Genomic DNA, 57,671 nt, shown 5'->3' with positions numbered 1-57,671 from the left:
GTAAAACTTGGAATGAAACAGCGTGCTTTGGAAGGGTCCTGGAACGGCGGGGTCGTCTTTGGTTACGATTCTGTTAAAAAGGAACTTGTTATCAATGAAAAAGAAGCAAAAGTTGTACAACTTATCTATGAGCTATACCTTTCAGGAAAAGGATTAAAAGCAATTGCAAACCACTTAAACAAGCATGGCTATCGGACAAAAAGAAACAGATACTTTTCTATCAATGGGGTCGCTCAAATATTAGATAATCCCGTTTATGTTGGAAAAGTCAGTTGGCTTAAAGTTGAAAACTGGGATACGAAGCGACGAAAAGGTAAAAATCCCAATCCTATTCTTGCAGATGGTAAACACCAAGCCATTATTGCTGATGATGTTTGGCATCTTGTACAGGCAAGACGTAAAAGCAAATCATTCAAACAACGCCAATCAAATGAGCCGTTTTTATTAAGTTCCTTACTTCGTTGTCCTGACTGTGGACAGGGTATGGTTCCTGCCATCACCACTTATACAAGAAAAGATGGTTCAAAACGAAAACATCGTTACTATGTCTGTTCTGACTTTCATAATAAAGGTTCGTCCGCATGTAGATCTAATGGAATCAAAGCATATGATGCGGAAAATCAAGTGATTGGGCGAATTGAAAACTTCCTTGCCAACAAGGAATACTTCGTCTCAATAATTCAATCTTTAAATAAGCAATCTGTTCACTCCATTTCCGCTCTTAAAAGGGACTTAGAAGAAATAGAAAAGAAGCTAATAGACATACAACAGCTTCAAGAAAAGTATTTAGAAGCATTTGAACAAAACCTTTTCCCTGTCGCAATTTTGCAGGAACGACTACAACAAGTTGCTAAAGAAAGAACACAACTGGAACAAAAGAAAAATGAACTCAGCATACAACTAAGTTCATCAGATACAAAAGTCATTCCGCATGAATTGGTTCGATTTCTATTAGAAAAGTTTGTAGAAGTCTACCAAAGCTCCACAAGAGAAGGAAAAAAGCAGTTGCTCCAGCTACTCGTAGGAAAAATATCAATACGGCAACTGGAGAATCGTTCAAGAACTATTCATCAGGTTGAACTGGATTTCGATTTTACAGATGTTAATATATCAAAGACTTTTACACTTATTCATTTGCTATATCGTGAAACGGATAAAGAAGTTGCATTTTCCCAACCCTTACCCGCTTCCGACAACAAAATACCACCTTATCTTCAACTTTTTTTGCCTCTATTTATGGTACGGTTCGCCCTTCATAATCCTAAAACTCCGATAAATCTGCTCGACTAGCACGAGCTTCATGAGCTGGTGAGGAAGTGTCATCTTACCAAAAGATTGCTGCTCATCTGCACGCTTTAACACATCCTCATGCAGGCCGAGGGAGCCGCCAATGACGAAGGCGATTTTGCTTTTGCCGTAGGTCATAAGGGCTTCGAGGTCGGCTGCCATTTGTTCGGAGGTTTTCATTTTGCCGTTGATGGCTAGGGCGATGATGTAGGTGTCTGGACTAATTTTGGCTAGTATGCGCTCGCCTTCTTTTTTCTTGACGATCTCCATTTCGGCATCGCTTAGTTGTTCAGGGGCTTTTTCATCTGGCACCTCGATGATCTCTATTTTTGCATAGCTACCTAGACGTTTGACGTATTCATCAATACCCATTTTTAAATACTTTTCTTTTAGCTTGCCGACTGATACAATCGTTATATTCACACGTTATCCACCTTTACAATTCATTTACAAACAATTTATCCCCAAAAGTTATCAACATATCCACAGGCACATCCTATATATTGTGTAAAGTTATTTACTTGATACAATATATTCTGCCGGCTGTTCACAGTAGCTGCATTTTGTGGATAACTTTTTATCCTCATCGATTTTATCCATAATTGGGAATACTTTTTGCTCAGCCACAAACATGTCTAAAGCGTGATCTATATGGTTTTCACAGCTGTACTTTGTCATTTTTTCATACCTCCTTATTTTCCGAAATTTCCACAAACTTATTCACAATCCGGTCTATGTTATCCACAATCTATTGTAACAAAGGAATAGCTTGTATGGAAGAAGTGCCTTTTTCTCTACATTTTCTGTGTAAAGTTATTATTCACAATTTTCAAGTTATCCACATAACTATAAAAAGCGATGGGGATTTTTAAGTCCTCATCGCTTTTTGTTTACAGTGTGTTACCATTTGTTAAAGTTAATGTTAGTTCCTCTAATTTACCTTGACGGTATACTTTTAATGTAAGTTTATCGCCAATTTTTTTATCATTATATAAATGCTTACGTAAATCAATGGCTGTTTCAATTTTTTGACCATCCATTTCTACGATAACATCATATTGTTGAACACCCGCTTTTGATGCTGGTGAGTTATTAATGACATCTGTTACAACCACGCCTGTTGTTACCTCTCCAGGTAATTTTAATGTTTGTTGCTGATAGAATGCAGGGACATCTGTTAAATCTGCTAAAGATACACCCATTGTTGGACGTTCCATTTTGCCGTTTTTCTCTAATTCCTCGATAATTGGAATAGCTGAGTTAACAGGAATGGAGAATCCTAAGCCTTCAACAGAGGATTCAGCAATTTTCATGGAGTTAATGCCTACTAATTCTCCAGCTAAGTTAACAAGGGCTCCCCCACTATTACCCGGGTTAATCGCTGCATCTGTTTGTAAAACTTCTTGTTGCCAGTCTTCTGTACCATCACCATTTAAGTCAACAGGTACAGAGCGATCTTTACCAGACACAACACCTGTTGTAACAGAGCCATAAAAGTCTAAGCCAAGCGGATTTCCGATGGCAATAACCGTTTCACCTTGCTTTAACACATCAGAGTTACCAAAAGTTGCGACTGTTTTTACATTCTTTGAGTTAATTGAAATGACAGCAAGGTCTGTCCAAACATCAAGACCTACTAATTGGGCTTCCTCTTTTGTGCCATCTGGCATTGTCACCTCTAACTGTTTAGCTCCTTCAATTACATGGTTATTTGTGACGATAAAGGCTTTATTTCCTTCCACTTTATAAATAACACCTGAGCCGCTTCCTGCCTCCTGTGTTGTTGTTGATGGTGGACTCCAAAAGCCACCACTTGTTACTTCTTGAATATTTGTGATGCCGACAACTGCTGCTGAAGCTTTATCCACTGCTGCTGTCACATCCGTTTGTACCTCTGTTGCTACTTGATTAATCGTTGTATTATGATTTGCGGCTGAGTTACTTGATGTTGTGCCTGGCATTTGATTGACAAGGCCAGGTAATAGCAGCCATACAAGTAAAGCGCCTATAATAACACCAATTAGGCTACTGAAGAAATAGCCTCCCTTGCTTCCGCCACCTTTCTTTTTATGGCGCTTAGCCTGCAATTCTTGTTCCTCTCGCTCTAGTCGTTCTTGAAGAGGTGTTTTTGATATTTCATCGTTCTTTAGGAAATCATTATTTTTATCATCATCTTGAAAATAACTCATATTCCTCATCCTTTCATATACTGCTATTTGTTAATTGTTACCCTAATCTTACAATTCAAACATTAAAATTAGATGAAAAACAAATAAAATGGACATAAAAATAGCTGTCCAATGCATTTTGTTAAAAATACAATTGAACAGCCTTATTTTTTTAAATACTTACAATAACTTATCTTCATTCTATTACAATCAAAGCGCTTTTAGTTTCTTTTACATCGATAAGGTTTATGCTATAAGCTCTTGCTTTTCATAGGGAAATAGCCGTTATTATTTTACTTATCAAGCAATCCTTACACTGTTACTAATTTTGTTGGTTCGTCTGCGTCTGTATCAAAAAGATGGATATGCTCGCCTACAATAATGCCACAAGATTGCAAGGTTTGTGTAACGCTCATACGTGCAAGCTCCTTCATATTATTATCCTTACTTAAATGGGAAAGATAAATATTTGTAGGTTTATCAAATACAACCTCACTCATAGCAATGGCAGCATCCTCGTTGGATACATGCCCTACATCGCTTAAAATACGACGTTTAATGGACCATGGATAACGGCCCATTTGCAACATATTCACATCGTGATTGCTTTCAAAAACAAAAGAATCTGCCCCACGAATAATGCCCTTCATACGGTCGCTAACATAGCCTGTATCCGTAATAATCACAAGCTTTCGGTTATTTTCATGAAAAGTATAGAACATCGGGTCAGCTGCATCGTGTGATACGGCAAAGGATTCAACAGCTAATGAACCAAAATGCTTCACTGTATCCATTTCGAATTCAAAACGCTGCTCGACAGGAATATCGCCCACAAGTCCATCCATAGCCTGCCATGTTTTGGCGTTTGCATAAATGGGGACATTATATTTTCGTGCCACTATCCCAATACCTTTAATATGATCGCTATGCTCATGCGTGACGAAAATGCCACTAAGCTGCTTCATATTACGGTCGATTTTTGTAAAAAGCTGCTCCATCTTTTTTCCACTAAGACCGGCATCGATGATAAAGGCATATTCATCATTTTCTACATAAATTGAATTTCCTGTACTGCCACTTGCTAAAACACTAAATCGCATTATTCAACTCCCCAGTCTTCTTCTTCAATCTCTTGCTTGTCCTCTTGAATTTCGATAACTTTCCCCTCAACAGCATTCACAAAATACTCCTCTGTTGTGCCATCTGATAGCTTTACTCGTACTTCCCATGTTGGCACTAATACCTGCGTACGAGTTAATTTAACAAGCGTTGAATAGCCTAATTTCATTTGCGTAATGCGTGAATCTGGCTTTAATGGCCCTCTTGCATATAAGGTTTGAATAATTTGAAGTGGTGGAATCACACTTTCCTGTTGTTCCATTTCTTCAATATTATCAAGCATTGTTTGTTCATACATTGTTACTTCGTTATTAGCATTCCATTTTATTTTTAATGAACCGCTATAATAGAACATTCGATTGTTTGTCTTTTGGAAAAAAATTGCGACTCGTTCTTCGTGATCTACTTTCCATAAAGCATAAGATGCTCCTTCAATTATGTTTGCAAGGACGAAATCTGTAAAGCTTGCATCATCACTCACATTACGTAATTTAATAGGCCTCATAAAAATAACACGTGCCTTTGTATTATTATCATCCTTAAATTCAATTTGTTGGTTGTTATTACTAAATTCAGCTGGTGTGAATTTATGCACTTGACCCGTCATATACGAAGCTGATTCAATATTATTTGGTAATGTGCCATACGTAATATTATCTTCTTTTAATCGAGCTTCTATTGTCTTTTCACCAGGTACTTCAATATCCTTTGCTTCATTATAACGATTTAAATATAGCGAATAGAGGAAGATATTTAAAATTAAAAAAACAAAGATAAAAATAGATTTCGTTCTACTCCAATCCATTTTTGACACCTCCCAATATTTCAGGTGTCAGCTTTGTCCATGTACCTTTACGAATAACAAACCAACAAGGCTCAAATGTAAATATATTTAATTCTTGATTTTGTGTGATTAAATAATAGCCTAGCACAATTTCATCAATATCTGATAATACGAGATTGTTGGATTGTTGGATAAGCTCTACAATCTCTGCACCCGACGGTAATTCTATAATTTCCTTTTCAGATGGAATATCCATATCCAAAGAAAAGTATGGGCGTTTATAGTGGAAAATCCGGCTATCTCCCCAAATTGTTGTCATTCGGGTAATAACGTGCTTACTATAAACGGGTAACCCCTGCAAATACAATTGATAATCCATTTGATTTTTATTGGTTCCAGCTGAGACGTAACGGAAATCAGATGTATATCCCCCATGTTCATTAATAAATTCAAAGCTATCCTTTAATAATTTGGATGGCTCAACTCGTATACTACTTTCTGCTGCAGGGTAGACATAGTTTAATGACTTAAGATTTGTATCCAATGTCATTAACGACATCCCATCTGTATATTTCTCAGAGGTTGCGCTTTCAACATTGCGCTGTACAATGTTTGCATCTGGGAATAATATATTTTTAAATAGCTCTGGTGTGATATCTTCAATGTAATACGTATATTTTACAGATTCAATGTTACTATTAGCGAGATAAAGTGATGTGTAGCCACCTCGTTCTATTTCTTTAAACGTGTCATATTTTTTGGCAGGTTCAATTACCTCTTGCATAAATTGAGTCATATTTGAAACACTGACATGTGAGCGAAATAAAGATTGGTTATTACTACTAATATAATAAAGTGTTAGCTCTTTATTATCATAATTACTCCAATCAATAATCATACGATTAAAAGTAGTTTCTGGTAGTTCTTTGTCTGTAAACTGAAAAATGGTGTTGAAGGCTGAGAATGGCACTTCACCTGTAAAAAATACTGTCATACGCTTATCTGCACGAATAATTTCATTGATATAATTGGATGAAAGACTATTATTAATAGGCGCTAAATCGAGAATATGCCAGCCTTTAAATATTTGCATGATTTCTTTCATAGCTGTGTTAGATATTGTGCCTGTAAACTCTTCTTCGGAACGGAAAATTGCCTTGTATGGACGAATAACGTCTTCTATATCTTTTTGAGGCTTAATTAAAATTTCTTCTCCCTCAGTTTTTTCAATATATTTATAATCAGGTGTATAGGTCCAAATTAAAAAGGTTAACACAACGCTTAGCATAACAAGTAGGAATAATACAACAGATTTAACTGGCTCTACATATCTCATTCCCACTCACCTGCCTCATTAAATTCATCTGCATCATAAGGTAATGTAAAGAAAATGGTTGTACCTTGCCCTTCCTCACTTTCAGCCCAAATCTTACCACCATGGGCTTCAATCATTTCCCGCGCAATAGCTAGTCCTAAGCCAGTTCCACCCATAGAACGAGCACGTGCACGATCCACACGATAGAAGCGATCAAAAATTCGGCTTACATTTTCTTTAGGAATCCCCAAGCCATCATCTGAAATCATGACCTTTAGCATGTCCTCTTGTCCAGTAAAGCCAAAGCGAATATTCCCACCGTCAGGCGAATATTTAATAGCATTCGAAATGATATTATCAATAACTTGTGTCACCTTATCGGTATCAATTTCTACATAAAAGGAGCTTTCAGGGAATAATCGTTCAAATTGTACTTTGTCAGACTTAGACATTTCAAATCGGTCAATAATGCGGTTAAAGAACGAATTAAATAACACAATATCCTTATTCAGCTCATAATCTGAACTATCCATTCTCGATAACTGCAATAAATCATTTACTAGACGAATCATACGCTCTGTTTCGGTTTGGGTCACATTTAAAAATGTAGGTGCAATATTTTCATCTTTCCATGCCCCATCCGCGAGCGCTTCTAAATAACTGCGCATGGTCGTCAATGGTGTTCTTAACTCATGTGAAACATTCGATACAAATTCCCGACGATCCATTTCTATCTTTTCCTGCTCTGTAATATCATGTAGCACTGTAATCAGACCATTAATAAAGCCTGTTTCTTTTTGAATCACAGAGAAATTTGCACGTAAAATATAAGGTGCATCCACCGTACTAAAATTTAAATTAATAGCATCGTGCATATGAATTAAATCTTCAAAGCTATATTCCTGATCAATCCCTAACACAGAGGCAATTGGGCGTCCTAATGTAATATCTCTAGAAATATGCAATAACTCTAAGGCAGGGTCATTAATCAAGATAATACGCCCCTTGCGATCTGTTGCTATAACGCCATCTGTCATATTACTTAGAACCGAATCCAGCTTACGTCGTTCAGCTTCTGTGGTAGATTGAGCCTCTTGTAAACGATTCGTTAAATGATTAAAGGTAATAGCGAGCTGTCCGATTTCATCTGTACCATATACTCGTACTTTTCGAGAATAGTTCCCCTTTGCCATCGCCTGTGCTTGCTTTCGCATATCAGCTATTGGCTGTGTAATTGTGCGTGCAACTAAAATACCTAAAAAAACCGTAATCACTAAGGACATAGCTGTACCAGCCAGGAAGATACGGTTAATTTCATTCATTTGTTCAAAAACCGATTCAATATTGGCTTCAATATAGAGGACACCAATAATTTCATCATCAGGTCCTGCACCAGCACGAATCGGGTTCGCTAATACCCACACTCGATTTCTCGTTTTATTATCCAATTTAATAATATCAAAGAGGGTTTCTGCAGAAATTGCTCGACGTACAAGGTCTGTATTGGAGCGTTGCCCTATTAAATTTTGATTTTCAGTCTCAGATGTTGCAAGGATGCGTTGTCTATCATCAATAACACGAATTTCTAAAATATCACCATTCGAAACATCCTTTAATCCTGTAGAAAACTCCATAACAATTGACTTAAGGCTTTCCTCCAGCTTAGGCATGCTTTCATCGCGTTCCTTTAAAATTTCTTCACGAAGACTATATTGCATCAAGTCAACTCGCTGAAAAATAGAATCTTGGAAGTTGCTCTTCAAATTTTGTTCTAATTGGCGAGCAAAATAGATACCGATAATTTGCAAAGCAAGTAATATTAATAAAATATAAATCAGCACTAATTTGACATGAATGGATTTAAAGAAGCTTACTTTTTGCATTCCTTTTACTCCTGTTCAGGATTTCGTAAATAGTAACCTACACCACGTCGTGTCACAATCCAAGCTGGATGACTAGGATTGTCCTCAATTTTTTCTCGTAAACGGCGAATTGTCACATCAACAGTTCGAACATCTCCAAAATAATCATAACCCCATACTGTTTGTAGCAGATGCTCACGTGTCATAACTTGACCAATATATTTTCCTAAATAATGTAATAATTCAAACTCACGATGTGTCAGTTCAATGGCTTCATCACGCTTCATCACTAAATAAGCATCTGGCTGAATAACAAGCGATCCTACAACAATCTCATTCGACTCTTCCTCAGCCTCCTCTGCTACAGGAGCCACTACCTGTAAACGTCGCATATTTGCTTTTACCCGCGCAATCAGCTCACGCGTACTAAATGGCTTTGTGACATAGTCATCTGCGCCCATTTCTAAGCCTAATACTTTATCAATCTCAGAGCCTTTTGCTGTTAGCATAATAATAGGAAAGTCATATTTTTTGCGTACCTCTCTACAAACTTCCATTCCATCACGCTTCGGTAGCATAATATCTAAAAGCATTAAATCTGGCTGCTCCTCCTCAACCTTTTTTAGTGCCTCATCACCATCATAAGCACAAATTACCTTATAACCTTCTTTTATTAAATTAAATTGCAAAATATCTGCAATTGGTTTTTCATCATCAACAACTAATATTGTTTTGTTCATACATTTTCATCCTTTCACTTTTTCTCTATATTTAAACAATGTGTATTGGCAAATTCACTACCCTTAACTCTATCATGCTTTCAAGATCTATGCATTAATTGGAGTCCTATCTTTCTTATACTGTGACATTATAAGCTATATTTCAACAAATATTTCTCGGGAAATAATAGCAAAAGGGCTTGCCTCAAAAGTCATTTGAGACAAACCCTTTCTGTGCGAAAGCGGAGTGTAACGAAGCGTCAGCAACAAACCCTTTCTGTGCGAAAGCGAAGAGACAGGTACAAAAATATATGAAAATTCTTCTTTTTTCAGAGAAAACTACTATACTAAATTTTTTGTTTTTGACCTATTGGACTGCTCTCTATTCATTATACTTATCGACCTACATAGGATAAAGGATTTTCTAATGAGCCATTTTTTTCAATTTCAAAGTGTAAATGTGTGCCTGTTGAATAGCCAGTGGAGCCCATAATACCAATCACTGAACCTTTTTCTACAACTTGTCCTACTTCCACATTTATTGAAGATAGATGTCCATAAAGTGTTGTGTAGCCATTGTTATGATTAATAATAATGCGGTTACCATAAGTACCTGATAAACCAGCTGCAACTACTACACCATTATCGGCTGCTAAAATATTATAGTTGCTTGGACGAGCAATATCAATTCCACGATGGAATTCTCCCCAACGCTCACCCATACCACTTGAAACATAGCCCCCAACTGTCGGCCATACAAATTCACCTGTTCCACGTGAAGAAATTACTTTTGTCCCTACCACTTCAATTTGATCGACTGGCTGTTGAATAACTTTTTCTTCTAGTATCGTTTTCGAGGTTTGTGCACCGTTTTCAGATGTTAATGCATAAATAGTTTCTTTTTTGCCATTCGCACCTTCTTGCCTCACTACTTTTTCACCTTTATACATTGTTGGATCTTCCTCTACTACTGTTTTAAACGGAACAACATCTACAACTTTCTTTGCCTTTTTAATCTCAAGTGTTACAAATGGCTTGGCGACTGTTACATTTAGCCCTTGCCCAATTTGCAAAACTGTATCAACGGTTATATCAGGATTTAATGCTAGCAATTCGGCTGTTGTTAAATTATGTTTTTTAGCAACTGATCCTAAGACGTCACCTGCTTGAATTTGATAAGTCTCTTGCTCAAGATAACCCGTCATTAAATATTGAACTGCCTGCTCAGGTGTTACAATTTGAGATGGCGCAACTTTTTCTGATAATCCTGAAATTCCCTGCTTAAAGGAAATGTTTAACAGACTCGATTCATCTGGTTGTAATTCTGATAACTGATTAGTAGTTTGCTGGTTTTGCTGTAATGTATCTAACTCTCGTTGAGAAACGTATTGTAGCTTTAACATACGAACAACTTTTTCATATGCCTCTGTATCTTTTAAAGATATAACTGGTTTATGATCTACTAATAGTGTAAAAGCATCAGATTTGACCTCTAAAGATTGCTCAAGTTTCGATAATGTCTCTGCATCTTTTGTTTCATTTGCAAATACTTGCTCTGGGATTATTTTAATCGCTGAACTTGCATCAATAGATAATTCCTCAAATTTCTGGCTTACCTCTTGTTCTTTAGCTGCAATGATTTCTTGAACGGCTGTTTCATCAGATACAGCACCAATATATTCATTCCCTATGTAAATATGGTAAATTTTATTTAAATTTTCTTTATTAGGTTCTTTTGCAAACCCCATATTAAGCATTAAGCTTGTCATTAGAACGGTAATGATTGAAACTTTTTTAAAAGAAGAAACACTGTAGCTAAATCTATTATTTTCTTCTTTGTTATTCCAAAACGAATTCATCAATAAAGCCCCTTCCAACTTCACCTTAAGGTAGGATGATTTACCCATAAGGGATTTTTGCACCCTTATAATGTACCATAAAGAAAATACCGTTTAAATGATTTCACCCTTTTGTAATATAAATGTATTATTTCGTCGATAATTGTTACATAGCCGTTTAAATAATGTGCTTCTTCGTCAGCTAAGAGCACTATAAATGGTTAGATGATATTAGTGCTAAATAAAGTGTAGATAGGAAAAAATTGGGCTATTGGTATACTTTTCTATTATTTTTTTGTATGAATTTTGCCATAATACTTTCACTTTTCTAATATTTCGATAAAATAAAAAAGAAAGATACTATTGGATTGGAGCGATTAAATTGAGTGATTCCCAGACCTCTGAGAGTACAACAAAAATGTTGAAATCTCAGAAAAAAAACATGCAGAAGATTTTTGCTAGAATTATTATGGTATCATTAGGTGCTATCATTATGGCTTTAGGCCTAGAGCTATTTTTAGTACCTAATCAAATTATGGATGGTGGCATCGTAGGTGTTTCCATTATTACAGCGCATTTATTAAAATTACCCCTCGGTATTTTCATCTTCATTTTAAACTTACCTTTTATTTATTTAGGCTACAAACAAATTGGTAAAACCTTTGCACTATCCACAGGGTTGGGTATTACCGTACTCTCAGCGGCAACACTTGTCTTACATAATATACATCCATTTACGGAAGACACATTATTGGCTACAGTTTTTGGAGGAATGATTTTAGGAGTTGGGGTTGGTATTGTCATTCGTTATGGTGGTTCATTGGATGGAACTGAAATACTAGCCATTCTTTTTAATAGCAAGACGCCTTTTTCAGTTGGCGAAATTATTATGTTCTTCAACGTTATTATTTTCACAGTGGCAGGCTTTGTTTTTAATTGGGAGCAAGCCATGTACTCCATCATTGCGTACTATATTGCTTATAAAATGATTGATATCGTTATTCAAGGATTAGAAGAATCGAAATCCGTTTATATCATAAGTGATGACATTGATGAAATTGGTCAAACCATTATGGATCGACTTGGGCGTGGGGTTACTTTCCTTCATGGGGAGGGAGCTTATACGGGAAACGATAAGAAAGTCATCTTTACTGTGATTACTCGTTTAGAGGAGTCGAAGCTAAAATCAATTGTCGCTGAAATTGATGACAATGCCTTTTTAGCCATTGGTAATATTGCAGAGGTTAAGGGTGGCCGCTTTAAGAAAAAGGATATTCACTAAAAAATGGGTGTACCTTATACGGCACGCCCATTTTATTTGTAATTATACTTCCCAAATATCGATTAAAACGTTCGTTTGCTCACGAGCAGGTCCAACTGAGAAAGTAGCAATTTGAATCCCTGTTAATTCACTAATACGCTCTACATAGCGTCGTGCATTTTCAGGTAATTCCTCTAAAGTTCGGCAGCTTGTTACATCCTCTGACCAGCCTGGAAGCTCTTCATAAATCGGCTCACATTGTTCAATAATATGAAGATTTGCTGGATATTCTGTAATGGTTTCGCCTTTATAGTTATAGGCTGTACAGATTTTTACTGTTTCTAAACCAGCTAAAACGTCGATAGAGTTAAGAGCAAGATGAGTAATGCCACTTACACGACGTGAATGACGAACAACGACTGTGTCGAACCAGCCTACACGACGTGGACGACCTGTTGTTGTACCGTATTCGCGACCAACCTCACGAATTTGTTGACCTACTTCATCGAACAACTCCGTTGGGAATGGTCCATCTCCTACACGAGATGTATAGGCCTTAGATACACCAATAACACTTGTTACGCGTGATGGGCCAACACCTGCACCAATCGCTACTCCTCCAGCCACAGGATTTGAAGATGTTACATATGGATACGTACCTTGATCGACATCAAGTAAAATTCCTTGTGCACCTTCGAATAGCACTTTACCGCCCTCATCGAGGACATCGTTCAAAATTTTAGACGTGTCCGTAACATACTTAGCAATTTCTTGTCCGTAACTATAGTATTCCTCGAAAATTTCTTCGAATGTTACGCCTTCAACTTCATAGAATTTCTCAAATAACTTATTTTTAATGGCTAAATTATGACGTAGTTTTTCCTCAAAGATTTCCTTATCAAGTAAGTCAGCCATACGAATCCCAATACGTGCTACCTTATCTTGATAACAAGGTCCAATACCTTTACAAGTTGTGCCGATTTTATTATCGCCACGACTTTCTTCATCCGCTATATCTTGCTTAATGTGATAAGGCAAAATAACATGTGCACGATTAGAAATACGTAGATTATCTGTGTTAATGCCACGCTCTTGTAAGCCTTTCAGTTCCGTTACTAATGACTTTGGATTGACGACTAAGCCATTGCCAATTACTGACGTTTTATCTTTATAGAAAATACCTGATGGGATTAAATGTAGTTTATATGTTTCACCATCAATTTTAATGGTATGTCCTGCATTATCTCCACCTGCAAAACGAGCAATCGCATCGGCTTTATGTGACAGAAAATCTGTAATTTTACCTTTTCCTTCGTCTCCCCACTGCGTTCCTACAACTACAACTGATGTCATAATCAGCACCTCCGTTAGATACCTTTGTATCTCAATTTTCAAGCCTCAATCATTGTAACAATGATCGAAACACCACGTCAATAAAAAATAGCCAAAAACACGAACATAAAATCAATAATTTTGATCTAACGTTCGTGTTTGATAACTAAATAATATGAATATTATCGAATATTCAGATGAATGGCAGATAATAAACTAATCACGTGGCGGTGGTGGTGGCATTTGTGACCAATCCACATTGATAAATTTATTGAATTCCTTTTTAAAGGCAAGGGTAACAGTGCCTGTTGGACCATTACGTTGCTTTGCAATAATAATTTCAATCATATTTTTGTTCTCAGACTCTTTATCATAGTAGTCATCACGATATAAAAAGGCAACAATATCAGCATCTTGCTCAATACTTCCGGATTCACGTAAATCACTCATCATTGGTCGTTTATCTTGACGTTGCTCCACACCACGAGATAGCTGTGATAATGCAATGACGGGAACTTTTAATTCACGGGCTAACCCCTTTAATGAACGAGAAATCTCAGATACCTCTTGCTGACGGTTTTCTCCTGGCTTGCCACTACCCTGAATCAACTGTAAATAATCGATTAAGATCATTCCTAGTCCATTTTCCTGTGCTAAACGACGACATTTTGCACGAATTTCATTGATACGTACTCCTGGTGTATCATCAATAAAAATCCCTGAATTCGATAAACTCCCCATTGCCATCGTTAGTTTACCCCAATCTTCTGTAGTTAAAGCACCTGTACGTAAAACTTGTGCATCAATATTCCCCTCTGCACAAAGCATACGCATAACGAGCTGCTCAGCTCCCATCTCTAAGGAGAAGATCGCCACATTTTCTCGTGCCTGTACAGCAACACTTTGCGCCACATTCAAGGCAAAGGCTGTTTTCCCTACAGATGGTCGTGCTGCCACAATAATTAAGTCATTGCGTTGAAAGCCAGCAGTAATATTATCTAAATCACGGAAGCCTGTTGGTATACCTGTTACTTCTCCCTTTTGTGATTGAAGCTGCTCAATATTATCAAAGGTTTCTACAAGTACATCTTTCACATGCTTAAAGTCGCCCGCATTTTTGCGATTGGCAACCTCCATCATTTTCTTTTCTGCTTCGCCTAGTAATGCCTCTACCTCGTCTTCACGTGTGTAGCCATCCTCAACAATTTTAGTAGCTACACGAATTAATCGACGTAATAGTGCTTTCTCTTCAACAATTTTGGCATAATGGGCAACGTTTGCAGCTGTAGGGACAGCATTGGCGAGCTCTAATAAATAGGATAGCCCGCCAACGTCTTCAATCTCTTTTTTAGCTGATAATTCTTCCGTAACTGTTACAACATCTATTGCCTTTCCTTGGTCACTCAAGCGTAGCATCGTTTCGAAAATCATTTTATGTGCGTTAATATAAAAATCATCTGCTAGTAAAATTTCAGATGCTGTAATAAGTGCTTGAGGCTCAAGAAAAATAGCACCGATAACCGATTGCTCCGCCTCGCGGTTATGCGGTGGAACGCGGTCTATCATCGGTTCGCTCATGCATAGTCGCTCCTTATTCTTCTGTTACATGTACTTTTAATGTAGCTGTTACTTCTTGATGTAGTTTTACAGGAACATTTGTAAAGCCTAGTGCACGAATTCCTTCAGGTAAAGTCATTTTGCGTTTATCAATTTTAATGCCATGTACTTTTTGTAAAGCATCTGCAATTTGCTTTGTAGATACAGAACCAAATAAGCGTCCACCTTCACCTGATTTCGCTTTTAGCTCCACTGTTAAAGCCTCTACTTTGTCCTTTAAAGCTTGTGCATCTGCTAATTCAGCCGCAGCATTTTTTTCTGCCAATTTTTTTTGCCCTTCTAACTGGCTTAACGCTTGAGCATTTGCTTCAGCCGCATAGCCATTTTTAATTAAAAAGTTTTGTGCATAGCCATCAGCTACGTTTTTAATTTCACCTTTTTTTCCTTTTCCTTTAACATCCTTTAAAAACACAACTTTCATTCGTCAAAACTCCCTTCAAAGACCTCATTTATGGCTTCTTCTAAATATTCTTTCACCCTATTAATGGATTTTTCCTCTATTTGACACGCTGCATTTGTTAAATGTCCACCGCCGCCAAGCCTTTCCATAATCAGCTGTACATTCACCTCACCTAGCGAACGTGCACTTATACCGATTTTGCCATCTGCACGATGCGCAATAACAAAGGAAGCACCCACATCCTTCATTGTCAGTAAAATATCTGCTGTTTGTGCAATTAAAACAGAATCGTATATTTTCGATTCTTCACCTACCGCTACAGCTACCCCAGGTTTTATAAATTGAACAGTTTGCACAATTTTTGAGCGCTCAATATAGGTGTCTATATCTTCTTTTAAGAGACGCTGTACAAGCACGGTGTCTGCACCATTTGTGCGCAAATAGGAGGCTGCCTCAAATGTACGCGCCCCTGTACGAAGTGTAAAGCTTTTCGTATCAACAATAATACCTGCTAATAATGCCGTAGCCTCTAGCATATTAATTTTTGCACGCTTTGGCTGATATTCTAGTAACTCCGTCACCAACTCGGCTGTAGACGAGGCATATGGCTCCATATAAACTAGTGTTGGATTTTCAATAAAATCCTCACTACGGCGATGATGGTCAATCACAACAACCTTTTCAGCTATTTTCAATAAATGTGCATCAATCACTAAATTAGGTTTATGTGTATCAACAATAACGAGCAATGATTTTTCTGTCATTTTTCCTGCTGCTTCTTCAGGTGTTAGGAAATTTTCGTAGAAGTCTGATTTACGCTCAATCTCATTCATTAACCGTGTAACACTACCATTTAATTCATCAAAATTAATGATAACATAACCTTTTACATCATTCATTTGTGCCATCTTACGTACCCCTACAGATGCACCAATAGAGTCCATATCAGGATTTTTATGTCCCATTACAAACACTTGGTCACTATCCTGAATTAAGTCACGTAATGCATGTGAAATAACGCGTGCTCTTACACGTGTGCGTTTCTCAACTGGATTCGTTTTCCCACCATAGAATTTAAGCTTTCCAGTTGGCTGCTTGATCGCTACCTGATCGCCTCCACGCCCTAATACAAGGTCTAGGCTAGACTGTGCCAATTCACCAAGCTCTACCAGTGAAGATGACCCTGCACCAACACCAATACTAAGTGTTAAGGATAAATTCTTTTGTGCTGTTTTTTCACGAATCGTATCTAAAATAGCAAATTTTTTCTTTTCCAGCTCTGTTAAAATAGATTCATTTAATACAGCTAAAAAGCGATCAGATGATATTCGCTTCACAAATACACCATGCTCTGCCGCCCATTCATTGACAATGGAGGTGACCATTGTATTGGTTAAACTACGTAGTTGATCATCCATTGCCTGGGTAATTTCATCATAATTATCAACAAATAAAATCGCAATAACTGTACGATCCGCATAATATTGTTTTTCTATAGCAATTTGTTCTGTGATGTCAAAAAAGTATAGTAGTCTTTCTTCTCTTTTATAATACACTCGATATTTACGATCACGTAATGTAATCGTAGCTTCATTGGTTTCTTCAGTCTTCATTAATACATAAATATCATCCGATATATCAACAATGCCTTCTCCTACTAATGTTTCTTTATTTAAAACACCTTGCATATACGGATTTGACCATTCTATTTCATATTGCTCATTCACGAGCAATATTCCAATCGGCATTTCCAGCAATGCCTCTTCACCGACTTTTTTCATACGGAAGGAAATGGATTCTATATGCTTTTCAGTTTCTACAAAGACATTTTGCTCCACCTTCCATGTATAGACCATTAGAACCGCAAAGCCTATCCCATAACCGATACCTATCCCGAAATTCCATATACATAGAAGTGCGAACGTCACAATGCCAAAAATGGAAAGAATAAAAAGCGGATAGCGAATTGGTCGTTTTCTAAAAGTCCCCATTACAATCAGCCCCTTATTCTTTAGTCTTCCCCTTTACAAGTGAACGTACGTCAAAGCCTAAATCAATAATACCTAATAAGATAATAAAGGATGATAATGGAATAGCTAACACGGTAGCCACCCATTTAACCGCATTCGGCATACCTTTTTTAGCAATAAAGTAATGGATAAAAGATATCCCCTGTAGAATAAGTAACATCCATAAAACATAAGAGACATTTAAGACGATAATATCTAATGTAGAGCCAGCCTCTGGGTGTATAAATAAATTAATGCATAAAACAATCATATAATACCATAAAATAGAACGTGGTAATCGCATATGTTGAAATGGAGCAAATTTTGGAACATCTACACCAAGTCGTTTTAAAACCGGTAAATTTACCGTTATAATGATAAACGCTACAAAAAATGCTGAAATCGTGATTGTTGCAGGCATCGTTAACTCAATGGTGTTAAACATCGTCTCCAACTGTTCGGGCGTAATCGCTACCTGACCCGTCACACTTTTGGCAAATTCATTAGATTGCTCATAATTTTCACGAACCATCTCTAAGCTCATGCTAATAAAATTGATGCCTGCAAGCTGTACATAAGCCATATAAATAATTGCCATAGAAATTAGATTAGTGATGCCAGTTGATAAAAATAGATAAAGCTTACTTTTCTTCTGGTAAATAGCGCTCCCCATAACAACACCCACTAACCCTAACATAAAGGCAAATGGCAACATTGTAATGCCACTTGTAAGTGTTGTTAAAATACAGCCTACTACTGCTACAAGTATTGATGCAGAACGCTTGTAATTTGCGCTATACCAAGCAATTGGCAGTGGAGCGAATAGTAAAGCTACTATAAAGATGAATGGTACATATGCAGAAATGAGCATTAAAATTGTAAAAATTGCGACCATCATCGAGCCTTGTACAAGCGCTTTTGTTTGATTATTCGGCATTGAAAACCTTCCTTTTTTCAGTCAAACTTACTACCCTTTATTGTACCATTTTTTATAGCATTGAACAAAACACGCTTCGCTTATAAACAGCCTGTTGAACAATAATAAAATACCAGCATACTCCGATAAAAATATCGTCATATGCTGGTATTTGAGGTTGATGTAAGGTCATTATTACCTTAACGTCATCAATCTTATTTATCTTCTGCTACGAATGGAAGTTATGTTTAGTATAATGTGTATAATTTGTTGGTATACGATTTCGGAATTTAGTATATCATTCGTACTATATTTTGGAAGATATTATTCGTATGTAATTGAACGTATCTAATTAAATTTTTGGTCGATTTAAGGAAAATTAAAGGTAGCTTAGATCAAGATGGGAAGCTCTCCATAAAATGCAGGTTTACAACGCTAAAAATATACAGGATTTTATACAAAATAGATAATCAAAAACAAAGCTGGATCAACCGTTTAAGACGTTTGCATAAAAAAGCTGTATAAAGAGTGTTCCACCAAAAAAGCCACAAACACTGTCAAATCAGAGCTTGTGGCTTTTTAGTACATTTCTAAATTTTCATTTGGTAACGTTTTTTTATCGAGTTGAATAGAAAATATGCAGTTAGCGTTAGTATTTCTCAATTTTTATTGTTATATTTTCTTCGTTAATTTTTATGTTTTCTGTTTCAGAAACTTTCTTTATAGAATCTTCAACTATTTGTTGAATCATTGTATCGTCAACTTTTACATCCTTAGGGAAACTTACTGATACATCTATAATCTCTTTAATGGGGCTACCACCTACCATAATTACTATTGATTCACTATCAATTCCTGTTTGCTCTGCAATAGAATCTATTATTTCATTTTTTAACCCCTCTAACAATCCAGTATTTTCCTGTCCATCAACCGCTACTTCCTGCTCGCTATCAGTTAATACTAATTCTGATGTTTTTTCTTTTTCTTCATTACACCCACCTAACAAAATTGAACTAAATATAATTCCCGAAATTATAGCTTTTTTTAACACTTCTACTCCCTCATTTCAAATAAATTATAAATTGTGAAAAAATAACCCTTGTAAATTTAACGTAAATAAAAAATAAATGTTCCAAAATATCCCGATTAAGTGCTAACAAAAAATGCACCTGAAGCGTCGTTTGAAGACTTTTCTTTGCTTAACGTTATAAATCCGTATTTTCCTGGTGTTACCCCATATCCATCAAGCTAAGCACATCAATACCCCAAAAATGAAAAAAACGTTATTCTTTCTTTAACAGCAGTAGTTTACAAGAAAGGATGGCGTTTTTGATGAATCGAATCCTATCCAATGAACTGAATCTTTTTGCACAAGAGTTACGTGCGTGTTTATCTCCAACCGTGCTAAAAGACATTGCGAAACGCGTTGGCTTTGTAAAGCGCGCGAGTAAGTATCAAGCGAGTGAACTCATTGCCCTTTGTGTCTGGTTGAGTCAGGAAATTGGCAGTACATCCCTTACACAATTGTGTAGTCGGCTAGAAGCTTCAACTGGCGTATTGATGAGTGCAGAAGGTTTGAATCAACGCTTTAACCAGGCAGCTGTCGCTTATCTTAGAGAGGTCTTTCGCACGCTGCTTGCACAAAAGCTCTGTGCCAACCAATCACTCCCCGACACCTTGATGTCTCGGTTTAAGCGAATCCGTATTTTAGATGCGACCGTGTTTCAACTGCCAGATGCGTTCGCTCGTGAGTATCAAGGATCGGGTGGCAGTAGTAACACGGCGGGTGTAAAAATCCAATTGGAATACGACTTACTCAGTGGTCAATTTCTGAACGTACATGTTGGACCAGGAAAAAACAATGATAAAACGTACGGAACCATCTGTCTTCAAACGGTCGAGGCCGGCGATGTATGCCTGCGCGATCTTGGCTACTTCGATTTAGGCGACTTACAGGTCATTCATGAGAAAAAGGCGTACTATATCTCACGGCTGAAGCTCAATACACGGATTTATATCAAGAACCCTGCGCCAGAAACGTTCAAAAATGGGACGTTGAAAAAGCATACCGAATATATTCAACTCGATATGGCACAAATGATGGCTGAACTTACGCCTGGTGAAACAATTGAAATTCAGGAGGCTTACATTGGGCAAAATCAAAAGCTACCAGCACGTGTCATTATGCATCGTTTAACCGACGACCAAACGCAAACACGCTTGAAAAACCAAGCCATTCGTGAAAAGAAGAAGGGCATTGTCATGAAGGAGAAAAGTAAACGCTTAATGGGCATGAACGTCTACATCACGAACACATCACCTAAAGAAGTCCCAACGAAGGACGTGCATGCCCTGTATTCGCTTCGCTGGCAGATTGAAATTTTATTTAAAACGTGGAAGTCTTTTTTTGAAATTCATGCCTGTAAAACGATGAAAAGAGAACGCTTAGAATGCCATTTATACGGACAGCTCATTGCCATTCTCCTGTGTTCTTCGACGATGTTTCAAATGCGACAGCTCCTGCTCGAAAAGAAAAAGCAGGAGCTGAGTGAATACAAGGCGATTTATATGATTAAAGATTACTTTCCGTTATTCTTCCGAGCGATGGCAGCCGGTGCAGAAGAACTGGTAAAAATTTTGCATCGCTTGTATCAGCTACTCTCAAAGAACGGTCGGAAGTGTCATCGAGCTAAAAAGATGACGGTCTTTGATATTTTAGGTGTTGTGTATGAAACGACGGTGAAGCCTAGACAAGCTGCCTAGCGAAAAAAAACGCTTTTTTCGAGGCTTATTTGGCATGCTTGTTTTTCGTGCACTGGTTAGTTATCAGAAAGAAACGATTCGAATCTAGCTAGTTACGTTGTTAGATTGATGGGGATGTGGTGTTACCCCCACTTGTTCTCATTATATATAACGTGTATATTTGCACTCTTTATTCCAAATCACCTAAAATATGAATTTAGGTCAATTGATTATACATAAATTAGAAAATAGGGACCTAGCTGATATTCAAAAAAGAGAAATCAATGCCGTTTGATTTCTCTTTTTTTATCTGAATCAATGAAACCTCTTCGTTTTGCTCCATGCAGTGTTTGATACATATTCTCTCTACCAACAGGGTTGTCCGTATGAAGATATATTTTGCTTATAACCCTTTTTCACAAATATATTTAACTAAGTCATAACCTGTTGGCAATGGATTACTTTGTAGATCTTCGCCTAAATCATGGGCAAGAGAAAGTATATCTACTTCGTGAGTTTCAAGTAAGTGAATGGCTTCTTGAAACGTTCTTGCCATGACAAAACCAATCGGACAATCTCTTAAATCATCCACATATATATTAATCATCATATTAATTCCATTCTTCACAAGATGTTTCCACTACATTATTACGAATAGCCAAAATAAAAAAGTACAACACAGGTTAATTAAACCTCGTTGTACTTTTCATATTTTTATTTATCTTCTGCTACGAAGGGAAATGAAACAATCCGATTGAGAGTTCGGCTTAATATATAATTCCTGATAATGTAGAAGTATGGGTTAAAGAATGGAACCAAGTAATCCAAGAAGTTCGGGGTAAACATCAATTTCTACAAAAACAGTTAGAACTTGAAATACAGAATGATGAAGAGGGCCTTGAATATTTACATTCACGATATAAACACATTTCACCAAATATTGATAATTAATTCATGACAAATACAACCCTATAATAAACTAATACCAATTTTTAAAGGTTTTTTATCTGCTAAACAACAAGTGGTCAATGGAATAACAGCAAATTAGGCTAAGGCTATTGGGTTACAAATTAAAAATTCTTTTAAACGTTTCCATGATTCAAGTCAGTTCAACTTGCGTGGAGAGTATATGGAAACACATGGGTGCGGTTGATTTAAGTAAAATACTTAGTCTAATATAAAACTAAGTATTTTTTCATTCTAAACATTCATTTGTTACTTTCCATGCTGGTAACCTAACTTTGTTACGAATAGAATTATTTAAAAATTAATATTAAACTTGCTTCGATATTTTATTAAAAATACAGAACCTAAGTAAAGAATTATTACAGCAATTAATTGCCACCCTATGAAATCATTTACTTCGGTAAAGGCTTTTGGCCGATACCATTGAGACAAATAAAACGGACCTTGTCCCATACCTGTCGTAAACATTCCAAATGTCAAATAAAATAAAGGAAAAATTACCCCTAGACCTGAGTGTTTGAAAAATGAAATGGAAAAAGAAGCAATTGCAAAATAAAATAATATAGATGTAAAAGCACTTAAGAAAAATGCATTATTAATATACTTACTGACAAGAAGAGTAAAAGCTAAACCAACAAGAACACTTAATATTAAAGGCCGAATCATCCCAGTCTGCCAATGAGAAAGAGGTAATGTTATGAGAAGTTCTTTTTGTTCCAGTGAACCTATATGACTAAATAAAGCTACTATTGGTAATATTGATAGTGGAAATAACAATAAAACAATTGTTCCTTCTCCCATCTCGTTCATACCCAATTGAAACTCAAGAAGGATAAATAATAAGGTAAGTATAGGTATTAAAAAAAACGCCCAATATACTTTTATTATATAAATAAGATAAGTTAGTTCTTTTGTAACCAAACCATATAACCTTCTTCCAATGTAGGATGTACTTGAACTGCTAGCGGATGCGGTTGTTCATTATGAATAATTCGTAACGTTATTTGATTAGAACTAGGTTCATCCATAATATTACTAATAAAGAATTCCTTTTTCATAAGCATGGAGTTATAAGCAGTTGAATCAACTGTAACTGTCCAAACAAGTTGATTCGCAATACTGACAACATCTTGCACATGAGAATACTTCATAACCGTCCCCTTGTTCATAAGTAATACCTCGTCACAAGTCATCACAATATCTTCAGTAATGTGGGTTGAAAATAGAACAATTCGTTCTTGAGCAATTCGTTTTAATAAATTTCTAAATCGAATACGTTCTTCTGGATCTAAGCCAGCAGTTGGTTCATCCACAATTAACAATTGTGGATTATGCATAATAGCTTGAGCAATTCCAACTCGCTGCTTCATACCACCAGAAAGATTCTTTATTTTAATATTTGCTTTGTCTTCCAAGTTAACTTCGATTAATGTTTTTAAGGCAAGTTCTTTTATTTGCTCTAATGCCATCCCTCTTAATATCCCGATATATTGTAGATATTCAATAATCTTCAAATGCGGAAACAGTCCGATATGTTGTGGCATATAGCCAATATGTTTTCGAATTTCTTCTTTGTTTTTGTCCCAATTTAAATTACCTAATGAAATTGTTCCGGTTGTTGGTTCAAAATATGTGGATAAAATACGTAATAAGGTTGTCTTTCCAGCGCCATTAGGACCTAACAATCCAACCACACCCTTATTTAGGTTGAAAGAGGTTTTTTTTAAAATATCATGATCCTTAACTTTTTTTGAAATGTCATTAACGATTAGCATTATTAGCCTCCAAATCTTCCACCATTTGTTGTAATGATAAAACTCCCTTTGTTTGCTGATACCATTCTATAATTAAATGTTTTTTTTCTTCTTGTGATAGTTTTGGATAATAAGTTAATAGTGTATTAATTTGACCAGGGTCATATTTATTTTTTAAAAAATTGATCCAAGATTCATGCGTTATCACATCGAAAAATACAGCTTCGAATAAACTTGTTTCTCCTACATTCAAAAATAGCTGATTTAAAATGGCACTATTTTGTACAAGATTTTCATCTTCAAAAAAGTAACATTCATCTGGATTAGCACTAAAAGTAGTATAAGTTGTTAGAGTATAATAATTTTGGCATGTCATAGTAACTTCTGTTAATAATTTTTTATTAATCTTGTCGATTTCCGTTTGAACACGCTGTTTATTTAAAATAATTTCATCTGTATTTTTGAAATATGGATACGTACTTTTATCTTTTGTTATAAACTCTCCTTTTAATAACGTTGGACCGTACATGTAACCTTTCCAATTTCCGGTATTATCTAATGATAAATTACTAATAACTTTATCATTATTTTTGAATTTTATATTGTAGTGTTCTTTTCTACTTTCATTAAGAGGATTTGCTGCCTCTAGTGGATTCATTGGATACCAAGGAGTTGTACCAATTAACTCAAAAGTAGTAGGACCAACAGATAAGTATTCTTTTGTTTCTACTAAAAAAGTTAGTTCCCCGGTTGATTTAGGAAGTGATAATGTCACAATATTATTTTTGTGTTCAAAGTTAATTTCTTCGGTATTAAAAAGAACTTTTTGTATTTTAAAATCATCCCACAGCGCTAAATGAACTTCATTGAAATCAGAAAAAATTTCAAATTTCACCTCATAACTTAGTTCTTGTCTATTTTTATGATGGTCAATAACAAATGAATAATTATCCAGATTATAAGAATAGGCATTCTTATTTTTAAAATTAGTTATTTCAAAAACTTTTCCACTTAAATAAGAATGTTGTTGCTCATTAATAATTTGCGGAACAAAGGGTGAGATAAACGGAATTAAAACACTTGCTGTTAATAGTAGAAAAAGTCCACCTTTAACAACTTTTTTTACTCTAAATCTTAAAAGTATAAATGTTGTAATTAAAATTAATAACATGAAAATACGCTGTACATATATACCATTATTTATATGCATATTTTCTAACGGGAGAATAGAAGGTATAGAAGTAATGTTAGGATCTCCGTTTATTAACCACGCTCCAACAGATGTTGGAATAAAACCTAACATAGAATTATAAGGCATAATTAAAAACCAAATAAAAATCATAAAAATATAACTAAAAATATTTGGGATGAATGTAAATACGATATAACCAATAATTATTGAAAAATAAAATGGTAAAAACCACATAAAGAATGTATAGAGTAACGTGGTTTTAAATAAATAAAATGTTAACTGTTCAGATGAATTGTAATGAATATAGGCTAGTAAAGTAGTGTAAAAAATTGCGTAATATCCAAAAGTAATAAAACCCCATATAACTAGTTTATTTATACTCATCTGATTATAAAGAGGTAGTTGCTTGAATTGTTCTATGATGAAATTCTTTTTTTCTGTCCGGACTTCTTCAGCACCGTAGAATAAAAATAATAGATTAATTGTCATAACAAAATAAACCATTAATGGTAAAACCGAAAAACTCGTTAAATTATTTTTTGGTAAAACAATACTAACAATAATAGATGTAATAAATAATATAGACCATTTGGGTTGTCTAAAAAAATTATATAAGTCGTATTTTATACTATGTAACATTGGTTACCCTCCCAACTGACGACTAAGTAGAAAAAGTGTCCTAGCAAGATTATTAAACTTTTAACTAATAAGTTGGTTCGTGTAAGCTAGATAGTTATTCTTTTAAAGTCGCTCTGAGGTTAAGTGTCGTATCGCCTCTAGCAACTACATAATACCCATCGCTATTATTTAAATAATAATTAATATTAGCCGCTGGCTTATTTTGCGAATTAACATTAACCGAATACAATTCATTATCTGGCCACCATGATATGGATTGCATTAAAACACTTTCCCCAAAGCCTGTTCCACCCAATATATCTGCTCTAAGTTCTGCATATCCTCCCACAGCATAAAATATACTACCTTCTTTTCTTGATTCATTAATTACTTTGTTCGCAGTAGATGTTGCTGCGAATGCTTGTGCTGAAAATAAAATTGTGATTGATAAAATTAAAAGTGAGATTATGGATACTTTTTCTTTGCTAATTTTTGAAGTCAATTTAAAGCCAACCCCTTTTTTGTATTGTTTTGCCAAGACACAACTAAATCTTACTTTATATACCTAATTAAGTCAAATTTTATATATTATTATATATTTACATAAATATGGATCTATCAATAAATTATAGTTTATTTAGTATTTATTGAATAATTTCATGTTTTTATATAGAAGAAAAGCGAAAACTTACGTATATGAACAATCGTTAGTTGTCTTCTTTTAAAATGAGTTGCGAGACACATTCCATCTGCTATGATTGGGTGACAAAATAATATACTGAGATAACCTATTTATATTATTGGTTTATAATTATATTTAGGGTAACAAATACCTTGGATGCGATTTTTTCTAGAGTTTATGATAGAGTGCTAAAAAATAAAAATTTTGGATGATAAATTTATTTATATCAGTTACCTTTTTATTTGTTTTATTTTGTATACTCATTAGAGTCATGCGACGCAACTACTACTACACAACCTTTAAGGTTGAATCTAAATAGGACATTTTTGCCCTATTATCAGATTCCCTCAAAGGTTTTTTTGCGTTTCCAAATAAATAGTTAAATACTTTGAGGACAAGTGAAAATGTATGACAACATAACAATTGGAAGGTCGCTTTAATGCGAAGAAAGAGGGATTTATATTGATTTTTGTGAATCAAAGGACCTGAATTTTCAAAATTAATGAAATTAGTTTTGATGTTTACGTCTTCACAATAACCTAACTGGAGGATTTTAAACGAATTAATTGCTAAACAAGGGATGGTTCAATAAATTTGAAGCGTCCCTCTATTTTTGAATTGAATACTCTAAAATAGCACTATTGATCTGCTTTAATCTAAAGCTTAAAAATTAATTTTCTTCTTTTATATATAGTAATTCCACCATCCTCGGAAATTTTAATTGAGAGACCAAACGTTGAAGCTTCATAAGTTGCAATAGATCTTGCTCCACCTTCAATACTATATTCATTTTCTAATTCTTTTAATTCATTATTTTCACATGCTATTAATTGTTCTACAACATTAGTAGCTGATACGGCTTTCTCTTTCAATAGCTGTAAACATTGTTTCTACACATTTCCTACTAATTGGTTCGCTAGTATTACCTTTTGAATGAGACACAAAGATATAATCAACGGCAGCTTTTTGAGGGCGATGGTATAATATAATCATCCACTGCTTGTAACAAATCTCTTGATACGGGTACAGTTCTCTCACCTGTTTTAACAGTCTATCAAGTGATTCATTTGCCCTCTCAATTAAATAAATGTTGCCTGTTTTATCTATTGGATCTGGGTAATCAACATCATTAATTCTAAGATGCAATAGTTCTGATACCCTAAAACACCGTTTCATATAACAATCTAAACATCAACTTATTTCGAGCTTTTAACGATTCGTTTTTCTCTCAAATTATATCAAAGACACTGTAATACTTCTCTACAGTATTAGGATATAATCTCTTTCGATCACTTTTCCTCTTTAATTTTCTTTTAAAATAATTTTGGAGGTCTTTATCCCAATTATTAGTTACATGTCGTAAATATCTTCGGTTCTGTTGTGGTGCATATCCTCTTACTTTGACTAATGGAGATTCTTCAACAAATCCTCCCATTGCTTCAAAATGCCTGAAAAAGGAACTTAACGTCGCTAAATATCTATTAAGTATTGGAGGGGAACTCTACCAAATGCTTTTCTACTATCAATGTATTCGACAAAACTAGTTATGGATGTTGACTTTACATCATAAAATTTTAAATCTTCACGTTCTAACCATAAATAAAAGACTTTCAAATTATCTAAATAGCTTTTAATTGTGTTGGGTGAATAGCCTTTACTCTGTAAGGTATTCGTAAAATCTAAGACTTCTGAAATAATCCTCAGATTATAATCAACTAATACAAAAGATGAAAATGTTTTCTCAACTTTCATAATAACCCCCCATAAACTGAATAAAGATTAGGTATTTCACCAGCAACTATTTATTAAATTTTTTAGATATTTTTTACAATAATTATACCAAATATCTAATTAAACAACCTTCACCTTTGCAACAATTTCATTTATATAAATAAAAAAAGCACAACAAGAGTTGATTAAACCTTGTTGTGCCTTTATTTATATCTTATTTATCTTCCGCTACGAATGGAAGTAATCCCATAATACGAGATACTTTAATAGCTGAAGTTAATTTACGTTGGTACTTTGCACTTGTGCCAGTTACGCGACGTGGTAAAATTTTACCGCGTTCAGAGATGAATTTCTTTAAAAGATCTACATCTTTGTAATCGATATGCGTAATATTGTTTGAAGTGAAGTAGCAAACTTTACGGCGTTTGCGGCCTCCGCGACGTGGTGCCATAGTGTGTCTCCTCCTTATCTTTTTTTATCTTTTAGAAGCATTAGAATGGAAGATCATCCTCTGATACTTCTATTGGTCCTTTGCTATTCGCAAATGGATCCTCATCTACACGTGTATAATTCGGCTGATTCATAGGTGGTTGATTTTGCTGATAAGCATCGCCGCCATAGGAACCCTGCCCTGGCATAGCGCCACCAAACTGTTGTTGTGGTTGACCACCGCCATATGACGGTTGGTTATTACCGTAAGTTTGTCCACCACCATATTGAGGAGCAGGAGCACCGCCACCACTACGGGGTTCTAAAAACTGTACGCTATCCGCTACAACATCTGTTGTGTATACTCGTTTACCGTCTTGTCCTTCATAGCTGCCTGTTTGGATACGACCTTCTACCCCAATCAAACTTCCTTTTCGCATAAAGTTCGCTAGGTTTTCAGCCTGTTTTCGCCATGCAACACAGCTTATAAAGTCTGCCTCACGTTCACCCTGTTGGTTTGAGAATGTACGATTAACAGCAACTGTAAATCGTGTGGACGCAATGCCATTTGGTGTATAACGTAGCTCAGGATCTTTTGTTAGTCTTCCAACTAATACGACACGGTTTATCATCAGAATACAACCTCCTTTTCAGCATTTTGTTAAAAAATGATTAAGCTTCTTCACGAACAGCAATGTGACGAATGATATCTTCACTGATATTAGCAAGACGTGTATACTCGTTGATTGCTTCTGAAGTAGCGTTTACTTTTACGATTTGGTAGTAACCTTCACGGAAGTCATGAATTTCATAAGCTAAGCGGCGTTTGCCCCACTCTTTTGACTCGATAACTTCTGCACCGTTAGAAGATAGAATTTCGTTGAAGCGTTCAACTAATGCTTTCTTCGCTTCGTCTTCAATGTTTGGACGTACAATGTACATTAATTCATATTTTCTCATCTATTTACACCTCCTTATGGACTTAGGCTCTCCTCTAGTAAGGGAGCAAGGAGTAAGTAATTAATTATTACTCACATCAATGAATTGTAACACATAGATAGGTGTCTTTCAAGTCGCAAAGTAATAATTCATTTTATATAATGGAGGAGCGGAAAGGAGAGCTTTTATGCTACCAGACAAAGAGCCGATCATCATTGAAGTCGATTTAAAAAAGCTAATGATGGACAATATTGTTGTTACAATTGGTCTTGTGCTATTATTTACAGCCATTCAATACATTTGCTTTAAGGATTTTCATTTTTCTATTTGGACCATGATGGGCGGTACAGTATTATTTGCTATTTTATATATTGTTTTTATTGTTCTGCATGAAGCCTTTCATTTAATCGGCTTTATGATTTTTGGGAAGGTGCCTTATAAATCTTTAAACTATGGCATTAATTTAAAGCTTGGTATTGCCTATGCAACAACTAATCAGCCTCTCCCTAATCATGCTATGAAAAAGGCTTTATTATTACCATTTTGGACAACTGGCGTCCTACCAACTATCATTGGGTTTTATTGTAATAGCACCGTTTTTGTATTGATCGGCGCTTTTTTAATAGCAGGAGCTGTAGGTGATTTTGCTATGTATAAAGAATTACGCAAATATCCAAAGGATGCGCTTATCCAGGATGACCCCCATTTGCCTAAGCTATATGTATATCTCCCTTAGCAAAAAGAAAAGTAGGCTGTTAGGAAAGTAAATGTTCGCTAAACAGCCTACTTTTCTTCTAAGGTGTTAAAAATCCATGCTGTGCTGCTGTATATAGGTTTCGCCAAATGCGGTTAATGGTAGCTGTTTCAGTAATAGCATCCATCCCTAAGCTACGCACTAAACTATTTGCTAATTCCACGCAAGCTGCAGCGATTTCTTTACTCATTTGCGTAAACTGTAATAGTTCTTCCTCAGTTAATTGACTACCTTGCTGATGCTTTTGCCAGTATGTCGATAACATTGTATAGAACCGCTCTTCATATTGTTTAAAATGCTTCTGCTGCTGTATCACTAAAAATTGCAATGCACCAATACGTTCAATTCGGCTAACGTCATGTTGTCGTTGCTTTATTAAATGAAGCGATTCCTCTAAGAAATTTTCTGTTATTCCTAAGCAAACACTTAAAAAAGATGCCTCTGCAAAAGTGATAAATGGAAAGCTATGTACTGAATTACCATAATTATTTTTAATCGACCCTAATTGGAAGGTAGCCTCCTGTGGCACCCATATATGATGAACACGAATGGTATGGCTAGCTGTAGCCTTTAGCCCCATTGCTCGCCAATCATTTAACACCTCAACATGCTGACGATTCATCGAGCAACTAATAATATTTTCTGTTTTTACACCATCCTGTTCCACAAAGCAATTCATTGTAAAGGTTGTGGCATAATCAGCGCCACTACAATATTTCCACTGTCCCGTTACATAATAGCCGTTATCCGTTTTAACAGCGATACCTGTTGGATAGCCACTACCTGCTATCACAGCATTTTTAGGTGTATAGACCTTTTCGCAAATATCTTTATTGAATGCTGGAATAAATGCATTACCACCTGTCCCAATTGTAATAAGCCAGCCGAAATTACCATCAAGCGCAGACATTTGCTGAAATATCTTTATTCCCTCTAATAAGTCTAAATCTTTACCGCCTAATTCTTTCGCTGTAAATAATTTAAACAATTGCTGTTCATAAATAAAATTCAACACATCCTGTGGTAGCTTACCTAGCTGCTCAAATTCTAATCCACGTTCTTTAATTCGTATTGCATCCATTTCTTCGCCTCCACATGTTAAAAGTTCAGCTAATTCTTTATAAAAATAAAAATCCGCATAGCTACTGTAGGAAGAGCACGAGATTTAGCTGATACGTATACAACAGATACACCTCGTGCCTTGCTCACAGAAAGCGATGCGGATTTTTATAATGTGATATTAAGGGCTTTTTAAGTCATTGCACAAAGCTTATACATTAAAGCGGAATAACATAATATCGCCATCTTGAACTTCGTAATCTTTCCCCTCGAGACGTACTTTACCCGCTTCTTTCGCTGCTGCTTGAGAACCAGCCTCTAGTAGATCATCATAGGCAACTGTTTCTGCTCGAATAAAGCCACGTTCAAAGTCCGTATGAATAATACCTGCACATTGTGGAGCCTTCATCCCTTTACGGAACGTCCATGCACGTACCTCTTGTACACCTGCAGTGAAATATGTGGCTAAGCCTAATAAATCATAAGATGTACGAATTAATTGATCCAAACCTGATTCCTTAATACCTAGCTCTTCTAAAAACATTGCTTTTTCTTCATCATCAAGCTCAGAAATTTCTTCTTCGATTTTTGCACAAATTGTAATCACTTGAGCACCTTCAGCAGCTGCATATTCACGCACCTTTTTCACATACTCATTGTTATCAGCATCTGCTACTTCATCCTCAGAAACATTTGCCACATATAGCATTGGTTTAATAGTTAACAAATGAAGACCTTTAATAACCTTTAGCTCATCCTCTGATAGTTCAGCAGCACGGGCTGGACGACCATTTTCTAATTGTTCTTTAATTTTTACCAACACAGGCTCTTCCATCATCGCATCTTTATCTTTTTGCTTTGCCATTTTGCTAACACGTTGTAAGCGTTTATCGACAGATTCTAAGTCTGCAAGTGCAAGCTCTAAGTTAATAACCTCAATATCATCAATTGGATTCACTGCACCTGATACGTGTGTAATATTTTCATCTACAAAGCAACGAACAACTTGGCAAATTGCATCTACTTCACGAATATGAGCGAGAAACTTATTTCCTAATCCTTCGCCTTTGGAAGCACCCTTTACAATTCCTGCAATATCTGTAAACTCAAATGCTGTTGGGACTGTTTTTTTGGGTACCACTAATTCTGTTAACTTATCTAAGCGTGCATCAGGGACCTCAACGATACCAACGTTCGGATCAATCGTTGCGAATGGGTAGTTTGCAGCCAATGCGCCCGCTTTTGTAATTGCGTTAAATAATGTTGATTTGCCAACGTTAGGTAAACCAACGATTCCAGCTGTTAATGCCATGGATGGACACAACCTTTCTATACTCAGTTCAAATTTTCTCTTATATAACCTTATCTATTATATTGATTCGCTTAGGAAAAGTCTAATATGCTTGATATTAAGCCTCATTAGCAGAAATTAAAACCCTTTTCATTTTTTTCTCAAATTCACGGCGTGGAATCATTACGCTATGCTGACAACCCTCACATTTAATACGTACATCCGCGCCCATCCGAATGATTTTCCACTTATTTGTACCACATGGATGTTGTTTTTTCATTTCAACAATATCATTTAAACCAAATTTCTTTGCTTCCATTTTACTCACTTCTCCCCTCATCTTTACCATAGAACATCATTTTTGGATAGGCCATTGGTATATTATTTTCTTCAAAGAGCTTTGTAACATCTCTACGAATAATACGGGCAATACCATATTGTTGCTGTGGTAATGTTTCAGCAGCTATACGAATGGTTACCTCTGTTCCTTTAACATTTTGCACACCTAAAAATACTGGAGCCGCTATTAATTCCTCATGCAATTTAGGCAATGTCTCTAAATACTTATGAATAACCGTTTCAGCCTTTTCAAAATCAGCATCTGTAGTCATTTGTAAATCTATAAAAATTTTAGAGTTGTTAATAGAATAATTGACGACTTCGCCAATAGCACCATTAGGTATGATGAACTGCTCACCAGTAGCCCCATTAATTTTGGTTGTACGTAAGCCAATTTCTACAACCGTACCTTCTGCCGCATTAATTTTTATATAATCCCCAACACCAAATTGGTCTTCAAAAATAATAAAGAATCCTGTAATAACATCCTTTACTAAGCTTTGAGCGCCGAAACCTATTGCTAAACCAACAATTCCCGCACCCGCTAACAAACCAGCAACTTTAATTTCTAGTGACGAAAGAATACCAATAATGGCTGAAAAATAAACAACATAGGAAATGACGCTTTGCAACAATCTCGCAATTGTGCGCTGGCGACGCTCTGAATGATTTAATGGTGAACGCATACGCATTAAAAATACTTTATTAATAAATTTTTTCCCTAATCTTACAGCTAGCCACGATACTAATAAAATGATGATTATTTCAATGGATGCATCAATAATTCGTTCCCATAATGCCTGAGATGTTAGCTTATCCCAGTATCTATCCACTAATTCCTTACTCTCTTCCATTATTACCACCTCTTGAATAACATGTTAAAAATTTGTGTATACTGCATAAAAATTAGGCACTTCTAAATTTAAGAAGAAAGTGAGTTTTTTTATGAATACTATACCAAATTTATTACTACCTTATTCCCTTCATCACGAAAGTAAAAATACTGTTTGGCAATTAAGCACATTATTTTTAGAACATATACCATTTCAACATGAACGATTAATTTTTTGTTGTATTGGCAGTGATCGCTGCACAGGCGATACACTTGGGCCATTAACAGGTAGCTTCCTAAAAAAATCCGTTAGTTTTCCCTATGAAGTTATAGGTTCTTTAGAGGAGCCCTTACATGCTCTAAATTTAGGTACTACGATGCAACAGCTATATAATCATACTACAAAACCATTTATTATTGCGATTGATGCCTGCCTTGGCAATGAAGAAAATGTGGGGCATATTTCAGTACAAAGTGGACCTATTTTTCCTGGAAAAGCAGTAAAAAAAGAATTACCTCCAATTGGAGACATTTCCGTAAAGGGAATCGTCAATATTGGAGGCTTTATGGAGATGCTTGTGCTACAAAATACAAGACTTCATATTTCTTACGCAATGGCTGAAAAACTTGCAAGAGCCTTTTTACTAGCTGCTCATCGTTACTCATTGAAAAATGTAGAAGATAGCAACCATAACCCCAACAACGATAATACCTGGCAGCAGGTTAGCAGCCTTGATCTTAGTTAGGCCTGCTATATTTAAGCCGATCGCCATAATCATTACACCGCCAACAGCTGTCATTTCTGTAATAAACATTTGTAGTGCAGCATCGGGAATAAATAAACTAATAACCCCAGCAAAAAGAGCTATTAACCCTTGATAAATAAAAACAGGCACTGCAGATAGCAGTACACCTATACCTAATGTAGATGCTAAAATAATAGAGGTAAAACCATCTATCAATCCTTTTGTAATAAGTACATTATGATCATTACGAAGACCGCTATCAAGTGCCCCAATAACAGCCATTGAACCAACAACAAATATTAGTGAGGCTGTTACAAAGCCCTCTGCTATACTAATTTGATTTTGAGCGTTACGTTTTGTATGAAATAATGTTTCTACCCATTTTCCAAGACGATTCATTTGTCGGTCTAAATCTAACCATTCACCTACTACTGTTCCTACCACTAAACTTACTACTAATATGATAAAATTATCGCTTTCAAAGCCCATTTTTATTCCTAATAATGCTACTGCCAATCCAATAATAGATAATACAGTAGACTTCATTGATTCAGGAATATTTTTAAAAATACGCCCAACTAATGCCCCTGCTACAATTAGCCCTGCATTAATTAATGCTCCAAGTAATACCACGCTAAAGCCTTCCTTCTCTCTAAAAAATAGAGAGCGCCTGCTTGCTCGGCGCTCTAATTAAATTATAGAAATAATCATTCCTGTTCCTGTAAATTTAATATTTCTAAAATACGCTCTAAATCATCTTCAGAATAAAATTCGATTTCAATTTTCCCTTTATTGTTTGTTTTTTTGATTTGAACATTCGTTCCAAAGTAATCACGTAGCTGTGATTCTTTAGCTGCTACAAAAATATCCTTTTTCTTCGGTGGAATTGTTTCACGTGAAACTTCTTCGTTTAGGTTTTGTACAAGCATCTCAACCTGCCGTACATTTAAGCCTTGTTTAATTATCTTATCAGCTACCTCTGATATTCTTCTTTTATTTTTTAAGCCAAGTAATGCACGCCCTTGTCCCATTGATAGAATGCCTTCATTTAGCAAGTGACGCACATCTGGAGGTAAAGCTAGCAGGCGAACATGATTGGCTATATGTGGTCTACTTTTCCCTAAACGCTTAGAAAGCTCTTCTTGTGTTAAATGCAAGTTTTCCATTAGGCTTTGATAAGCTTCAGCTTCTTCAATTACGGTTAAATCTTCGCGTTGAAGATTCTCTAAAATCGCTAGCTCCATCATTTGTGCATCTGATAGATCTTTAACAATAGCTGGAATTACCTCTAAACCAGCCATTACACAGGCTCTATAGCGACGTTCACCCGCAACAATTTCAAATTTACGTGCTTTTTTTCGTACAGCAATTGGTTGTAAAATACCATGTTCCTTTATAGAATCTGCTAACTCTTGTAAAGTTTCTTCATCAAAAACTTTCCGAGGCTGAAATGGGTTCGCAACAATACTATCTAATTGAATTTCTTCTACCTGTCCGCTTTGTTCTAATGACTCTCCTGGAAATAATGCACCAATGCCTTTTCCTAAACCTTTAGCCATTTTTAATCACTTCCCTCGCCATCTCTAAATAAACTTCTGCACCTCTTGACTTTGCGTCATAAGTGATAATTGGTTGCCCATGACTCGGCGCCTCACTTAAGCGCACATTACGAGGAATGATTGTTTTATATACTTTATCTTGAAAATATTTTTTTACCTCATCAATAACTTGTAAGCCTAAATTTGTTCGTGCATCCAGCATTGTAAGTAACACACCATCAATATATAGCTGCTGATTCAAATGCTTTTGGACAAGACGAACTGTTGATAATAACTGACTTAACCCCTCTAATGCATAATATTCACATTGTACAGGGATAATCAATGCATCCGAAGCTGTTAAGGCATTAATCGTTAATAGTCCTAAGGATGGTGGACAATCAATAATAATATAATCAAAATCATCTTTTACATTCTGAAGTGCATGCTTTAAACGCACTTCCCTTGAAATGGTTGAAACTAATTCAATTTCAGCACCTGCTAGTGAGATGGTTGCTGGTACTATTGATAAGTTTTCTACACTTGTTTTTTGAATGACATTTTCAACATCTTCATCGTCAATTAGCACATCATAAATACATCCTTGGACTTCTCCCTTATCGATACCAAGCCCACTTGTTGTATTCCCCTGCGGATCTGTATCGATTAATAGCACTTTCTTACCTAAGTATGCTAGGCAAGCGCTTAAATTGACCGAAGTTGTTGTTTTACCTACGCCACCCTTTTGATTGGCGATTGCTATAATTCTACCCATTTAAAAGCACCTGCTTTCATCCATCAAAGTTCGCTTTGATAAATCATTTGTAAAATCACTGTTTAATCCGCTCTCTATCTTTCATTCTATCAAAAAAAGAGAAAAGAGTTGTATAAAATATTGAGAATATAAACAAAAAAGAGACATCTCTCTCGACTTTCTGAGATGTCTCTTTCTATTTTGTAAAGATAAAGTCTTTTAATTGTTTTTTCAATTATTCAGGCGTTGTAGCAGAACTTACGTTTGACTATTAATTGCATTACAGCTTATTTAACTACAGATTCCCCTTTTGGTATTGCCCCAACCTTTATTATAGCTTTTTCTTTTTAGGTATCTTCACTGTAATTTGATAGTATTCCTCTGTATCTTCTTCTTCTGTTTTTACTGTAATACCGCTTTTTGTTACCATTGTTACCGATTGTTTAATCGTATTTAAAGCAATGCGTACATCTTTACTAATAGCCTTACGCTTTGGCTTCGCTTTCTTTGGTGCTTCTTCCTGCTCGTCTGTTTCTGGATGTAATATGGCTTGAATCTGCTCTTCTAGCTGACGAACATTCCAATCATTATCAAGTGTTTGCTGTAGAATTTCTAATTGTAACGGTCGATCCTTAACCGCAATTAATGCACGTGCATGTCGTTCAGAGATTTTACGCTTTAAAATAGCTTGCTGTACTTCATCAGGCAGCCTCAATAAACGTAATTTATTGGCTACAGTGGATTGTCCTTTTCCAAGTCGTTGGGCCAGTGCTTCCTGTGTTAGCTCATGAAGCTCTAATAATTTTTGATAGGCTACTGCTTCTTCAATTGCAGTTAACTCCTCACGCTGCAAGTTCTCAATTAACGCAATAGAGGCTGTTTCCTTATCAGTTAAATTACGTACAATAGCAGGGACCTCTGTCCATTGTAGCTTTTTCATTGCTCGATAACGACGCTCACCGGCAATGATTTCATATTGATATTCTGATGTTTTACGTACAACAATTGGCTGAATCACACCATGTGTATGGATGGTTCTCGATAATTCTTCAATTTTCTCATCATCAAAAATAGTCCGGGGCTGAAAACGATTAGGTACTATTTGATCAATAGGCAATTTTATAACTTCTTCCGCTGCATGAGCCGCCTCTGCTTGTTCTACTTCATTTTTCACAATAGGCTCTGTTTTACTTCCGCCTCCAAAAAAACGTGAAAAAGGACTTTTCATCCAAGTGGCACCACCTTTAAGTAACTATCTTGCTCTGTGTCATTCTATTATTATTTATTATATTTCCTCAAATGTATATAGTTCATAGATGTCTTTTGCGTGAACCATCCCTAACTAGTATGTATGCTCAAAATAGAAAAAATATTTTCTACTTTGAAAAGTTTCACATGAAACACTAATTATTGAATTGGTGTTTTATTTGGTACACCTGGCTTACGCGGATATTTTTTAGGCGTTCCTTTTATTTTATCAAATATATATAAAATGCGGTCACTTTCTTCAACAGGTAGTTTGAAAGAATACTCTTCTTTCAATTGAGCACCGAATGTTGTTAGCGCTTTTTTAGCATCCTTCAATTCTTCTGCTCCGGCTGCGGCTTTTAAAGCAACAAAATATCCACCCTGTTTTGCTAGTGGGACACATAGCTCTGCTAAAACAGCTAAACGAGCTACAGCACGTGCTGTTACCACATCAAATTGTTCACGATAATTTGCATTTTGACCAAATTCCTCTGCCCGAGCATGTACAAAATGCATATTCTCTAATTGTAGCGCATCACTGAGATGATTTAAAAATGTAATTCGTTTATTTAAAGAGTCTACAATTGTGACCTGTAAATGTGGAAAACAGATTTTAATAGGGATACTAGGGAAACCAGCTCCTGCTCCAACATCACATACCGTTACTACCTTTGAAAAATCAAAATAAAATGAGGCACTAATTGAATCAAAGAAATGCTTTAAATAAACGCCTTCTACATCAGTAATAGCAGTTAAATTCATTTTTTCATTCCACTCAACAAGTAATTCAAAGTATTTTTTAAATTGTGCAATCTGCTTTTCGGAAAGCTCAATGCCCTTCTCCTTTAGTGCCTCAATAAATTGTTGTTCATTCATGTAAAGTCTCCTTTATCAATCTGGCGGTACTATTATAGTATAGCCTTAAAAATAGGAAGCGGGCACACTCATATGCCCGCCCCTTATTCACTTTACGGTTATTAGCTACTTACTCGTGCGATTTTACCTTGTTCGATATACACAAGAAGAATTGAAATATCTGCTGGATTCACACCTGCAATACGAGATGCTTGTGCAATGGAAAGCGGTGTAACCTGTTTTAATTTTTGACGCGCTTCTGTAGCTATTCCTGAGATCGCGTCGTAATCGATATTTTCAGGAATCTTTTTATTCTCCATTTTATGCAGTTTTTCTACTTGTTGTAGTGCCTTTTCAATATAGCCTTCATATTTAAGCTGAATTTCAATTTGCTCCTTCACTTCTTCTGTCAGTCCAATATCTGTAGGAATTAATGAAGAAATTAGCTCATAATGCATCTCTGGACGTTTCAATAAATCTGCACCACGTATACCATCCTTTAATTCACTACCACCAACAGAACGAATAGCAGCCTGTGTTGCTTCATTTGGCTTAATAATTACCTCGCGAAGACGTGCAATTTCATTGTCAATCAATTGTTTTTTCTCATTGAATTTTGCATAACGTTCCTCTGAAATCATGCCCATTTTATAGCCTAGCTCCATTAAGCGTAAATCAGCGTTATCGTGACGTAGCAGCAGACGATACTCTGCACGAGATGTTAATAAACGATATGGCTCATTTGTACCTTTTGTTACAAGATCATCAATCAACACACCGATATAGGCATCAGAGCGGCTTAAAATTAACTCACCTTTAGCAAGCACGTTAGCAGCAGCATTCATTCCTGCCATTAAGCCCTGTGCAGCGGCTTCTTCATAACCAGATGTACCGTTAATTTGACCCGCTGTGTATAAGCCTTTAATACGCTTTGTTTCGAGTGTTGGCCATAATTGCGTTGGCACAATTGAATCATATTCAATCGCATAACCCGCACGCATCATTTCTGCATTTTCTAAGCCTGGAATGGATTTTAATAAACGTGTTTGCACATGTTCTGGTAGACTTGTTGATAAACCTTGCACATACACCTCACGCGTATTACGGCCTTCTGGCTCCAAGAAAATTTGGTGTCGCGGCTTATCATTAAAACGCACAACTTTATCTTCAATAGACGGGCAATAACGAGGACCTGTCCCTTTAATCATTCCTGAATACATTGGTGAAAGATGTAAATTCGCTTCAATAATTTCATGCGTTTCAGGGCTTGTGTATGTTAACCAGCAAGGTAGCTGTTCCATTATAAATTCAGTTGTTTCAAAACTAAATGCACGTGGAACATCGTCTCCTGGTTGAATCTCTGTTTTGTCATAATCAATTGTACGGTTATTCACACGTGGTGGTGTACCTGTTTTGAAACGAACAAGATCAAACCCAAGCTCTTTTAAATTATCGGCTAAGCGGATCGAGGGTTGTTGGTTATTAGGACCACTTGAATATTTAATGTTACCAATAATAATTTCACCACGTAGGAAAGTACCTGTTGTCACAACGACTGTTTTAGCACGATAAACGGCGCCAATTTGTGTAATGACTCCTTTCACTTCCCCATCCTCAATCATCAGCTCTTCCACCATTCCTTGATGGATTGTTAAGTTTTCAGTTTCCTCCAACACACGTTTCATCTCTTGCTGGTATAAAACTTTGTCCGCTTGTGCGCGTAATGCACGTACTGCCGGACCTTTCCCTGTATTCAACATTCGCATTTGGATATGTGTTTTATCAATAACTTTTCCCATGACGCCACCTAAAGCATCAATTTCACGTACGACAATTCCTTTGGCAGGGCCACCGATCGATGGATTACATGGCATAAATGCAATCATATCTAAATTGATTGTTAACATGAGTGTCTTAGCACCCATTTTAGCCGCAGCATGTGCAGCCTCAGCACCTGCATGACCTGCGCCAATTACAATAACATCAAACGTGCCTGCCTCATATTTTGTTGGCATGCTCGTATCTTCCTCTCTATAATAAAATTATTTTCCTAAACAGAACTGTGAAAATAGTTGATTAATAAGGCTCTCTTGTACAGTGTCACCAATGATTTCACCAAGTATTTCCCATGTTCTTGTGACATCAATTTGTACCATATCCACGGGTACACCAGCCTGTGCAGCCGCTATTGCATCTCCAACCGTTGCTTGCGCTTGGTGCAGAAGTGCAATATGTCTTGCATTAGAAACATATGTTAAATCGCCTGCTTCGATTTGTCCTTCAAAGAATAAGGCAGCAATGGCTTCCTCTAGCTCTGTAATGCCTTCCTCCTGTAACAGGGAAGTCGTGACAATACGATGCTCACCAGCTAACTCTTTGACACGAGCTAAATCAATTTTTTGTGGTAAATCTGTTTTATTGACAATAACGATATAATCCATTGCTTCAATTGTTTCGAATAGACGCTCATCCTCAGCAGTTAATTCATCTGCGTAGTTTAAGACAAACAGAATTAAATCTGCTCCACGAAGAGCTTCACGTGAGCGCTCAACGCCAATTCGTTCCACTATATCTTCTGTCTCCCGAATACCCGCTGTATCCACTAAACGGAGTGGAACACCGCGTACATTGACGTATTCTTCTATAATATCACGAGTCGTCCCTGCAATATCTGTCACTATGGCCTTATTTTCTTGGACTAAGCTATTTAAAAGTGAAGATTTCCCTACATTTGGACGACCTAAAATAACAGTTGATAATCCCTCACGCAAAATTTTCCCTTGAGACGATGTTTGGAGAAGTTTATGAATTTCATTGCTTACCCATGTACATTTTTCGACTAATACAGGTACTGTCATTTCTTCTACATCATCATACTCTGGATAATCTATATTAACCTCTACTTGTGCTAATGTCTCTAGTAAAGCTTGGCGTAAATCACCAATAAGTCTCGATAATTTTCCATCCATTTGACCCAAAGCAACATTCATCGCACGATCTGTTTTGGCTCTTATCAAATCCATAACCGCTTCAGCCTGTGATAAATCGATACGTCCATTTAAAAACGCTCGTTTTGTGAATTCGCCAGGCTCAGCTAATCTTGCTCCATTCGTTAACACAAGTTGCAATACACGATTGACGGAAACTAATCCACCGTGACAGTTTATTTCAATTACATCCTCACGTGTAAATGTTTTTGGTCCACGCATCAGCGATAGCATTACTTCCTCTACTACCTCATTTGTTTTAGGCTCAACTAAATGCCCATAATGAATGGTGTGCGAATCCTTCATTGTTAAACTTTTACCACCTGGTGATCTAAATATTTTATCTGCAATCGCCACTGCTTCGTCTCCACTTAAGCGAACGATCGCGATGGCACCTTCACCCATCGGTGTGGATATCGCAGCAATTGTATCGAACTCCATTTCATGACCTCCTCAATGTTATCCACATGTGGATAATCGAAACCGACCAATACTTACTAACATCTTAGACTAACATATTTTCAGCAAAATCTAAAGTAAGGATCATTGCCAAATGTGGATAAAATCATTTTTTTGCTACTCTTATTTTCCACAAAATTTGCTATGTCACACTAAAAAAGGTCACTTTATCGCGAAGATAAAATGACCTTTCAAAATATATTGTCTGTATGTGACTCGTTTATTTATTTTTTACAGGTTCAATCACTAAATAGCGATTAGGCTCTGTGCCCTCAGAATATGTTTCAAGATCTAAACGATTGGCTAATTGATTATGAATTATTTTTCGTTCGTAAGATGGCATTGGTTCAAATGCCACACGTTGATTTAAGCGTAACGCTTTGTCTGCCATACGATCTGCCAGTAATTCTAAAGCCTCTTGACGACGTTCACGATAGTTTTCTACATCTAATTTCACCATCAAGAACTGCTTGGCACTTTTATTTAACATAAGCTGTGTCAAATGCTGTAGGGCATTCAGTGTTTGACCACGTTTTCCTATAAGCAGTGCAGCTTTCTCACTTTTCAGCTGAAATAAGACATATTTTCCTTCGCGTGTCGTTGTAATATCAAGATCATCAATAGCCAATTGCTCAGCAATTTTGACTAAATAAGTCTTTGCCTCTTCAATTGGATTGACTAAATTTACTTCATCATTTTGTTCCTTTACGATTTGGTGAATAGCTTCGATTTCACTTGGTTGCTCAGAAACTTGTGAACTTATTGCTTCAACCTCATCTACTGCTAATGGTTCGTCGAATTGAGTTATTATTTGCGGTTCAGCCCTGTCACTTTCAATTATCGGAACCTCAACTTCTTTTACTGTCACACGAACTTCTGCAGAACGTGCGCCAAAACCTAAAAATCCTTTTTTACCTTCTTGTAAAACTTCAACATCTACTTGTTCACGGGTTTTGCCAAGTTTCTGTAACGCTAATGAGATCGCTTCTTGTGTTGTTGCGCCTATTTGCGTAAGTTGTTTCACTTTTTAGCCCCTCCATTTTGAGCAGGTTGTGTTTTATCTTTATTCCAAGGTTTATAAATAAGCAGGTTTTGAACAACCGAAATAATGTTTCCGATCACCCAATATAGTGGTAATGCAGCTGGTAAAGCCATACCAAAGGCAATAATCATAAATGGCATAATATACATCATCATTTTCATTTGAGGATTATCCATTGCTGGTCCTGTACGTAATACAATCAATTGCGTTAAGCCTGCAATGATCGCCAATGCTGGTGCAGGATCTGCTAACGGGAAGATAAAGAAATTCCCTAAATCAAACGTAGATGTAGCATTCATACGACTAATGGCATGATAGAAGCCAATTAAAATTGGCATTTGAATAAGTGCTGGTAAACATCCTGCAATTGGGTTTACACCAGATTCACTCATTAGCTTCATCATTTCTTTCTGATACTGTTGCTGTGTCTGTGCATCCTTAGAAGCATACTTCTTTTGCAGTTCCTTCAATTTCGGCTGAATTTCTTGCATCTTTTTAGAGCTCTTTGTTTGTTTAATCATTAATGGCAAAATTGCTAAACGGATAATAATCGTTACGGCAATGATTCCCCATGCATACGTACCAAGCAGATCAGCAAAGAATTTTATCGCTGATACAAGTGGCCAAACAATGAATTCATTCCAGAAGCCAGTGCTGTCTTTGGAAATTGGTTCATTGAATTCTGTACACCCAGACAGTAATAAGGCTACTGATACTAGTGACAAAATTACCCAATGTTGTTTTTTCAACCTTCTTCCTCCTACAATTACTATTCACTTTTTTCTTAATTCTATATGCATTTTCTTTCTTCACTGACAGTTTCTCACCTCAAAATCAGTGACACCGTTACTTCATTCATTTTGTGCTTAGACGCTCACTATTAAATGAAGGTAAAGCTATCAGTTATTTTATCATGCCTATAACGTTTCACTCTACTAAATATTCTAACTATATATATTTATTCGTTAAGTTTTCTGGCAAATTTACATATATGTCAGTAAACCCCTGCGAAAAATACCCCTACGTGTATTTGAAAGATATAAATTCACTTTTTCTTATTGTTAACAATACAGACCACTTGGTTGCATATATTACACTTTTCTTAATACTTTTGCGATTCGTAGTACATGCTGCAAACTTTGCTTCACTTCATGAAAATCCATAGTGGCCGCCGGATGTCTGGCGATAATAACATAATCCATATTCGGCTTTAGTTCATCTTTTAATTCATGGATACTTTGCCGAATATAGCGTTTTATTTGATTGCGTGTTACCGCATTCCCAAGCTTCTTACTAACTGATAAACCTACACGAAATTCCGTTTGTCCCTCTTTTACTAAAAAATAAACAACAAACTGACGATTAGCGAAAGATTTACCTTTTTTAAACACCTTTTGAAAATCTTCATTTTTCTTAACTCTCTGGCGTTTTTTCATTACTTTCACCTGCTATTAGATAATATCTTTTGATCCTCATTTCTAGGTTTACCAAAAATAAAGAAAAAAAAGACCACTGATGTGGCTCAGTGGACTTATTTTATGCTGATAAAACTTTTCTTCCTTTACGACGACGAGCAGCAAGAACTTTGCGACCGTTTTTCGTGCTCATACGTGCGCGGAAACCGTGAACTTTACTGTGCTTACGTTTTTTTGGTTGGTAAGTACGTTTCATTGTATATAGACACCTCCTGAATGAGTTGAATTTTTCAACATACAGACTCGAATATTATATAAGGTATCTAGCTAATCTGTCAATGTATTTCATAATTTTCTTTTAACCAATTAATCTACAGCGTTGATTTTAACAAAAATAATTATCCACAGACCTCTTGTTTTTTTTACACAGGGTTGTGTATAGTATTTTTTGCAATATTTTTTATCCACAGTGATTATCTACAGCTTTTTCACATAAGCAGATCCTGTGGACAACTCAAAAGTGCATAACTATAAGGTGTGTGGATAAGTTTCACAAACTATTGAAATAGCTTTGTTTTTCTGATACGATTACTGTGCTTCACTTTGTTGAAAACTAAAATGAATAATTTAATTATCCACAGTTGTTAATATGTTGTGGATAATTTTTATCACAGCCTTTGGTTAACTGTTATCCACAATATGTGAGTATGTGGATGAGTTGTAAAATGAACGTATTTACCTTTTCTATAAATGCGCGTTTTTATGTACTGAACATTGTAAAGGAGATTAGCAGCTTGGAACATTTAGAAGAACTATGGAATAATGTCCTGGCTCAGGTAGAACAAAAAATTTCTAAACCAAGCTTCGAAACGTGGCTAAAGTCTACAAAACTACTATCCTACAATGGTAGTGGTTCCACTGTGACAATTGCTGCGCCAAATTCGTTTGCTCGAGACTGGCTTGAAAATCATTATATTCATTTGATTACAGGTATATTAACGGAGCTTACAGGCGAAGACTTGCTTATTAAATTTGTTGTTCAAAAAAGTCAGGGTTCGGACGATTTCGATTTGCCGGCGCCGATTATCCAAGCAAAAAATAACGATCACCACGATATTTCACCAGGTATGTTAAACCCGAAGTATACTTTTGATACGTTTGTTATTGGCTCTGGTAATCGCTTTGCACATGCTGCCTCACTAGCTGTCGCTGAAGCACCTGCGAAGGCATATAATCCCTTCTTTATTTATGGGGGAGTTGGGCTAGGGAAAACACACTTAATGCATGCGATTGGTCATTATGTATTGGAGCATAATCCTAATGCCAAAGTAGTTTACTTATCATCTGAGAAATTTACAAATGAGTTTATTAACTCTATTCGTGATAACAAAGCACTTGATTTTCGCAATAAATATCGGAACGTAGATGTGCTACTAATTGATGATATTCAATTCCTGGCAGGAAAAGAATCAACGCAGGAAGAGTTTTTTCACACGTTTAATACATTGCATGAAGAATCAAAACAAATTGTTATATCGAGTGACCGACCGCCAAAGGAAATTCCAACGTTGGAAGATCGGCTGCGTTCACGCTTTGAATGGGGCTTAATCACTGATATTGCGCCGCCTGACTTGGAAACTCGTATTGCGATTCTACGCAAAAAAGCAAAGGCAGATGGCCTAGAGGTACCGAATGAGGTAATGCTTTATATCGCGAACCAGATTGACTCCAATATTAGGGAGCTTGAAGGTGCGCTTATTCGCGTCGTTGCCTATTCATCACTGGTTAATAAAGATATTACAGCGACATTAGCTGCTGAAGCATTGAAGGATATTATTCCAAATTCAAAGCCACGCACCGTAACCATACTAGATATTCAAAATGCAGTAGGAGAACATTTTAGTATTCGTTTAGAAGATTTCGCTGCAAAAAAACGTACAAAATTAATTGCTTTTCCACGCCAAATTGCAATGTATTTATCACGCGAATTAACGGATTTCTCGCTGCCGAAAATTGGTGAAGAATTTGGTGGACGTGACCATACGACTGTTATTCATGCACACGAAAAAATATCTTCTTTGTTGAAAAATGACGCTCAGCTTCAACAAGATATTAAACAAATTCGTAGCATGCTAGGAAAGTAATAGCTGTGGACAACTCCAATATTTAAACACAAACTTATGCACAGTCTATCTACATGTGGATAGACTGATTTTATTCGCTTTAAATATACTTATCCACAAATCCACAGGGCCTATTACTATATCTTTTTATTTTATATAAATAAATAATATATATATGTGAGGGAAAATAAATGAAATTTGATATTTTACGTGACCGTTTATTAGAGGGTCTAAATGATGTGATGAAGGCTGTAAGCTCTAAAACAACTATTCCAATCTTAACTGGTATTAAAATTGATGTGACAGAGGAAGGTATTCGTTTAACAGGTAGTGATGCTGATATTACAATTCAAACATTTATTCCAGCTGAAGAAGATGGACAACAAATTATTCAGGTTGTCCAAACAGGATCAATTGTTGTCCAAGCCCGTATGTTTAATGAAATTATACGTAAATTACCAACAAATGATGTTGAAATTCATGTAACATCTGGTTTCCAAACACATATCCGTTCTGGTAAATCAGAATTTCATCTAATTGGCTCTGATGCTACTGAGTATCCATTATTGCCTGAACTAACAGAGGATCAAAAATTTACTATTCCTGCTGATTTGTTAAAAACAATTATTCGCGAAACGGTGTTCGCTGTTGCCACTTCAGAAAGTAGACCAGTGTTGACAGGTGTAAACTGGCAAATTAAAAACGAAACGTTAATCTGTGTTGCAACAGATAGTCATCGTTTAGCAAGACGTAAAGTTCAACTGGAAAATTTACCAGAAGTTGAGCATAGTGTTGTTATTCCAGGAAAAAGTTTAAATGAGCTTAATAAAGTATTAGAAGACTCAACAAATCCTGTACAAATTGTTATTACAAGCCAGCAAGTATTATTTAAAGCGGATGATGTACTATTTTTCTCTCGTTTACTTGAAGGAAATTACCCAGATACATCACGTCTAATTCCAGAAGAATATCAAACAAATGTAACGATCAATGGTAAAGCTTTATTACAAGCGATTGACCGTGCATCATTAGTGGCACGAGGTGATCGTAATAATGTTGTACGTTTTGAAATATTAGATCATCAAGCTGTTGAAGTTTCTTCTAATTCACCTGAAATTGGGAAAGTACAAGAGGAAATTCCCGTCGAATCACTAGAAGGGGAAAATCTAAAAATTTCTTTTAGCGCAAAATATATGATGGAAGCATTGAAAGCTATTGATGGCCAAGATGTAGTAATTCAATTTACAGGGGCAATGAGACCATTTATTTTACGCTCTGTTCATGATGATGCTATACTCCAATTAATTTTACCTGTACGAACTTACTAAAAGATTTGAAAATCTAAATGGACTAAAAGGCTAGGGTAGTCGCTTATTGCGGCTATCTTTTTTTACTTATAGTGAAATTTTAGGTATGATAGAGAGAAAGAAAGTCTGTATTCGGAGGGGAACACACTATGCAGGACATTAAAATTGATGAGGAGTTCATTACGCTGGGGCAGCTATTAAAAGTAACAGATGCCATTAGTTCAGGTGGAATGGCCAAATGGTTTTTACAAGAAAACGCTGTTTATATAAATGGTGAAGTAGATGATCGTCGAGGTCGTAAATTACGTAACGGAGATATTGTAAATATTCCTGGATGTGGTCGCTTTCAAATTGTAGGACCAGCTGGACAGTAAATTATGCATATTGAGCAATTAAAACTAACAAATTATCGTAACTATGATGCCTTAGCTTTAAACCTCTCTCCAAAAATTAATGTTTTCATTGGTGAAAATGCTCAAGGAAAAACAAATGTTATGGAATCTATCTACGTATTAGCAATGGCTAAATCGCATCGTACAACGAACGATAAAGAATTGATACGCTGGGATTCAGACTATGGTAAAATAGAAGGGGCCGTTCAAAAAAGGCACGGTATTTTACCAATAGAGCTTACGATTACAAAGAAGGGTAAAAAGGGCAAGATAAATCATATAGAGCAAAGTCGCCTTAGTCATTATATTGGCCAAATGAACGTTGTTATGTTTGCACCAGAAGATTTAAATGTCGTAAAAGGTAGTCCGCAAATACGCCGACGTTTTATTGATATGGAGATTGGGCAAATTTCGCCTGTTTATTTGCATGATTTATTGACCTTTCAAAAAATTTTAAAACAGCGTAACCACTTCTTAAAGATGAACCAAGGCAAATCTATGTCAAATGATGTGATGTATGAGGTCTACAATGAACAATATATTCAGGCAGCTATCCAAATTATTCGTAAAAGATTTCAATTTATGGATTTATTACAGGAGTGGGCTGAGCCTATACATGCAGGGATATCTCAAGGAAAAGAAACACTGGTTATAAAATATCGTACAGTAGCTGGTATTGAAAAAGAACATACCATTAACGAAATTGAACATATTTTACATCGAAAATTGATCGAAGCGAGAGAGCGCGAATTTGACAGAGGTGTAACACTAATTGGACCACATCGCGATGATTTGCAGTTTTTGGTAAATGATTATGATGTTCAAACCTATGGCTCACAAGGACAGCAACGTACAACTGCCTTGTCTTTAAAACTTGCTGAAATTGAATTAATTAAACAAGAAACAAACGAAACACCCATCCTACTTTTAGATGATGTATTATCGGAACTCGATGATTATCGCCAATCGCACTTATTAAACACTATTCAAGGTGAAGTCCAAACCTTTGTCACAACGACAAACGTTGATGGAATTCATCATGAGACAATGGAGCAGGCTCAACTGTTCCACGTGAAACAAGGAGCGATTGAAGAAAGTTAGCCAGGGTAGTTTTTTAGATTACAAAAGAATGGTAATAGTCAGCTCGGTTGACTGTTCATTCATTTACACACAATGATGTTATGAAGGAGTAGATGAAAGCCGTGGCTATAGAGAACGAAGGTTTACAAAACCAAGCTTATGAGGCCGATCAGATACAAGTTTTAGAGGGCTTAGAAGCAGTACGAAAAAGACCAGGGATGTATATCGGTTCAACAAGCTCGAAGGGGCTTCACCATCTAGTATGGGAGATTGTTGATAATAGTATAGATGAAGCACTTGCAGGATTTTGTACAGATATAAAAGTGACAATTGAAAAAGAGAATTGGATTCGCGTAGAAGATAATGGACGTGGGATTCCTGTAAGCATTCAAGAAAAAATGGGTAAGCCAGCAGTTGAAGTTATTATGACTGTCTTACATGCTGGGGGTAAGTTTGGCGGTGGAGGCTACAAAGTATCTGGTGGTCTTCATGGTGTTGGGGCCTCAGTTGTAAATGCCCTTTCTGTTGAGACAATCGTTCAAGTTCATCGTGAGGGACATATCCATGAAATTAAATTTGAACGTGGAAAAACAGTTCAAGAGTTAACAATTATTGGTGAGACTAATCATAATGGTACAACTACACGCTTTAAAGCCGATCCGGAAATCTTTAAGGAAACAACCATTTATGAATTCGATATTTTAGCGCATCGTATTCGAGAATTAGCTTACTTAAACCGTGGTATCAAAATTACGATTACAGATGAACGTGAAGAAGAGGAACGTTCTACTACATATCACTATGAAGGTGGTATTCGTTCGTATGTAGAGCATCTTAATCAATCGAAGGATCCTATTCATGATCCGATTGACGTACTTGGAGAAAAGGATGGTATTTCAGTTGAAATTGCTATGCAATATAATGCCGGATTTTCTTCCAATATTTTTTCATTCGCTAATAATATTAATACGTATGAAGGTGGTACGCATGAGTCTGGTTTTAAAACTGCACTTACACGCGTTATTAATGATTACGCACGTAAAAATGGGCTATTAAAAGAAGCTGATGCCAATCTGACAGGTGAGGATGTACGTGAAGGATTAACTGCTATTGTCTCTATCAAACATCCAGATCCTCAATTTGAAGGACAGACAAAAACAAAGCTAGGGAATTCAGAGGTAAGCCAAATTACGAACTCACTATTCTCAGATGGCTTTGAGCGTTTTATGTTAGAAAATCCAACGATAGCTCGTAAGATTGTCGAAAAGGGTTTAATGGCAGCTCGGGCACGGGTAGCAGCGAAAAAGGCACGTGAATTTACTCGTCGCAAAAATGCTCTCGAAGTATCAAGTTTACCAGGTAAATTAGCTGACTGTTCTTCGACAAATCCAGCTGACTGTGAAATTTATATTGTTGAGGGTGATTCAGCTGGCGGTTCTGCGAAAAGTGGACGTGATCGTCATTTCCAAGCCATATTACCGTTGCGTGGGAAAATTTTAAACGTTGAAAAGGCGCGTTTAGATCGTATTCTTTCAAATGCTGAAATTCGTGCTATGATTACAGCTTTTGGTACTGGAATTGGAGAAGAATTCAATTTAGAAAAAGCCCGTTATCATAAAATTATTATAATGACAGATGCTGATGTCGATGGTGCGCATATTCGAGTGCTACTATTAACATTTTTATTCCGCTTTATGCGTCCGCTTATCGAGGCAGGTTATGTCTATGCAGCCAAGCCCCCGTTATATCAGGTAAAGCAAGGGAAGCATGTAGAGTACTGCTATTCAGATGAGGAGTTAGATGAAATTTTAAATCGATTATCAAGCATACCAAAGCCAAACGTGCAGCGCTATAAAGGTCTAGGTGAAATGAATGCAGAGCAGCTATGGGAAACAACAATGGACCCAGCACATCGTACATTAATTCGTGTTGAACTAGACGATGCAATTGAAGCAGATCGAATTTTTGACCAACTAATGGGCGATGACGTTGAACCGCGCCGTCATTTCATTGAAGAAAACGCTGTGTATGTTCAAGATTTAGATATTTAATCGTTTGGAAGGGAGGTCTATATTTTGTCTGAGATCGAACATGAAAATATTCAAGGAAGAAATATTACGACTGAAATTAAAACATCATTTTTAAGCTACGCGATGAGTGTTATTGTATCGCGTGCTTTACCAGATGTACGAGATGGTTTAAAGCCTGTGCATCGTCGAATTTTATATGGAATGCAGGAGTTAGGCAATACATCCGATAAGCCGTACAAAAAAAGTGCCCGTATCGTAGGGGATGTAATGGGGAAATACCATCCGCATGGTGATTCTTCTATTTATGATGCCATGGTTCGTATGGCACAGGATTTTAGCTATCGCTATATGCTAGTAGATGGACATGGAAACTTCGGCTCTGTTGATGGTGATGGCGCGGCTGCGATGCGTTATACGGAATCGCGTATGTCGAAAATTGCCATGGAAATGCTGCGTGATATTAATAAAGATACAATTGATTATGAGCCGAACTACGATGGTAGTGAGCGAGAGCCAAAAGTATTGCCATCTCGTTATCCAAACTTACTTGTAAACGGTGCTTCTGGTATTGCAGTAGGTATGGCGACAAATATCCCGCCACATCAGCTTGGTGAAACGATTGATGCTGTGCTTGCTCTATCTGAAAATCCAACGATTACTACAGAAGAGTTAATGGAAATTATACCAGGACCAGACTTCCCAACAGGTGGTTTGATTATTGGTCGCTCTGGTATTCGTCGAGCTTATGAAACAGGTCGTGGCTCTATTATTATTCGAGCAAAGGTAGAAATTGAACAAAATAGTAGTGGTAAAGAAACAATTTTAATTCATGAGTTGCCTTATCAAGTAAATAAAGCAAAATTAATCGAAAAAATTGCTGAGCTTGTACGTGATAAAAAAATTGATGGCATTACCAATTTACGCGATGAATCAGACCGTCGTGGGATGCGTGTCGTCATTGAAGTACGTCGTGATGCGAATGCAAATGTTGTATTGAACAATTTATACAAGCAAACGGCAATGCAGTCGAGCTTTGGCGTAAACATGCTCGCACTAGTAGATGGGCAACCAAAAATTTTAAGCTTAAAAGAGGCGCTCTATCATTATTTAGAGCATCAAAAAGTAGTCATTACTCGCCGGACAGAGTTTGAACTTTGCAAGGCTGAAGAGCGTGCACATATTTTAGAAGGGTTACGTATCGCACTTGACCATATCGATGAAATTATCGCGATTATTCGCGGCTCTCGTAGTGGGGAAGAAGCGAAGCCTGTCTTAATGGAGCGTTTTACTTTAAGTGAACGACAAGCACAGGCAATTCTCGATATGCGTCTTGTTCGTTTAAGCGGCTTAGAGCGTGAAAAAATTGAAGCTGAATACCAAGAGTTACAAAGATTAATTGGGGAATTAAAGGCAATTTTAGCGGATGAAGCAAAGATAGTTGAAATCATTCGTAAGGAAATGCTTGAAATTAAAGAGCGTTACAATGATAAGCGTCGCACAGAAATTACTGCTGGTGGCCTTGAAATGATTGAGGATGAAGATTTAATTCCACGAGAAAACTCAGTCGTAACATTGACGCATAACGGTTATATTAAGCGTCTAGCTGCCAATACATACCGTTCACAAAAACGTGGTGGCCGTGGTGTACAAGGTATGGGTACAAATGAAGACGATTTTGTAGAGCATCTCATGAATACTTCTACTCATGATACGATTTTATTCTTTACATCAAAGGGTAAAGTATTTAGAGCAAAGGGCTATGAAATTCCAGAGTTTGGTCGTACAGCTAAAGGCTTACCAATTGTTAACCTGCTCAATATTGAAAAAGATGAAAAAGTAACAGCTATGATTCGTGTTGATTCATTTGTTGAGGATGCGTACTTTATTTTTACAACGAAAACGGGGATTACCAAACGTACACCTGTGTCTCAATTTGCCAATATCCGAACAAATGGGCTGATTGCCATTAGTTTACGAGAAGATGATGATCTTATTTCAGTACGATTAACAGATGGCGATAAGCAAGTAATTATTGGTACACGTGATGGTATGCTTGTTCGTTTCCAAGAGGAAGATATTCGTTCTATGGGTCGTACAGCAGGCGGTGTACGAGGTATTAAGCTCCGTGATGGTGATGAAGTCGTAGGAATGGAAATCGTTGAATCAGGCCAAGAAATTTTAGTTGTTACTGCAAAAGGCTATGGTAAACGTACTGCTGAAGAGGAATATCGTTTACAAAGCCGTGGCGGAGTCGGGTTAAAAACAATCCATATTACCGATAAAAACGGTCCAATGGTAGCTGTAAAAACAGTGGATGGCTCTGAGGATTTAATGCTTATTACAATTAATGGAATGTTGATCCGTATGGATGTTAATGATATTTCATTAATTGGCCGTAGTACACAAGGCGTTCGCTTAATCCGCTTAGGGGATGATGAACAGGTGGCAACAGTGGCCAAGATTGAAAAAGAGGAAGATTCTCACGAAGATGAAGAGAATATAGAAGAATAATGAAAAGCCGATGATGACCATTGAGAGTCGTTCATCGGTTTTTCACTATAAATTATGAAAAATAAGTAACTATTTTGAATTCCGTGATAAAATGGAAATACCTTCAATGAAACAAGCTAAATAGTGAAGAGGTGTTTATTTCATGGAAACTATACATGTACCGATTTCAGAGTTAGGCGTTGGTCGAGTCATTTCTGAAGATATTTTTGCCAATACACAATATCCTATCATTTTTAAAGACACAATGATTTCCTATGTACATTTGCAAGTCTTTCAAGCATTTAATATATCTCATGTACCCGTTTATAAAGGGCAGAGTGATACTCAAGCTGAAAAGAAAGAAACAAATATAGAGGTTATGATAGAAGAAATCCCTACTTTTAGAAAAGTTTATAATCGTTCAGTCGAACAATTTAAAAGGGAATTTAAAAATTGGGAAGCGGGTGCTAAGGTAGATATAGCGAAAGCTAGGACAATTATTTTACCCCTAGTAGAAATGGTACTAGAGGATCGTACTATTGTTTTTGATCTAAATGAGTATTCAAATCCCAAAGACTATTTATATCATCATTGTATAGCGACGGCATTAATTTCTGCAGTTATTGCTCAAAAGCTAGGGTATGATAGAGGCATGACCATTCAAGTAGCGATTGGTGGTTTACTGGCTGATTGTGGCATGGCGAAAGTACATCCACGTATTCGTGATAAAAAATCACCTTTAACAGAGCAGGAATTTGATGAAATCTATAAGCATCCTATTTATAGCCATAATATGGTGAAGGATTTAACGATTTTAAAGGAGACAATGAAAGAAGCTATCTTCCAACACCATGAACGTTTAAATGGAAGTGGCTATCCTAAGGGTGAAAAGATTGCTAATATTTCTGTTTTTGCGCAAATTATTGCTGTGGCAGATGTTTTCCATGCCATGACTTGTGAACGAGTGTATAGGTCTCGGCAATCCTCATTTAAAGTTATAGAAATGATTAATGAATCTGAATTTGGCAAGTTCGATATTAAAGTAGTACGTGCACTAATTGATATTGTGGCAGACTTACCTATTGGCACAATTGTTGAGCTTTCTAATTTAGAGCGTGGCGAAGTCATGTTTGTTAATAAATTTGCACCTACACGACCACTTATTAAATTACTTCATTCAGGAGAGATTTTTGATTTAAGCAAAAATCGTACCTTTTATATCTCACGAATCATCACCAATATGTAAAAAGGCATCTGAATTGTTATAAAAAGAACGATACATCTATCTACTATTAATAATTAATCGATAGTAGATAGGTGATTTTTAATTTTATAAAGATTCATCAAAAATCAAAGGTTACTGTGATTTGAGCCTTACGTTTATATCATTTCTGTTAATTGGTTAATATTATATTCGCAGCAAGTTCAAAATTAAGTGTTAAAAAGATTCAATATACTTGATTAAAGTAATCATGCAAAGGAACAGTCGGTACACTTTGGAAATCTTCGTAATCCTTTGTTTTGAAAAGACTTTTTGACATCCACAACATCAATGATCTATGTGCTCCAATCAAATAAAGTAATGAGGTTTAATTCTGACATGATGTTGAAAAAGTAAGGGACAGTAGTCTGTTATAAATGATTTATCATTGTAGTTTGGAAGTGACGGCAGTATTTATTTACTCACCAATAGTTCCAGGTTCTTAAAAATTGACACATAGAGGATTTAAGGTATAAATAATTGTGATTACTGAAAAATACACTTAACGATGAAAGAAGGTTCTATTATAGTTACTGTTTTCGGTTAATATCACGGTGGTAATTTTCTATATGCTGAATGATGTTCAATCAATAGGGTTGTTCTTAGTAAGGATGTAACAATTGTTTTAGCTAATCTTCCCTTTCTAAAATCGCTGGTTTTAAGCTTTCGATATATCGCCAAGAATGAGACAAATAGGGAATTGATAACCCTTTGTTTTTAGAGTCAATATTTTTCGACATCCTCATTATTCGATGAAGTAACTCGCTCCTAAAATCCCAAGTAAACTGCCATCACCGCTTTCTAATCCTTTTAAGTTCAATTTTTTGGAAGTTCTCGTTGTTTAATCTGAATTTCTGAATTCTAGTATTTCCAGTGCTGGAACAAAACTCTTTTCGATTTAAACTATTCATTTTGTAATCCATTCTGCATCTAAAATATTTATTTTTCTTTTACAAAGGTAATCTTCTGAAAGATTTCCAAACAATAGAATTGATTTCATAAGTTCTAACCATTTTTTATGTTAGAGATACACTTTATCTTCGTGTTGTTTTTAAAACACAGGCAACAAAGCTTTTTATATTGCTCTCAATCAATAACTCATAGAAGATCATAAATCAGTGAGTAAATTTGAAGATAGTGTTTTCTGTGTGTAGTTATTCCAACCATCAAGAGGAGTTAACTACATATAAATAGTTTTATTTTCAAGGGCTAGGCTACCTTCAGAAATCATGATATCCATTCTACTTGGGTATCAATAAGAAATTCTTTCCATGTCTAGCAGGGCAAGAAGACTCTAAATATACTTTTTAAAATAAATTTAGAGAAAGTGTTGACATTATTTTAGTATCTTGGTATTATAAATAAGTCGCCAAGAGGTGACACACTAAATTTAAATGAACCTTGAAAACTGAACAAGCAAAACGTAATCAATAACGTTTTAAGTAGCTAGCTTTGGCTAGTGAACAAAACAAAAATTTTGGACATCAAAATGGATGCCAGCAAAACAATTTGAGCGAATCAAATTTCTTTTTATGGAGAGTTTGATCCTGGCTCAGGACGAACGCTGGCGGCGTGCCTAATACATGCAAGTCGAGCGAACAGAGAAGGAGCTTGCTCCTTCGACGTTAGCGGCGGACGGGTGAGTAACACGTGGGCAACCTACCCTATAGTTTGGGATAACTCCGGGAAACCGGGGCTAATACCGAATAATCTCTTTTACTTCATGGTGAAAGACTGAAAGACGGTTTTGGCTGTCGCTATAGGATGGGCCCGCGGCGCATTAGCTAGTTGGTGAGGTAATGGCTCACCAAGGCGACGATGCGTAGCCGACCTGAGAGGGTGATCGGCCACACTGGGACTGAGACACGGCCCAGACTCCTACGGGAGGCAGCAGTAGGGAATCTTCCACAATGGGCGAAAGCCTGATGGAGCAACGCCGCGTGAGTGAAGAAGGTTTTCGGATCGTAAAACTCTGTTGTAAGGGAAGAA

51 protein-coding genes, 1 rRNA gene and 1 pseudogene (2 of these 53 running past the window's edge) are annotated in these 57,671 nt (G+C 36.3%); 13 read left to right on the top strand and 40 right to left on the bottom strand.

Going from position 1 to position 57,671, the window contains the following annotated elements; genetic code table 11:
* Positions 1-1,290 carry the 3' portion of a recombinase family protein gene (locus ADM90_RS22575; protein WP_053997109.1) on the top strand. It extends 426 nt beyond the left edge of the window, so 1,290 of the gene's 1,716 nt are visible here — the last part of the coding sequence; its start codon lies off the left edge, out of view; its stop codon occupies positions 1,288-1,290.
* On the opposite strand, the gene rlmH is transcribed toward ADM90_RS22575, so the two are convergent.
* The 9 genes from rlmH to ADM90_RS22535 all read right to left on the bottom strand — a co-directional run bounded on the left by rlmH (position 1,231) and on the right by ADM90_RS22535 (position 11,113).
* Positions 1,231-1,710, bottom strand: a complete 480-nt coding sequence (gene rlmH, locus ADM90_RS22570) for a 23S rRNA (pseudouridine(1915)-N(3))-methyltransferase RlmH (RefSeq protein ID WP_053997108.1) — start codon at positions 1,708-1,710, stop codon at positions 1,231-1,233. The two genes, ADM90_RS22575 and rlmH, sit on opposite strands and share 60 nt — an antisense overlap.
* A gap of 90 nt (positions 1,711-1,800) precedes the next feature.
* A complete protein-coding gene (locus ADM90_RS24120; RefSeq protein WP_083448660.1) occupies positions 1,801-1,965 on the bottom strand; it encodes a CxxH/CxxC protein in 165 nt (54 codons plus the stop codon).
* Between the two features lie 212 nt (positions 1,966-2,177).
* Positions 2,178-3,476 carry a S1C family serine protease gene (locus ADM90_RS22565; RefSeq protein ID WP_053997107.1) on the bottom strand — a complete coding sequence of 433 codons (1,299 nt, stop codon included), beginning with the start codon at positions 3,474-3,476 and terminating at the stop codon, positions 2,178-2,180.
* A gap of 290 nt (positions 3,477-3,766) precedes the next feature.
* Positions 3,767-4,555 carry an MBL fold metallo-hydrolase gene (locus ADM90_RS22560; RefSeq protein ID WP_053997106.1) on the bottom strand — a complete coding sequence of 263 codons (789 nt, stop codon included), beginning with the start codon at positions 4,553-4,555 and terminating at the stop codon, positions 3,767-3,769.
* On the bottom strand, positions 4,555-5,379 hold the full coding sequence (locus ADM90_RS22555) for a two-component system regulatory protein YycI (protein WP_053997105.1): 825 nt from the start codon (positions 5,377-5,379) through the stop codon (positions 4,555-4,557). The genes ADM90_RS22560 and ADM90_RS22555 overlap by 1 nt, the downstream gene beginning before the upstream one ends.
* Complete coding sequence (locus ADM90_RS22550; protein ID WP_083448659.1) at positions 5,366-6,694, bottom strand: YycH family regulatory protein; 1,329 nt, start codon at positions 6,692-6,694, stop codon at positions 5,366-5,368. Before ADM90_RS22550 ends, ADM90_RS22555 begins: the two co-directional genes overlap by 14 nt.
* On the bottom strand, positions 6,691-8,556 hold the full coding sequence (gene walK / locus ADM90_RS22545) for a cell wall metabolism sensor histidine kinase WalK (RefSeq protein ID WP_053997103.1): 1,866 nt from the start codon (positions 8,554-8,556) through the stop codon (positions 6,691-6,693). Before walK ends, ADM90_RS22550 begins: the two co-directional genes overlap by 4 nt.
* 5 nt (positions 8,557-8,561) lie before the next feature.
* Positions 8,562-9,275, bottom strand: a complete 714-nt coding sequence (gene yycF / locus ADM90_RS22540) for a response regulator YycF (protein WP_053997102.1) — start codon at positions 9,273-9,275, stop codon at positions 8,562-8,564.
* Positions 9,276-9,649: 374 nt separating this feature from the next.
* Positions 9,650-11,113: a LysM peptidoglycan-binding domain-containing M23 family metallopeptidase gene (locus tag ADM90_RS22535; RefSeq protein WP_053997101.1), complete on the bottom strand. Its 1,464-nt coding sequence runs from the start codon at positions 11,111-11,113 to the stop codon at positions 9,650-9,652.
* Between the two features lie 421 nt (positions 11,114-11,534).
* Between ADM90_RS22535 and ADM90_RS22530 the strand changes: the two genes are divergently transcribed.
* Positions 11,535-12,374, top strand: a complete 840-nt coding sequence (locus ADM90_RS22530) for a YitT family protein (RefSeq protein WP_459542338.1) — start codon at positions 11,535-11,537, stop codon at positions 12,372-12,374.
* Between the two features lie 42 nt (positions 12,375-12,416).
* Here ADM90_RS22530 and ADM90_RS22525 read toward each other — a convergent pair whose 3' ends face one another.
* From ADM90_RS22525 to ADM90_RS22500, 6 genes are all read right to left on the bottom strand, one after another.
* The gene (locus ADM90_RS22525; RefSeq protein WP_053997099.1) at positions 12,417-13,706 is read right to left on the bottom strand and encodes an adenylosuccinate synthase; all 1,290 of its coding nucleotides are present in this window, start codon (positions 13,704-13,706) and stop codon (positions 12,417-12,419) included.
* A 195-nt stretch (positions 13,707-13,901) separates the two neighbouring features.
* Positions 13,902-15,263 carry a replicative DNA helicase gene (gene dnaB, locus ADM90_RS22520; protein ID WP_053997098.1) on the bottom strand — a complete coding sequence of 454 codons (1,362 nt, stop codon included), beginning with the start codon at positions 15,261-15,263 and terminating at the stop codon, positions 13,902-13,904.
* A gap of 13 nt (positions 15,264-15,276) precedes the next feature.
* Positions 15,277-15,723 (bottom strand): 50S ribosomal protein L9, encoded by a 447-nt coding sequence (rplI, locus tag ADM90_RS22515; RefSeq protein WP_053997097.1) that lies wholly within the window; start codon positions 15,721-15,723, stop codon positions 15,277-15,279.
* The gene (locus tag ADM90_RS22510) at positions 15,720-17,693 is read right to left on the bottom strand and encodes a DHH family phosphoesterase (protein ID WP_053997096.1); all 1,974 of its coding nucleotides are present in this window, start codon (positions 17,691-17,693) and stop codon (positions 15,720-15,722) included. The genes rplI and ADM90_RS22510 overlap by 4 nt, the downstream gene beginning before the upstream one ends.
* 13 nt (positions 17,694-17,706) lie before the next feature.
* Entirely contained in the window at positions 17,707-18,648 is a 942-nt protein-coding gene (locus ADM90_RS22505; protein ID WP_053997095.1) for a YybS family protein, read from the bottom strand.
* Between the two features lie 628 nt (positions 18,649-19,276).
* On the bottom strand, positions 19,277-19,678 hold the full coding sequence (locus ADM90_RS22500; protein ID WP_053997094.1) for a hypothetical protein: 402 nt from the start codon (positions 19,676-19,678) through the stop codon (positions 19,277-19,279).
* Positions 19,679-19,959: 281 nt separating this feature from the next.
* On the opposite strand from ADM90_RS22500, the gene ADM90_RS22495 reads away from it, so the two are divergent.
* The gene (locus tag ADM90_RS22495) at positions 19,960-21,390 is read left to right on the top strand and encodes an IS4 family transposase (RefSeq protein ID WP_053993818.1); all 1,431 of its coding nucleotides are present in this window, start codon (positions 19,960-19,962) and stop codon (positions 21,388-21,390) included.
* A 260-nt stretch (positions 21,391-21,650) separates the two neighbouring features.
* Here the strand turns inward: ADM90_RS22495 and ADM90_RS22490 are convergent.
* The 10 genes and pseudogenes from ADM90_RS22490 to rpsF form a co-directional block, all read right to left on the bottom strand.
* Positions 21,651-21,976: pseudogene (locus ADM90_RS22490) on the bottom strand (cyclic-phosphate processing receiver domain-containing protein).
* Positions 21,977-22,629: 653 nt separating this feature from the next.
* Complete coding sequence (locus ADM90_RS22485) at positions 22,630-23,256, bottom strand: hypothetical protein (protein ID WP_053997093.1); 627 nt, start codon at positions 23,254-23,256, stop codon at positions 22,630-22,632.
* Positions 23,238-24,110: an ATP-binding cassette domain-containing protein gene (locus ADM90_RS22480; RefSeq protein ID WP_053997092.1), complete on the bottom strand. Its 873-nt coding sequence runs from the start codon at positions 24,108-24,110 to the stop codon at positions 23,238-23,240. Before ADM90_RS22480 ends, ADM90_RS22485 begins: the two co-directional genes overlap by 19 nt.
* Positions 24,097-25,920 (bottom strand): ABC transporter permease, encoded by a 1,824-nt coding sequence (locus ADM90_RS22475; RefSeq protein WP_053997091.1) that lies wholly within the window; start codon positions 25,918-25,920, stop codon positions 24,097-24,099. Before ADM90_RS22475 ends, ADM90_RS22480 begins: the two co-directional genes overlap by 14 nt.
* Before the next feature lie 94 nt (positions 25,921-26,014).
* Entirely contained in the window at positions 26,015-26,437 is a 423-nt protein-coding gene (locus tag ADM90_RS22470) for a hypothetical protein (protein WP_152928069.1), read from the bottom strand.
* 800 nt (positions 26,438-27,237) lie between these two features.
* Complete coding sequence (locus ADM90_RS22465) at positions 27,238-27,453, bottom strand: hypothetical protein (RefSeq protein WP_053997089.1); 216 nt, start codon at positions 27,451-27,453, stop codon at positions 27,238-27,240.
* 598 nt (positions 27,454-28,051) lie between these two features.
* Complete coding sequence (locus ADM90_RS22460; RefSeq protein WP_053997088.1) at positions 28,052-28,333, bottom strand: phage integrase N-terminal SAM-like domain-containing protein; 282 nt, start codon at positions 28,331-28,333, stop codon at positions 28,052-28,054.
* A 193-nt stretch (positions 28,334-28,526) separates the two neighbouring features.
* Positions 28,527-28,763, bottom strand: coding sequence for a 30S ribosomal protein S18 (rpsR, locus tag ADM90_RS22455; RefSeq protein ID WP_004233359.1), 237 nt, complete (start codon positions 28,761-28,763; stop codon positions 28,527-28,529).
* A gap of 40 nt (positions 28,764-28,803) precedes the next feature.
* Entirely contained in the window at positions 28,804-29,373 is a 570-nt protein-coding gene (gene ssb, locus ADM90_RS22450) for a single-stranded DNA-binding protein (protein ID WP_053997087.1), read from the bottom strand.
* 40 nt (positions 29,374-29,413) lie between these two features.
* Positions 29,414-29,701 (bottom strand): 30S ribosomal protein S6, encoded by a 288-nt coding sequence (gene rpsF, locus ADM90_RS22445; RefSeq protein WP_053997086.1) that lies wholly within the window; start codon positions 29,699-29,701, stop codon positions 29,414-29,416.
* Positions 29,702-29,867: 166 nt separating this feature from the next.
* Here rpsF and ADM90_RS22440 point away from each other — a divergent pair, with 166 nt between their 5' ends.
* Positions 29,868-30,416 carry a DUF3267 domain-containing protein gene (locus ADM90_RS22440; RefSeq protein WP_053997085.1) on the top strand — a complete coding sequence of 183 codons (549 nt, stop codon included), beginning with the start codon at positions 29,868-29,870 and terminating at the stop codon, positions 30,414-30,416.
* A gap of 58 nt (positions 30,417-30,474) precedes the next feature.
* On the opposite strand, the gene ADM90_RS22435 is transcribed toward ADM90_RS22440, so the two are convergent.
* The 4 genes from ADM90_RS22435 to ADM90_RS22420 form a co-directional block, all read right to left on the bottom strand.
* Positions 30,475-31,515, bottom strand: coding sequence for an acyl-CoA dehydrogenase family protein (locus ADM90_RS22435; RefSeq protein WP_053997084.1), 1,041 nt, complete (start codon positions 31,513-31,515; stop codon positions 30,475-30,477).
* A gap of 189 nt (positions 31,516-31,704) precedes the next feature.
* A complete protein-coding gene (gene ychF, locus ADM90_RS22430) occupies positions 31,705-32,805 on the bottom strand; it encodes a redox-regulated ATPase YchF (RefSeq protein ID WP_053997083.1) in 1,101 nt (366 codons plus the stop codon).
* Between the two features lie 97 nt (positions 32,806-32,902).
* On the bottom strand, positions 32,903-33,103 hold the full coding sequence (locus tag ADM90_RS22425) for a DUF951 domain-containing protein (protein ID WP_053997082.1): 201 nt from the start codon (positions 33,101-33,103) through the stop codon (positions 32,903-32,905).
* A 1-nt stretch (position 33,104) separates the two neighbouring features.
* Positions 33,105-33,977 (bottom strand): mechanosensitive ion channel family protein, encoded by an 873-nt coding sequence (locus ADM90_RS22420; protein WP_053997081.1) that lies wholly within the window; start codon positions 33,975-33,977, stop codon positions 33,105-33,107.
* Between the two features lie 91 nt (positions 33,978-34,068).
* On the opposite strand from ADM90_RS22420, the gene yyaC reads away from it, so the two are divergent.
* A complete protein-coding gene (yyaC, locus tag ADM90_RS24115; RefSeq protein ID WP_083448658.1) occupies positions 34,069-34,701 on the top strand; it encodes a spore protease YyaC in 633 nt (210 codons plus the stop codon).
* Here the strand turns inward: yyaC and ADM90_RS22415 are convergent.
* The 11 genes from ADM90_RS22415 to rpmH all read right to left on the bottom strand — a co-directional run bounded on the left by ADM90_RS22415 (position 34,618) and on the right by rpmH (position 45,255).
* The gene (locus tag ADM90_RS22415) at positions 34,618-35,334 is read right to left on the bottom strand and encodes a DUF554 domain-containing protein (protein ID WP_053997080.1); all 717 of its coding nucleotides are present in this window, start codon (positions 35,332-35,334) and stop codon (positions 34,618-34,620) included. The genes yyaC and ADM90_RS22415 overlap by 84 nt on opposite strands.
* A 74-nt stretch (positions 35,335-35,408) precedes the next feature.
* Positions 35,409-36,260: a ParB/RepB/Spo0J family partition protein gene (locus ADM90_RS22410; RefSeq protein ID WP_053997079.1), complete on the bottom strand. Its 852-nt coding sequence runs from the start codon at positions 36,258-36,260 to the stop codon at positions 35,409-35,411.
* Positions 36,253-37,014: a ParA family protein gene (locus ADM90_RS22405; protein WP_053997078.1), complete on the bottom strand. Its 762-nt coding sequence runs from the start codon at positions 37,012-37,014 to the stop codon at positions 36,253-36,255. The genes ADM90_RS22410 and ADM90_RS22405 overlap by 8 nt, the downstream gene beginning before the upstream one ends.
* A gap of 310 nt (positions 37,015-37,324) precedes the next feature.
* Positions 37,325-38,221, bottom strand: a complete 897-nt coding sequence (gene noc / locus ADM90_RS22400) for a nucleoid occlusion protein (protein WP_053997077.1) — start codon at positions 38,219-38,221, stop codon at positions 37,325-37,327.
* Positions 38,222-38,400: 179 nt separating this feature from the next.
* Positions 38,401-39,117: a 16S rRNA (guanine(527)-N(7))-methyltransferase RsmG gene (gene rsmG, locus ADM90_RS22395; RefSeq protein ID WP_053997076.1), complete on the bottom strand. Its 717-nt coding sequence runs from the start codon at positions 39,115-39,117 to the stop codon at positions 38,401-38,403.
* Positions 39,118-39,218: 101 nt separating this feature from the next.
* On the bottom strand, positions 39,219-41,111 hold the full coding sequence (mnmG, locus tag ADM90_RS22390; protein WP_053997075.1) for a tRNA uridine-5-carboxymethylaminomethyl(34) synthesis enzyme MnmG: 1,893 nt from the start codon (positions 41,109-41,111) through the stop codon (positions 39,219-39,221).
* 27 nt (positions 41,112-41,138) lie between these two features.
* A complete protein-coding gene (gene mnmE, locus ADM90_RS22385) occupies positions 41,139-42,524 on the bottom strand; it encodes a tRNA uridine-5-carboxymethylaminomethyl(34) synthesis GTPase MnmE (RefSeq protein ID WP_053997074.1) in 1,386 nt (461 codons plus the stop codon).
* Positions 42,525-42,762: 238 nt separating this feature from the next.
* Complete coding sequence (gene jag / locus ADM90_RS22380; protein WP_053997073.1) at positions 42,763-43,566, bottom strand: RNA-binding cell elongation regulator Jag/EloR; 804 nt, start codon at positions 43,564-43,566, stop codon at positions 42,763-42,765.
* The gene (gene yidC, locus ADM90_RS22375) at positions 43,563-44,333 is read right to left on the bottom strand and encodes a membrane protein insertase YidC (RefSeq protein WP_053997072.1); all 771 of its coding nucleotides are present in this window, start codon (positions 44,331-44,333) and stop codon (positions 43,563-43,565) included. The genes jag and yidC overlap by 4 nt, the downstream gene beginning before the upstream one ends.
* Positions 44,334-44,675: 342 nt before the next feature.
* Positions 44,676-45,020, bottom strand: coding sequence for a ribonuclease P protein component (gene rnpA, locus ADM90_RS22370; protein WP_053997071.1), 345 nt, complete (start codon positions 45,018-45,020; stop codon positions 44,676-44,678).
* Between the two features lie 100 nt (positions 45,021-45,120).
* Entirely contained in the window at positions 45,121-45,255 is a 135-nt protein-coding gene (gene rpmH, locus ADM90_RS22365; protein WP_004233310.1) for a 50S ribosomal protein L34, read from the bottom strand.
* 538 nt (positions 45,256-45,793) lie between these two features.
* Here rpmH and dnaA point away from each other — a divergent pair.
* The 8 genes from dnaA to ADM90_RS22325 all read left to right on the top strand — a co-directional run.
* On the top strand, positions 45,794-47,143 hold the full coding sequence (gene dnaA / locus ADM90_RS22360; protein ID WP_053997070.1) for a chromosomal replication initiator protein DnaA: 1,350 nt from the start codon (positions 45,794-45,796) through the stop codon (positions 47,141-47,143).
* Positions 47,144-47,313: 170 nt separating this feature from the next.
* On the top strand, positions 47,314-48,450 hold the full coding sequence (dnaN, locus tag ADM90_RS22355; RefSeq protein ID WP_053997069.1) for a DNA polymerase III subunit beta: 1,137 nt from the start codon (positions 47,314-47,316) through the stop codon (positions 48,448-48,450).
* A 128-nt stretch (positions 48,451-48,578) separates the two neighbouring features.
* On the top strand, positions 48,579-48,803 hold the full coding sequence (gene yaaA, locus ADM90_RS22350) for a S4 domain-containing protein YaaA (protein ID WP_053997068.1): 225 nt from the start codon (positions 48,579-48,581) through the stop codon (positions 48,801-48,803).
* Positions 48,804-48,806: 3 nt separating this feature from the next.
* Positions 48,807-49,922 (top strand): DNA replication/repair protein RecF, encoded by a 1,116-nt coding sequence (recF, locus tag ADM90_RS22345; RefSeq protein WP_053997067.1) that lies wholly within the window; start codon positions 48,807-48,809, stop codon positions 49,920-49,922.
* A 92-nt stretch (positions 49,923-50,014) separates the two neighbouring features.
* The gene (gyrB, locus tag ADM90_RS22340) at positions 50,015-51,952 is read left to right on the top strand and encodes a DNA topoisomerase (ATP-hydrolyzing) subunit B (protein WP_053997066.1); all 1,938 of its coding nucleotides are present in this window, start codon (positions 50,015-50,017) and stop codon (positions 51,950-51,952) included.
* 24 nt (positions 51,953-51,976) lie between these two features.
* The gene (gene gyrA, locus ADM90_RS22335; RefSeq protein WP_053997065.1) at positions 51,977-54,442 is read left to right on the top strand and encodes a DNA gyrase subunit A; all 2,466 of its coding nucleotides are present in this window, start codon (positions 51,977-51,979) and stop codon (positions 54,440-54,442) included.
* Between the two features lie 142 nt (positions 54,443-54,584).
* Positions 54,585-55,667: an HD-GYP domain-containing protein gene (locus ADM90_RS22330; protein WP_053997064.1), complete on the top strand. Its 1,083-nt coding sequence runs from the start codon at positions 54,585-54,587 to the stop codon at positions 55,665-55,667.
* A 1,544-nt stretch (positions 55,668-57,211) separates the two neighbouring features.
* A 16S ribosomal RNA gene (locus tag ADM90_RS22325) occupies positions 57,212-57,671 on the top strand; it runs 912 nt beyond the window's last position.

This window comes from Lysinibacillus macroides, assembly GCF_001281525.1.
GTDB lineage: Bacteria > Bacillota > Bacilli > Bacillales_A > Planococcaceae > Lysinibacillus > Lysinibacillus macroides.
This window is presented reverse-complemented; position numbering and strand designations above follow the sequence as displayed.

What these genes read in the sequence shown, in the direction of transcription:
- ADM90_RS24120 (WP_083448660.1), bottom strand. Translation starts at nt 1,965, where the DNA reads ATGACAAAGTACAGCTGTGAAAACCATATAGATCACGCTTTAGACATG.
- ADM90_RS22565 (WP_053997107.1), bottom strand. Translation starts at nt 3,476, where the DNA reads ATGAGTTATTTTCAAGATGATGATAAAAATAATGATTTCCTAAAGAAC.
- ADM90_RS22560 (WP_053997106.1), bottom strand. Translation starts at nt 4,555, where the DNA reads ATGCGATTTAGTGTTTTAGCAAGTGGCAGTACAGGAAATTCAATTTAT.
- ADM90_RS22555 (WP_053997105.1), bottom strand. Translation starts at nt 5,379, where the DNA reads ATGGATTGGAGTAGAACGAAATCTATTTTTATCTTTGTTTTTTTAATT.
- ADM90_RS22550 (WP_083448659.1), bottom strand. Translation starts at nt 6,694, where the DNA reads ATGAGATATGTAGAGCCAGTTAAATCTGTTGTATTATTCCTACTTGTT.
- walK (WP_053997103.1), bottom strand. Translation starts at nt 8,556, where the DNA reads ATGCAAAAAGTAAGCTTCTTTAAATCCATTCATGTCAAATTAGTGCTG.
- yycF (WP_053997102.1), bottom strand. Translation starts at nt 9,275, where the DNA reads ATGAACAAAACAATATTAGTTGTTGATGATGAAAAACCAATTGCAGAT.
- ADM90_RS22535 (WP_053997101.1), bottom strand. Translation starts at nt 11,113, where the DNA reads ATGAATTCGTTTTGGAATAACAAAGAAGAAAATAATAGATTTAGCTAC.
- ADM90_RS22530 (WP_459542338.1), top strand. Translation starts at nt 11,535, where the DNA reads ATGCAGAAGATTTTTGCTAGAATTATTATGGTATCATTAGGTGCTATC.
- ADM90_RS22525 (WP_053997099.1), bottom strand. Translation starts at nt 13,706, where the DNA reads ATGACATCAGTTGTAGTTGTAGGAACGCAGTGGGGAGACGAAGGAAAA.
- dnaB (WP_053997098.1), bottom strand. Translation starts at nt 15,263, where the DNA reads ATGAGCGAACCGATGATAGACCGCGTTCCACCGCATAACCGCGAGGCG.
- rplI (WP_053997097.1), bottom strand. Translation starts at nt 15,723, where the DNA reads ATGAAAGTTGTGTTTTTAAAGGATGTTAAAGGAAAAGGAAAAAAAGGT.
- ADM90_RS22510 (WP_053997096.1), bottom strand. Translation starts at nt 17,693, where the DNA reads ATGGGGACTTTTAGAAAACGACCAATTCGCTATCCGCTTTTTATTCTT.
- ADM90_RS22505 (WP_053997095.1), bottom strand. Translation starts at nt 18,648, where the DNA reads ATGCCGAATAATCAAACAAAAGCGCTTGTACAAGGCTCGATGATGGTC.
- ADM90_RS22495 (WP_053993818.1), top strand. Translation starts at nt 19,960, where the DNA reads ATGAATCGAATCCTATCCAATGAACTGAATCTTTTTGCACAAGAGTTA.
- ADM90_RS22480 (WP_053997092.1), bottom strand. Translation starts at nt 24,110, where the DNA reads ATGCTAATCGTTAATGACATTTCAAAAAAAGTTAAGGATCATGATATT.
- ADM90_RS22475 (WP_053997091.1), bottom strand. Translation starts at nt 25,920, where the DNA reads ATGTTACATAGTATAAAATACGACTTATATAATTTTTTTAGACAACCC.
- ADM90_RS22460 (WP_053997088.1), bottom strand. Translation starts at nt 28,333, where the DNA reads ATGAAAGTTGAGAAAACATTTTCATCTTTTGTATTAGTTGATTATAAT.
- rpsR (WP_004233359.1), bottom strand. Translation starts at nt 28,763, where the DNA reads ATGGCACCACGTCGCGGAGGCCGCAAACGCCGTAAAGTTTGCTACTTC.
- ssb (WP_053997087.1), bottom strand. Translation starts at nt 29,373, where the DNA reads ATGATAAACCGTGTCGTATTAGTTGGAAGACTAACAAAAGATCCTGAG.
- rpsF (WP_053997086.1), bottom strand. Translation starts at nt 29,701, where the DNA reads ATGAGAAAATATGAATTAATGTACATTGTACGTCCAAACATTGAAGAC.
- ADM90_RS22440 (WP_053997085.1), top strand. Translation starts at nt 29,868, where the DNA reads ATGCTACCAGACAAAGAGCCGATCATCATTGAAGTCGATTTAAAAAAG.
- ADM90_RS22435 (WP_053997084.1), bottom strand. Translation starts at nt 31,515, where the DNA reads ATGGATGCAATACGAATTAAAGAACGTGGATTAGAATTTGAGCAGCTA.
- ychF (WP_053997083.1), bottom strand. Translation starts at nt 32,805, where the DNA reads ATGGCATTAACAGCTGGAATCGTTGGTTTACCTAACGTTGGCAAATCA.
- ADM90_RS22425 (WP_053997082.1), bottom strand. Translation starts at nt 33,103, where the DNA reads ATGGAAGCAAAGAAATTTGGTTTAAATGATATTGTTGAAATGAAAAAA.
- ADM90_RS22420 (WP_053997081.1), bottom strand. Translation starts at nt 33,977, where the DNA reads ATGGAAGAGAGTAAGGAATTAGTGGATAGATACTGGGATAAGCTAACA.
- yyaC (WP_083448658.1), top strand. Translation starts at nt 34,069, where the DNA reads ATGAATACTATACCAAATTTATTACTACCTTATTCCCTTCATCACGAA.
- ADM90_RS22410 (WP_053997079.1), bottom strand. Translation starts at nt 36,260, where the DNA reads ATGGCTAAAGGTTTAGGAAAAGGCATTGGTGCATTATTTCCAGGAGAG.
- ADM90_RS22405 (WP_053997078.1), bottom strand. Translation starts at nt 37,014, where the DNA reads ATGGGTAGAATTATAGCAATCGCCAATCAAAAGGGTGGCGTAGGTAAA.
- noc (WP_053997077.1), bottom strand. Translation starts at nt 38,221, where the DNA reads ATGAAAAGTCCTTTTTCACGTTTTTTTGGAGGCGGAAGTAAAACAGAG.
- rsmG (WP_053997076.1), bottom strand. Translation starts at nt 39,117, where the DNA reads ATGAATGAACAACAATTTATTGAGGCACTAAAGGAGAAGGGCATTGAG.
- mnmG (WP_053997075.1), bottom strand. Translation starts at nt 41,111, where the DNA reads ATGCCAACAAAATATGAGGCAGGCACGTTTGATGTTATTGTAATTGGC.
- mnmE (WP_053997074.1), bottom strand. Translation starts at nt 42,524, where the DNA reads ATGGAGTTCGATACAATTGCTGCGATATCCACACCGATGGGTGAAGGT.
- rnpA (WP_053997071.1), bottom strand. Translation starts at nt 45,020, where the DNA reads ATGAAAAAACGCCAGAGAGTTAAGAAAAATGAAGATTTTCAAAAGGTG.
- rpmH (WP_004233310.1), bottom strand. Translation starts at nt 45,255, where the DNA reads ATGAAACGTACTTACCAACCAAAAAAACGTAAGCACAGTAAAGTTCAC.
- dnaN (WP_053997069.1), top strand. Translation starts at nt 47,314, where the DNA reads ATGAAATTTGATATTTTACGTGACCGTTTATTAGAGGGTCTAAATGAT.
- yaaA (WP_053997068.1), top strand. Translation starts at nt 48,579, where the DNA reads ATGCAGGACATTAAAATTGATGAGGAGTTCATTACGCTGGGGCAGCTA.
- recF (WP_053997067.1), top strand. Translation starts at nt 48,807, where the DNA reads ATGCATATTGAGCAATTAAAACTAACAAATTATCGTAACTATGATGCC.
- gyrB (WP_053997066.1), top strand. Translation starts at nt 50,015, where the DNA reads ATGAAAGCCGTGGCTATAGAGAACGAAGGTTTACAAAACCAAGCTTAT.
- ADM90_RS22330 (WP_053997064.1), top strand. Translation starts at nt 54,585, where the DNA reads ATGGAAACTATACATGTACCGATTTCAGAGTTAGGCGTTGGTCGAGTC.